The sequence below is a fragment of the Nocardioides sp. Root240 genome (assembly GCF_001428825.1).
Lineage (GTDB): Bacteria > Actinomycetota > Actinomycetes > Propionibacteriales > Nocardioidaceae > Nocardioides.
In genome coordinates, this window is record NZ_LMIT01000011.1 from 449485 (window position 1) to 491076 (window position 41592).

A 41592-nucleotide genomic window follows, 5' to 3' on the forward strand; every position below is an offset into this window, starting at 1 on the left:
CCGCCAAGATCCCGGACAAGTGCGAGACGATGACCCCGTGACCATCTACGTCGACGACATGCAGCTCGCGGCCCGGGTCGGACCGGTCGAGGGTGTCTGGTCGCACCTGCTGTCCGACCTGCCCGGCGAGGAGGGGCAGCGGGAGCTGATCGCGTTCGCGGAGCGGCTCGGCATCGACCCCCGGTGGATCCAGAACGAGGGGACGACGACGGAGCACTTCGACGTGCGGGAGCCGATGCGGCAGCGGGCGCTGGCGCTGGGCGCCGTACCGATCAGCTACGGGCGCGAGGTCGCGCGGATCACCCTGGCCAAGCGAGGCCGCGACGCCTGAGGGACGAAGGCGGCGAACGAGGCCGAAGGTCGAGGAGCGCCGGCGAGCTCGCGCAGCGAAGCAAGCGAGGTCGTGGCGCGTCACGAGACCAGGGTTCAGCGGCCGGTGAACTCCGGCGGGCGGCGCTCGACGAAGGACGTGATCGCCTCGTCGAGGTCGTTGCTCAGCAGGAAGGCGGCGTTCCACACGGCGGTGTAGCGCAGTCCGGCCTCGACCCGCGGGCCGCGCTCGGCGTCGAGGACGTCCTTCACGCCGCGCAGGACGAGCGGCGAGTTCGCGGCCATCCGGGCAGCCAGGTCCTGGGCGGCGGCCAGCGCGGCGGGCGCGTCGGCGTGGACGTGGTTGACCAGGCCGACGGCGGCGGCGCGGTCGGCGGCGATGTCGTCGCCGGTCAGGGCCAGCTCGCGGAGGTGGCCGTCGCCGATCACGCCGACGAGGCGTTGGAGGCTGCCGAGGTCGGCGACGATGCCGACCTTGGCCTCGCGGACGCTGAACTGCGCGTCCGCGGAGGCGATCCGGACGTCGCAGGCGACGGCGAGGTCGACGCCGCCACCGATGCACCAGCCGGTGACGGCGGCGACGGTGGGCTTGCGGACGCCGGCGACCACGTCGAGGGCGGCCTGCCAGCGGCGGATGAGGGCGAGCAGCTCCTGGCGGGCGCCGGCGTGGGTCGCGGTCCGCATCGGGACGAAGGTGGCGGCCGCGCCGGCGAGGTCGAGGCCGAAGGAGAAGTGCGGGCCAGCGCCCGTCACGACGATGGCGCGGACGTCGGCGTCGGCGTCCAGCGCGGTGAAGGTCTCGGCGAGCTCGGCGAAGAAGCGCTCGTCCATGACTGCCTTGCCGCCCGGCCCGGCCAGCTCCACGGTGGCGACGTGGCCGTCGCGGGTGAGGGTGAACCGCTTCTCATCGCTCATGCTGCTGAGCCTATCGACGTGGCGACCCGATAGATTTCGGTCCGTGCCCGGCATCGTTCCCGAGATCCGGCGGCACGGAGCAACCGACGTCAGCGACGACGCGGCCGTCCTCGCCGCGTACTCCTCCGACGCATCGCTCTACCGCGTGCCGCCCGCCGCGGTGGTGTTCCCGCACGCGGCCGACGAGGTCCGTGCGACGCTGGCCGCCGCCCGGGAGCTGGGGCTGTCCGTCACCGCCCGGGGAGCCGGTACGTCGGTCGCGGGCAACGCGATCGGCCCGGGCATCGTGCTCGACTTCAGCCGGCACATGAACCAGGTGCTCTCGGTGGACGCCGACGCGGCGACCGCCGTGGTGCAGCCGGGCGTGGTGCAGGCGCAGCTGCAGAAGGCGGTGGCGTCGTACGGGCTGAAGTTCGGGCCCGACCCGTCGACCAGCACCCGCTGCACGATCGGCGGGATGATCGGCAACGACGCGTGCGGCGCGCGCTCGCTCGCGTTCGGCCGGACCTCGCACAACACCCTGGGGCTGCGCGGGTTCCTCGCCGACGGCACCGCGCTGGTCACGGGTCCGGACGGATGGTCCGCCGACGGCGACGTCCTGTCCCGGGTCGAGCAGGTCATCGCGAAGGACCTCGCGACGGCGCGGACCGAGTTCGGCACCTTCGGGCGCCACGTGTCCGGCCTCGCGGTCGAGCACCTGCTGCCCGAGCGGTTCAACCCGACCCGTGCGCTGGTCGGCTCCGAGGGCACGCTCGCCGTGCTGACCGAGGCGACGGTGCGGCTGGTGCGCAACCCGAAGCACTCGCTGATGATCGTCCTCGGCTTCCCCGACTTCCCGACCGCGGGCCACGCGACGCCGCGGGTGCTGGAGTTCGCGCCCTCGGCCTGCGAGGGCATCGACCGGCGCATCGTCGACGTCATCCTCGAGCGACGCGGCCCGGGCGCGGTGCCGCCGCTGCCGGCCGGTGACGCCTGGATGTTCGTCGAGCTGTCGGCCGACGACCCCGACGAGGTACGACGCCAGGCCGACCTGCTGGCCGGTGCGGGCCTCGGCGTCTCGGCCCTCGTCGTCGACGACCCGCGCACGGCCGACCGGCTCTGGAAGATCCGCGCCGACGGTGCCGGCCTCGCCGGTCGCGCCCCCTCCGGCCGTCCCGCGTGGGCGGGCTGGGAGGACGCCGCCGTACCGCCGGACCGGCTGGGGACCTACCTCACCAGCTTCGACGCCCTGCTCGACGAGCACGGCCTGACCGCGATGCCCTTCGGGCACTTCGGCGAGGGCTGCGTGCACGTGCGGATGGACTTCGCGTTCGACTCCCCCGACGGCCCGGACCGCTACCGCGCGTTCGTCGAGGACGCCGCCGACCTGGTGTCCTCGCTCGGCGGCTCGCTGTCGGGCGAGCACGGTGACGGCCGGGCGCGCAGTGAGCTGCTGCCGCGGATGTACTCCCCCGCCGCGCTCGCGCTGATGTCCGGCGTCAAGAAGGCCTTCGACCCCGACGACCTGCTCAACCCGGGCATCATCGTCGACGCCGCGCCGCTGACCGCCGACCTGCGCTACACCTCCACCGCGAAGCTGACCAAGAGCCTCGCGATGGCCTACGCCAGCGACGGCGGCGACTTCGGCCAGGCGGTCCACCGCTGCACCGGCGTCGGCAAGTGCCGGGCCGACAACTCGGGTTCGGGCGGCGTGATGTGCCCGTCCTTCCAGGCCACCCGCGAGGAGATCCACTCGACCCGCGGCCGGGCGCGGCTGCTGCAGGAGATCGTCAACGGCGACAGCGACATCTCGTGGGGATCGCCGGCCGTGCACGAGGCACTCGACCTCTGCCTGTCGTGCAAGGGCTGCGCGTCCGACTGCCCCACCGGCACCGACATGGCCAGCTACAAGGCCGAGGTCCTGCACCAGACCTACAAGCGGCGGATCCGGCCGCGCAGCCACTACGTCGTCGGCTGGCTCCCCCGGTGGGCGAAGGTCGGGTCACTGACCCCGCGCCTGGCCAACAAGTCGATGGACATCGACTGGGTGCGCACGCTCGCGCTGAAGGCCTCGGGCGTCGACACGCGACGGCGGATGCCGTCGTTCGCGCGGCGCACCTTCCGCCGTACCTTCTCCGCGCCGGCCGGCCAGACCGGGACGCCGGTCGTGCTCTTCGTCGACTCCTTCACCAACCACTTCGCACCGCACGTCGCGGACGCGGCGGCAGCGGTGCTGCGCGAGGCCGGGTACGCACCGAGGATCACCCGCCACCAGGAGTGCTGCGGCCTGCCGTGGATCAGCACCGGCCAGCTCGACGGCGCGGCCCGGCGGCTGCGCTCGATGGTCGACGCACTGGCGGCCGACGCGAAGGCCGGGCTGCCGGTGGTCGGCATCGAGCCGTCGTGCACCGCCGTGCTCCGCCACGAGCTGACCGAGCTGGTCCCGGGCGAGGACGCGGCCGCGGTCGCCGGCGCCACGGTCACCCTGGCCGAGCTGCTCGCGCGCACCGACGGCTGGACGCCGCCCGACCTGTCCGGCGTGACCGTCGTCGCGCAGCCGCACTGCCACCACCACGCGGTCATGGGTTGGGAGACCGACAAGGCGCTGCTGGAGCGGGCCGGCGCATCGGTGCAGGCCGTCGCCGGCTGCTGCGGCATGGCCGGCAACTTCGGTGTCGAGCAGGGCCACTACGAGGTCTCGCTCGCGGTCGCCGAGGCCAACCTGCTGCCCGCCGTCCGGCAGGCGCCGGAGGGCGCGGTCGTGCTGGCCGACGGCTTCTCGTGCCGCACCCAGCTCGACGAGCTGGCCCCCACCGCGCAGCCGCTGCACCTCGCGGAACTGCTGGCCTCCCGCTCCTAGCCCCCACGAACCGTGGGTCATGGCACCACGAACCGTGGGTCATGGCACCACGAACCGTGGGTCATGGCACCACCAACCGTGGGTCCTGGCACCACGAACCGTGGGTCATGGCACCACCAACCGTGGGTCCTGGCACCACCAACCGTGGGTCCTGGCACCACCAACCGTGGGTCCTGGCACCACGAACCGTGGGTCATGGCACCACCAACCGTGGGGCTTGGCGCCAGTCTCCACGGTTCGCAGTGCCACTAGCCACGGTTCGTGGTGCCACTAGCCACGGTTCGTGGTGCCACTAGCCACGGTTCGTGGTGCCACCAGCCACGGTTCGTGGGTCAGCGGGCCAGCCAGTCCCGGGTCCGGTCGGCCAGCTCGCGGCGGGCCGCCAGGTCGCGCGCGGCGGCGGAGGGGTCGGTGACGTGCCCCTTGTGGTGGTACGACGACGGGGTCGCCTCCTCGGTGGCGAGGCGCACGAGCAGTGCCGCTGACGCCTCCGGAGACATCAGCACACGGCGCTCGAGCGGCCGGGCCAGGTTGCGCAGCCGGCGCAGCACCGGCCGGGTCTCGAGGCCACGGTTCGCGATATTGGTCGACACCGCCCCCGGGTGCACCGGGATGACCCGCAGCCCGCGGTCGCCGTGCTCGGCGACGAGCGAGGCGGCGTGGTGGACCAGGCCGAGCTTGGAGGTGCCGTACGCCGCCCACGAGTCGTAGTCGACCGGCCGGCCGAGCAACCCGTCGACCGTGCCGCGGTCGTGCAGCTGGGAGACGAGGTGCAGGACGCGGGCGTCACCGGTCGCGCCCGCGGCGGTGAGCAGGGCCGGGAGGAGGGCGGTCGTGAGGTCGACGGTGCCCAGGTAGTTGGTGCGCCAGTGGATCTCGTGGCCGTCGAGCAGCTGCGGCTCCTGCCACCGCGAGCCCAGGTCGAGGTGGATGCCCGCGCTGTTGACCAGCAGGTCGAGACGGTCGGACCGGTCGGCGTACCAGTGGGCGAAGCGGGCGACCGACCCACGGTCGGCCAGGTCGAGCGGCTGCCAGCTCAGGTCCTCGACCGGCTTCGAGCGGGTCGTCACGACGACGTCCCAGCCCTCGGCGTCGAGGGCGCGCGCGACGGCCTCCCCGATCGAGCCGGGGCCGGCGCCGGTGACGACGGCGCGGCGGGAGGGAGCACTCATGCACCCCAGAGTAGAACGAGTTCCACCCCGGGGTGCAGGAGTCGTCAGACGTCGGTGATGCGGACGCCGGCGTGTGCCTTGTAGCGCTTGTTGATCGCGATCAGGTTGGCGGTCATCGCCTCGACCTGGTGGGCGTTGCGGATCCGCCCGCCGAAGACGCCACGCACGCCGGGCAGCACCGCGGCGAGACCGATGACGGCATCCACGGCCTCGCGGTCGTCACCGAGCACGAGGACGTCGGTCGCGAGGTCGGTGACCTCGGGGTCCTCGAGCAGCACCGCGCTGAGGTGGTGGAAGGCCGCGACCACCGTGCTGTCGGGCAGCAGCTGCTGGGCCTGCTCGGCTGCCGATCCCTCCAGCACCGGCAGCGCGTAGGGCCCCAGCTTGTCGAAGCCCAGCGGGTTCACGCAGTCGACGACGACCTTGCCGCGCAGCGGCTCGCGCAGCTCGGTGAGGAGCTGGGCGTGGCCGTCCCACGGCACCACGACGAGCACGATGTCGCCGGTCGCCGCGGCGCCGCGGTTGTCGGCGCCGGTCACGTCGCCGCCGGTCTCCGCGGCCAGCTCGGCCGCGATCTCGTCGGCCCGCTCGGCGGTCCGGCTGCCGAGCACGACCTTCAGGCCGCCGTCGGCGAACCGGCGGGCGAGGCCACGGCCCTGCGGGCCGGTGCCGCCGAGGATGCTGATCGTCGTCATGCCGGCACCCCCTGGCCCGCGACGATGCCGGCGAGGGTGCGCACGTGCGCCACCCGGTCGGCCGGGTCGACGGCCATCGGGTTGAGCAGGAAGGTGCGCACCCCGGCGGCGTGGAACTCCTCGACCTGACGCGCGATCGACGCCTCGTCACCCATCAGGGTGACCGCCTCCACCAGGTCCTGCGGTACGACGGCGGCGGCCTCTCCCTTCCGGCCGGCGAGGTAGAGGTCCTGGATCTCCTTGGCCTCGTCCTCGTAGCCGTAGCGGCAGGCGAGCTGGTTGTAGAAGTTCTTGTCGCGCGCACCCATGCCGCCGATGTAGAGCGCCAGCTGGTCGCGGACCTTCTGCACCACCTCGGCCGGCGGCTCCCCCACGTGGAAGTTCACCTGCAGCTGGATGTCGAGCTCGCCGAGGGCCGGGTCGCGCTTCTCGAAGCCGGCGGCCAGCGCGTCGCCCCAGGCCTGCTGGGCCTTGAGCGGGTGGAAGAACAGCGGCTGCCAACCCTGCGAGATCTCCGCGACCAGCGTCACGTTCTTCTCCCCCAGCGCGGCGATCGAGACCGGGATCTCGCTGCGGACCGGGTGGTTGATGATCTTCAGCGGCTTGCCGAGGCCCGAGCCACCGTCCTCCTTGGTGAGCGGCACGGTGTAGTTCCTGCCGCGGTGGACGACGGGCTCGCGCCGCCAGACCTGGCGGCAGATGTCGACGACCTCACGCGTGCGGCCCAGCTGGGCGTCGTACTTGAGACCGTGGAATCCCTCGACGACCTGGGGGCCGGAGGCCCCGAGGCCGAGGATGAAGCGACCGCCCGAGACGTAGTCCAGGCCGGCCGCGGTCATCGCGATCAGCGACGGGGTGCGGGAGTAGATCTGGAAGATCGCCGACATGAGCTGGAGCTTCTCGGTCTTCGCCGCCAGGTAGCCGAGCTGGCTCGCGGCGTCGAAGGAGTAGGCCTCCGGGACGGCGGCGAGCTCGAGGCCGACCTGCTCGTAGGCCTGCATCAGCTCGACGGTCTCGCCGAACCCGCCGGCGTAGTCGACGATCATGCCCAGCTTGATGGTGCTGTTGGTCTCCGTGCTCATCGGGTGGCGTCCTTCGCGTAGCGGCCGGCGATGTCGCGGCCGATGATCTCCTTCATGATCTGGCTGGTCCCGCCGTAGATCGTCTGCACCCGGCTGTCGCGGAAGGCCCGGCCGATCGGGTACTCGTTCATGAACCCGTAGCCGCCGAACAGCTGCAGGCAGCGGCTCGTGACCCGCACCTGCATCTCGGTCGCCCAGAGCTTCGCCTTCGAGGCCTCGGCCGTCGTCAGCGTGTGCTCGTTGAGCGCCAGTGCGGCGTTCTGGACGTACGCGCGGGTGATCTCGACCTCCGTCTCGAGCTCGGCGAGCTCGAAGCGGGTGGCCTGCAGGTCACCGACGCGCTGCCCGAAGGCGGTGCGGTCGAAGACGTAGTCCTGGGTCCACCGCACCGCGGCCTCGGCGGACGCGAGCGCCTGCATGGCCAGCGAGAGCCTCTCCTTCGGGAGCCGTTGCATCAGGTAGATCAGGCCCTGCCCGACCTCGCCCAGCACGTTCTCGGCACCCACGCGGACGTCCTCGAAGACCAGCTCCGCGGTGTCCTGGCCGGCGAGGCCGACCTTGTCGAGCTTGCGGCCGCGGGAGAAGCCCGGGTCGTCGCGCTCGACCACGAACAGGCTGAAGCCGCGCGAGCCGGCGTCCGGGTCGGTCTTCGCGAAGACGACCACCAGGTCGGCGTTGATGCCGTTGGTGATGAACGTCTTCTGCCCGTTGAGCACCCAGCCGTCCCCGTCGCGGACCGCGGTCGTGCGGATGCCCTGCAGGTCGCTGCCGGCACCCGGCTCGGTCATCGCGATCGCGAGCACCAGCTCGCCCGACGCGGCGCCGGGCAGCCAGCGCTGCTTCTGCTCGTCGGTGCACAGCTCGAGGAGGTACGGCAGCACGATGTCGTCCTGCAGGCGCAGGCCCAGGCAGTACGAGGTCGCGCCGATCGCCGCGAGCTCCTCGGCCACGACCATCGGGTAGCGGAAGTCGGGCTCGCCGCCACCGCCGTACTGCTCCGGGACGGCGAGACCGAGGATGCCGTTCTTGCCCGCGGCCTGCCACGCGCTGCGCGGGACCAGTCGCTCGTCCTCCCACTCGAGGTGGTGCGGCTCGACCTCGCGGCGCACGAACTCCCGGACCGACGCGCGGTAGGCCTCGTGGTCCTCGGTGTAGAAGCCGCCGCGCAGGTTGAGGCTGGTCGTCCCAGCGGTCATCGCGGCGCCATCCGGATCGCGCCGTCGAGGCGGATGGTCTCTCCGTTGAGCATCGGGTTCTCGACCACGTGGGCGGCGAGGGCGCCGTACTCCTTCGGGTCGCCGAGGCGCGAGGGGTGCGGCACCTGCTGGCCCAGGCTCTTGCGGGCCTCCTCGGGCAGCGAGGCGAGCAGCGGGGTGTCGAACAGGCCCGGCGCGATGGTGACCACGCGGATGCCGATGGTCGACAGGTCGCGCGCGATGGGCAGGGTCATGCCGACCACGCCGCCCTTGGAGGCGGAGTACGCCGCCTGGCCGATCTGGCCGTCGAAGGCCGCCACCGACGCGGTGTTGATGATGACGCCGCGCTCCTCGCCGAGCAGGTCGAGCCCCGCCATGTGAGCGGCCGTCAGGCGGATGACGTTGAAGGTGCCCAGCAGGTTGATCTCGATGATCCGCTGGAACTTGTCGTACGGGTACGGCGTGTTGTCGCGCCCGACGGTCTTGATCGCGTCGCCGGTGCCGGCACAGTTGACCACCACCCGCAGGGTGCCGAGCTCCGATGCGGCGGCGATGGCAGCGTTCACATCGTCCTCGCTCCGGACGTCGCCGGGCACGAACCGGACGGCGTCGCCCAGCTCCTTCGCGGCGACCTCGCCCGGGCCGCCCGGGAGGTCGAGGATGACGGCCCGGCCGCCCTTGGCGAGGAGGGCCTCGACGGTCGCGCGGCCGAGGCCGGAGGCGCCGCCGGTGACGAGGGCGACGGTGTCGTTGATCTGCATGGGTGTTCCTTCTCAGAGCTTCTCGATGATGGTGGCGTTGGCCATGCCCTGCGCCTCGCACATGGTCTGGATTCCGTAGCGGCCGCCGGTGGCCTCGAGGTGGTTGACCAGGGTGGTGAGCAGCCGCGTGCCCGACGAGCCGAGGGCGTGGCCCAGCGCGATCGCGCCGCCGAGCGGGTTGAGCTTCGCCGGGTCGGCCGCCAGGTCGTGGGCCCAGGCGAGCGGGACGGGCGCGAACGCCTCGTTGACCTCGTAGGCGTCGATGTCGTCGATACCCAGGCCCGCCCTGGCCAGCGCCTTCTGGGTCGCGGGGATCGGGCCGGTCAGCATCATCAGCGGGTCGGAGCCGGTGACGGCGTACGACACGAAGCGGGCGCGCGGGGTCAGGCCGAGCCTGCTCGCCATCTCCTCGCTCATGATGAGCGCGGCCGACGCGCCGTCGGTGAACGGCGAGGAGTTGCCGGGGTGGATGGCCCACTCGACGTCGGGGAACCGGGCAGCGAACTCGTCGGTGCGGAAGGCCGGCCTGAGGCCGCCCAGGCCCTCGGCGGTGGTGCTCGCGCGGACGGTCTCGTCGACCTTGTGCTCGACGGCGTTGCCCTCGGCGTCGGTGACCGTGATCGGGACGATCTCGTTGTCGAAGGCGCCGTTGGCGATCGCTGCGGCAGCGCGGCGGTGGGACTCGGCGGAGTACTCGTCGAGGGTGGCCCGGTCGAGCTTCCAGTCGCGGGCGACGAGCTCGGCCGACACGCCCTGGTTGACCAGGCCCTCGGGGTAGCGGGCGTGCACCTCGGGGCCGGAGCTGTCCTGGCCCATCGTGGTGCTGCCCATGGGGACCCGGCTCATCGACTCGACGCCGGCGGCGATCACGACGTCGTACGCGCCGGCGGCGACGCCCTGCGCGGCGAAGTGGACGGCCTGCTGGCTCGAGCCGCAGGCGCGGTCGATCGTCGTGGCGGGGACCGACTCGGGGAACCCCGCGCCGAGGACGGCGGCCCGGCCGATGTTGAGCGCCTGCTCGCCGCCCTGCATGACGCAGCCGGTGATGACGTCGTCGACGAGCGCCGGGTCGAGGTCGTTGCGCTCGACGATCGCCTTCAGGACGTGGACGAGCATCGACGTCGGATGGGTGCCGGACAGCGCGCCGCCCGGCTTGCCCTTGCCGGACGCGAGACGGGCGACGTCGACGATGACGGGAGTGGGCACGAGGACCTCCGCAAGTTCGGGATAAACCAGTCAGTGCTGACTGGTTCGTGCGAGGGTAGCCTTCGACTCCGCCGTTTGTCACCTGCCTGCCCGGATTCGAGAGGAGCGCCACATGGCCCGCGCCGTGCAGACCCGCACGATCGACGTCCAGCGCCGGATCCTCGACGCGGCCGTCGAGGTGATGCTCGAGCACGGCTACAGCGGCGCGTCCACCGTGCGGATCCAGGAGCGCGCCGGTGTCTCCCGCGGACGCCTCCTGCACCACTTCCCGTCGCGCGACGCGCTGCTGATCGCGGCCTCCCAGCACCTCGCGCGGGCCCGGGTCGGCGAGCTGCCCAGCGACCACTCGTGGCCCGGCGACCTCGGCGAGCGGATCGACGCCGTCGTCGACACGATGGCCGCGACCTTCACGCAGGGCTACTTCTGGGCCGCCACCGAGCTGTGGATCGCCGCCCGCACCCACGAGGAGATCCGCGAGGCGCTGCTCCCCGGCGAGCGCGAGATCGCGCGCGCCGTACGCGTGGCCATGGACGGGTTCTTCGGGCCCGAGCTCGCGTCCCGTCCGGGCTACGAAGGACTGCGCGAGGTGCTCTTCACCAGCCTTCGCGGCATGGCGCTGACCACCTCGTTCGACCCGCGGGAGGAGCCGACACGACGGCACATGGAGCGGCTGAAGCAGCTGGCGCGGACCGTCCTGCTCTGAGTCCGCCCGGACGGTCGAGAATGACGTCCATGACGGTCGAACCCCCGGTCCTGCTGCGCCGCGACGGCCACGCGGCGCACATCGTCCTCAACCGCCCCCGCGCGATCAACGCGCTCACCCACGAGATGGTCGGCATCATCAGCGCCGCCCTCGAGGAGTGGCGGTACGACGACTCGGTGCGGACGGTCGTCCTGACGGGGGCCGGCGAGCGGGGCCTGTGCGCGGGCGGCGACATCGTGGCGATGTGGCGCGACGCGAAGGCCGGAGGCACCGAGAGTGCGGGCTTCTGGGCTGACGAGTACCGGTTGAACGCCACCATCGCGGCGTACCCGAAGGCCTATGTCGCGATCATGGACGGCATCGTCCTGGGCGGCGGGATCGGCCTGTCGGCGCATGCCCCGCAGCGTGTCGTGACCGAGCGCTCGTCGATCGGGATGCCGGAGACGGGGATCGGGTTCCTGCCCGACGTGGGCGGCACCTGGCTGCTGTCGCACGCGCCGGGCGAGACGGGGACCCACCTCGGCCTCACGGCGGGCTCGATCGGAGCCGGGGACGCGATCGCGACGGGCTTCGCCGACCACTACGTGCCGACCGACCGGATCCCCGGACTGCTGGCCGACCTCGCGCACCGCGACGCCGACGAGGCACTCGCCGACGCCGAGCTGCCCCCGCCCCCGTCGCCACTGACGGAGGCGCGCAGCTGGCTCGACGAGGCGTACGCCGGCGACGACGTCCTCACGATCCTGGACCGCCTGCGGGCGCTCGGCACCGAGGAGGCCACCCGGGCGGCGGCGACCATCGAGGCGAAGTCGCCGACGTCCGTACGGGTGACCCTGCGCGCCCTGCGCGAGGCAGCCGGAATGGCAGCGCTCACCGAGGCGCTCGACCTGGAGTACCGGCTGGCACTGCGGTTCCACGCCTCGCACGACTTCGTCGAGGGCGTGCGCGCGCAGGTGGTCGACAAGGACCGCAACCCGCAGTGGCGCCCGCCGCACGTGCGCGAGGTCGACGACGCGACAGTGGCCGCCTACTTCGCGCCGTTGGGTGAACCGGAGCTCGGCCTGGCCTGACGCGGCCCCGGGCGCTCAGCCACCGACGAACAGGTCGGTCTCGGGCCCGTCGCCGCCGTACCGGCCCAGGTCGGCGATCCCGACGCTGCGCAGCACGTCGACGTCGAGCAGGCACTGGCCGGTCACGAGCGCCGCCGGCGTGGCGAGGACGGCAACGGCCGCGTCCGCCATCACCGCGGGGCTGCGTGCGAAGCGGGCCGCGTCGTCGCCCAGCAGGTGCACGACGTTGCCGGTGCTGATCGTGCGCTCCGGCCACAGGCAGTTCGACGCGATGCCCGCGCCCGCGAACTCGGCCGCCCAGCCGAGCGCGAGGATGGTCATGCCGTACTTGCTCAACGTGTACGGCGGGTGCGCACCCAGCCACCGTGGCGCGAGGTTCAGCGGTGGCGAGACCGTCAGCACGTGCGGGTTGGCGGAGCGGCGCAGCGCGGGCAGGCACGCGCGCGTGAGCACGAAGGCCCCGCGGATGTTGACCTGCAGCATCAGGTCGAAGGCCTCGACGGAGATCGCCTCGGTGCCGGCGAACGTGAGAGCGCTCGCATTGTTGAGGCAGGCGTCGATGCCGCCGAAGTGCCCGACCGCCTGCGTGACGGCCCGCACGACGGCGTCCTCGTCCCTGAGGTCCGCGGCGAGCACCAGGCACTCGCCACCACCCTCCTGCACGGCATCGACGGCTCGCACCAGCTCGGACGTGACCGCGCTGCGGACCGGCTTGGTCAGCAGCACCACGTTCGCCCCGGCCGCCCCCAGGCCTGCGGCGAGTGCGCCGCCGATGCCGTGCACCCCACCGGACAGCACCACGGTGCGTCCGGCGAGAGCGTGCCGCGGCTCCCACGCGGCACGCCCCGTCATCGGGGGTTCATCTCGTCCGCTGCGGCGCGCGCACCGCCGGCAGCCCCTCGGCGAACTCCCGGGCCTCCGTCCACGAGGCCCGTTGGCTGACCAGCTTGCGCAGCTTCATGATCTGCGTCGGCCGGTCGACGGTGAGCGCTCCCACCACCCGCTCACCCCTCCGGTACAGCGCGAGGTACGGCTCCTCGGCCAGGACCACGACCTCGTCGGCCTGCGGCACCCCGACGAACTGGATCCGGTGGCCGTACCAGTCGGACCAGAAGTACGGCACCGACGCAACCGGTACGGCGGCCGCCGGGTCGAGTGCGTGGGCGGCGGCCGCCGCACCGTGCTCAGCGGCGTTGGTCCAGTGCTCGAGCCGCATCAGCTGGTCGTCGAACAGCGGGTTCGGCCAGTACGCGACGTCGCCGGCGCCGTAGACACCCGGCAGCGAGGTGGCCAGCGTCGCGTCGCACAGCAGCGCGCCGTCCCGCTCGTGCAGCGCGATCCCCGAGTCGCGCAGCCAGCCGGTCGACGGCACCACTCCGATGCCGGCGACGACCAGGTCGGCGTCGACCCGCGTGCCGTCGTCGAGCAGCACACCGACGGCGCGACCATCGGCGACGAGCAGCTCACGGACCCCCCTCCCCAGGCGGAGATCGGCGCCGTTGGCGCGGTGGAGTTCGGCGCAGACGCGTCCTGCGTCCGGGCCCACTGATCGGGTGAGCGGGACGTCGAGGCTCTCCACGATCGTGACGGGGAGCCCGCGCTTGCGCGCCCCGGAAGCGACCTCCGAGCCGATGAAGCCGGCCCCGACCACCACCGTCCGCGCGCCCGCATCGAGGGCGGTCCGGATCGCGACGGCGTCGTCGAGCGTGCGCAGCGCGTGCACCCCGGCCACACCCTCCGTCCCCGGAAGGGTCCGGGCGGCGGCGCCGGTGGCGACGATCAGTCGGTCGTAGCGGACCTCCCGGTCACCGGCCTCGAGCACGCGGTCAGACGCGTCGAGGCCGGTGGCCGGGGTGCCGAGGAGCAGGTCGACCCCGAGCTCCTCGCGCAGGTGCTCCTCGCTGCGAAAGGGCGGCGCCTCCGGCGTCGTCCCCTCGTCGAGGAAGGCCTTCGACAGCGGCGGCCGGTCGTAGGGCAGGTGCGGCTCGGCCCCCACGAGGGTGATCCGCCCGTCGTACCCCTTGCGGCGCGCGGCCTCGACGGCCCGCAGGCCGGCGAGGGACGCACCGACGACGACGAGGTCGCGCACCGGGTCCATGACGGCCCTCAGCCCTCGATGATGCGCAGTGCCTCGGTGGGGCACGACGCGCACGCCGCCTCCACCTCGGCGCGCAACGTCTCGGCCGGGTTCTCGTCCAGGCAGAGCAGCGTGCCGTCCGCCTGGACCTCGAACACGTCGGGGGCCTCGGCCTCGCACAGGCCCAGGCCGGTGCACTTGTCGTAGTCGATCGCGAGTCGCATGTCAGGCCTCCTTGACCATCGCCGGGACGAAGCGGAAGGGCATCCGCTTGACGCCACGCATGAAGTTGGTGCCGAGCAGCTCCGGCTCGCCGGTCTCCCAGGACTCGAGGCGGAAGACGAGCTCCTCGAAGATCGCGCGCAGCATCTGCTTGGCGAGCTGGTTGCCGAGGCAGAAGTGGACACCGCCGCCGCCGAAGCCCAGGTGCGGGTTGGGGTCGCGCGCCAGGTCGAACCTCCACGGGTCCTCGAACACGTCCTCGTCGAAGGATCCGGACGGGTAGAAGAAGACCACCTTGTCGCCGGGGATGATCTTCTTCCCGCCGAGCTCGGTCTCCTTGACGCAGGTACGGCGGAAGGTCATGACGGGCGACGCGTAGCGGATGAACTCCTCGATCGCCACACCGATCCGGCCGTCGAAGTCCTCCCGCAGCCAGGCGAGCTGGTCGGGGTTCTCGGCCAGCGCCTTGAGGGCGAACGAGGTCGTGTGCTTGGTGGTGTCGGTACCGGCGACCGCCATCAGCACGAAGAACGCGCCGATCTCGAACTCGTTGAGGTGCTCGCCCTCGACCTCCGCGTTCATCAGGTTGGTGAACAGGTCCTCCGCGGGGGTCTCCGCCTGCTTGCGGATGTCGATCAGCTGCTCGGCGATGTCGTGCAGGATCGCCGCCGCCTCGACCTGGACCTCGTCGGGCATCCGGTCGCCGAGTCGCTCGAGGTCGGCCCACGCGATGATGTCGCCCGCCGCGATCGCGGTCAGCTCGCGCAGCTCCTCCGGGACGCCGAAGAGGTCGCAGAACATGCGGTTCGGCAGCTTCTCCGCGACCTTGGACACGACCTCGACCTCACCCGCACCGTCCGCGACGAGGTCGTCGACGATCTCCTTGGCCGCTCGCTTGATGTCGTCGCTGATCTTCTTGACCTGCTTGGGCGTGAAGGCGGCGCTCACGAGCATCCGCAGCTTCTGGTGCCGCGGGTCGTCCATCGCGAGGAAGCTCTGCGTCATCTGCAGGAACAACCGCGGCAGCATGTCGAACAGCACGCCCTGGCCGGAGATGAAGGTCTCGTTGTCCTTGGAGGCCTGCGTGATGTGCTCGTGCTTCACCAACGCCCAGTAGCCCGGGTCGTCGGGGTCGGGCGTGACGGCGTCCTCGACGGGGCGCTGCCACGAGACGGGATCGGTACGACGCAGCTCGGCGAACGCCTCGTCGCGCACCTCGGAGGTCTGGGCCCAGAAGGCCTTGGTCGAGATGTCGACCTCGGCGTACGCGGGCTTGTCGACACCCGTGGCAGGGAGGAAGTCCTCTTCCTCCTCCTCGGCGAACAGCTCGTCGAAGTCGACGCCGAACTCGTTGTCGGTGGCAGTCATGATCGGTCCTTCTTCCGGGTTCCCGGCTCAGTCGTCGGCGTGGCTCAGCAGCACGTCCCAGGGACGGGCGGCCTTGTCGTTGGAGAGGTCGAGGTAGACGTCCTTGACCTCCGTGTAGTGGTCGAGCGCGTGCGGGCCGAGCTCACGGCCGACACCGCTCTGCTTGTAGCCGCCGAAGGGCACCTCGACGTTGATCTTGTGGGCGTCGTTGATCCAGACCGTCCCGGCCTGCACCTGGCCGGCCATCTGCAGCGCACGGCTGTTGTCGGCGGTCCAGATCGACGACGCCAGTCCGTACTCGCTGTCGTTGGCGATCTCGACGGCCTCGGCCTCGGTGCGGTAGGTCAGCACCGAGAGGACCGGCCCGAAGATCTCCTCACGGGCGATCGTCATGTCCGGCGTGACGTCGGAGAAGATCGTCGGCTCCACGTAGTAGCCGCCCTCGAAGCCCTCCACCTCGGGAACGCCGCCGCCCAGGGCCAGCGTCGCGCCCTCGGCCTTGCCGGACTCGATGTAGCCGAGCACCCGCTGGTGCTGGCGAGCGGAGACGATCGGGCCCATGTCGGTCTCCCAGTCGCGGGTTCCCCCGAGCTGGATGGTGGACGCCCGCTCCACGAGCCGGTCGACGAACTCGTCCTTGCGGTGCTCGGGCACGAGCGCCCGGGTCATCGACATGCAGATCTGGCCGGAGTAGAGCATGCAGCCCCACAGCAGTCCGTCGACGGTCGTGTCGAGGTCGGCGTCGTCGAGGACGATGGCCGGCGACTTCCCGCCGAGCTCGAGGGTGACGCCCTTGAGGGTGTCCGCGGACGTCCGCATGATCTCGCGGCCGACCTGGGTCGAGCCGGTGAAGCCGATCTTGCCGACACCGGGGTGGGCCGCGAGCCGCGCCCCGGCGACGTGGCCGATGCCGGGGACGACGTTGAGCACGCCCGCCGGGACGCCCGCCTCGAGGGCGAGACGCGCGAACAGCAGCGTCGAGAGCGGCGTCCGCTCATCGGGCTTGATCACCACGCTGTTGCCCGCGGCCAGCGCCGGCGCCATCTTCCACAACCCCAGCAGGAGCGGGAAGTTCCAGGGCGCGACGGCACCCACGACACCGATCGGCTCGCGTCGTACCGTCGACTGGCCGATGGTCGGGAAGGCCGCGATCCTCGTCGGCGTCTCCCACTCGTAGGAGTCCGCGAGCTGGGCGAAGTACTCCAGGTGCGGGGCCGCCAGGCCGACGTGGAAGCCGGTCGCCTGGCGCACGGTGGCGCCGTTGGCCTGGATCTCGGCCTCGACCATCTCCTCGATGTTGTCGCCCAGCAGGTTCGCCAGGTTGCGGAGCACCGCGGCCCGCTCGGCCGGGGCGGCGCGCGACCAGTCGCCGGCGTCGAAGGCCTTGCGGCCGGACTCGACCGCGAGGTCGATGTGCGACTCGTCGCCGCGAGCGACCGTCGCGACGACCTCGCCGGTCGACGGGTCGACGATCTCGAGCTGCTCGGAGGTGTCGACCTCCTCGCCGCCGATGATCATGGAGTGGTGGGTGACCGTCATCGTCCTGACCTCACTTCGACGGGTCGAGGACGATCTTCGTCGCCTCGCGCTCGTGGAACATCCGGTAGGCCTCGGAGACCTCCGAAAGCCCCATCCGGTGGGAGATCAGGCTCGACGGGCGCAGCTTGCCGGCCATGATCAGCGTGGTGACCTCGTCCATGTAGTTGACGATGTTGGCGACGCCTCCCTCGATGGTGACGCCCTTGATCCACAGCTCGCCGAAGGGCAGCGGGATCGATTCCTCGACGTACGCCCCGGGGATGGAGATCGTGCCGCCCCCGGCGACGAGCCGGGTCGCCGACTGCAGGGCGGTCTCGTGGCCGACGGCGTCGATCACCAGGTCGGCGCCGCGCCAGTCGGTGAGGTCGTACACGGCGTCCTGCGGGTCGACCTCGTCGAAGTTGACCGGGATCGCGCCGTACTGCTCGGCCTCCTTGAGTCGGGCGGGCACGCGGTCGACGACGAACACCTGCGAGGCGCCGAGCACCTCGGCGGACATCGCGGCGCACAGGCCGACCGGGCCGGCGCCGACGATGGCCACGGTGTCGCCGGGCCGGATGCTGCGTCGTACCGCTTCGTAGCCGGTGGTGATGATGTCGCCGACGAAGAGCATGTCGTCGTCGTCCGCGCCCTCGGGGATCGCCTTGAGGGTCAGGTCGGCGTTCGGGACGAGGACGTACTCCGCCTGCCCGCCGACGAGGTCGCCGAAGGTGATCCCCATGCCGAAGATGCGGACGCCGGCGCAACGGCCCGGGTTGCCGCGACGGCACCAGTAGCAGGCACCGCAGCTGACGACGCAGGAGGCGACGACGCGGTCGCCCTCACTGAAGTTCGCCACGCCCGGACCGGCCGCGACGATCGTGCCGAGGAACTCGTGGCCGAGGACGACGTCGTCCTCCAGCTCCAGGCGGCTCTCGTAGGGGTGGAGGTCCGTGCCGCAGATCGCGGTGCGCTCGACCTTGAGGATGACGTCGGTCGGCTCGGTGATCGTCGGCCGGGCGATGTCCTCGAGGACGACGGTGTGCGGGCCCTTGAGGACCGCTGCCTTCATGGTGCTCATGCGTTCGCCGCGTCCTTCTCGGCCACGAGCTCGCGGTACATCGGGAACAGCGGCTTGGTCAGCGGGACCAGCTTGAGGATCTTGTTGACCGGGCCCTTGGCCTTGACCTCGCCCTTGGCCAGGCCGACCGCGAGGTTGTAGTCGCCGCGCCAGAACTTGTCGCCGGTGTCGGACTTCATCATCATCACGACATCGGCCTTCTCGTCGATCGGGCCGAGCGAGGTGGACATGCCGTCGGGCCGCATGAGGACGTTCATCTCGCAGGCCGGGTCGGTGTAGTACACCTTCAGCACGATGTTGGCGGCGCGCATCTTGGGGCCGGACTCGGGGTGGTCGGCGGCGGCGCGGAAGACGCCTCCGATGTACTTGTCGACCTCGGCGGTGTCGGTGAAGTAGGCCATGGCGGTGCTCCTCTGTGTCCTGGGTTTCGGGGTGGTGGCAGTGGCGTGGGTCAGGAGGCCGGGACGGCGGCGTACGCCGCGGTGAGCTGCTTCTTCAGCAGCTTCCCGGTGTCGGTGCGCGGCAGCGCGTCGACGAAGTCGACGGAGCGCGGCGTCTTGTAGTGGGCGATCCGGTCGCGGACGAAGGCGATGATCTCGGCCGCCAGCTCGTCGCTCGGGGCGATGCCCGGCGGCAGCTCGACGACGGCCTTGACCGACTCGCCCATCTCGTCGTCCGGCACGCCGATCACGGCGACGTCCTGGACCTTCGGGTGCAGGGCGAGGGCGTTCTCGACCTCCTGCGGGTAGATGTTCACCCCGCCGCTGATGATCATGAACGCCTTGCGGTCGGTGAGGAACAGGTAGCCGTCCTCGTCGACGTGCCCGACATCGCCGGTCGTCGTCCAGCCGTCGTGCCGGGGGTGACGTGCCTCGCGGCTCTTCTCGGGGTCGTTGTGGTACTCGAAGGGCGCGGTGTCGCGCTCGAAGTAGACGGTCCCGTCCTCGCCCGTGGGCAGCTCCGTGCCGTCCTCGTCGCAGATGTGGATGATCCCCAGTCCGGCCCTGCCGACCGAGCCGGGCTTCTCCAACCACTCCTCCGGGCGGATCAGGGTGATGCCGTTGGCCTCGGTCGACGCGTAGTACTCGTGGAGCACCGGTCCCCACCACGCGATCATCGCCCGCTTCACCTCGACCGGGCAGGGCGCCGCGGCGTGGATGATCGCCCGCAGCGTCTCGTGCCCGTAGGCCAACCGGGTGCGCTCCGGCAGCTTCAGCATCCGCACGAACATCGTCGGCACGAACTGCGCGTGCGTGACCCGGTGCTCCTCGATGATCCGCAGGGTCGTCTCGGCGTCGAACTTCTTCGTCATGACGACCGTGCCGCCCGTGGCGTGCACGATGCCACCGAAGCGCAGCGGCGCTGCGTGATAGGTCGGCGCCGGCGAGTAGTAGGTCGTCTGGGTGTCGAAGCCGTACATCGGGGCGAAGACGGCGGTGAACATGTCGCCGGGCTCGCCGACCTGCCGCGGGGGCAGCGGCGGCTTGATGCCCTTGGGACGGCCGGTGGTGCCCGAGGAGTAGAGCATGTCCGCGCCGCGGGGCTGGTCGGCCATCGGCGTCGGGTCGGACGCGGCGAGCGCGTCGTCGTACGAGCCGAAGCCGGGAACCTCTCCTCCGAACGCGAGCCGGAGGGTGACGCCGGGCGTGTGCTCGCCCAGAGCCACGGCGGTGTCGGCGACGTCCGCGCTGACGACGAGCACCCGGGCGCCGCAGTCGTCGACGACGTACCCAGCCTCGTCGGCGGACAGGCGGTTGTTGACGCCGGTGACGTAGAGGCCCGAGCGCAGCGCGGCCCAGTAGACCTCGAAGACCTGCGGGGCGTTGGTGCTCAGGAACGCGACGTGGTCGCCCGGACGCAGGCCGTGGTCGTGCAGCGCCCGCGCCAGGCGGATCGAGTTCTCCTCGAGCTGCGCGTACGTGCGCACCTCGCCCGTGTCGGCCATGAGGATCGCCGGCTTGTCGGGCGTGGTCTGCGCGAAGGCTCCGGGGTACATCAGGTCTCCTAGCTCGCCGGGTGACCGGCATCTGTGAACACCTGAACTGTGGCCGTCGTCACTACCCCCGGACATCTCCCTGCGGGGGTGATGTCCTGCCCCTTCCGGGCTTGCGGAGGCAGTCAGGCCCGCAGGCGCGCCGCCACGCGGTCAGCCGCCAGCTCCCCGCTGCGAATCGCGCCGTCGACCCAGGGCGCGGCCATGTGGTCGCCGGCGAGGTCGATCGCCCCGCCGCCGAGCTGGGCGCGCGCGGCGGCCAGGGTGCGCACCATCCCCGCCCGGAACGTCGGGGTGTAGTGCTCGTGACGCACCAGCACCCGCTCGACCACCTGGCCGCGCAGCTCCGGGTGCAGCTCCTCCGCGTCGGCCTCCAGCTGGTCGACCAGGTCGGCGTCCGGGATCCTCCCGGCGGCGGCGTTGGCGGCCGTGACCAGCAGCAGTCCGCCTTCCCCGACCCACCCGTTGGACTGGTAGATGCCACCCATCGTCCGACCGCCCCGGGTCGCGGTCGGGATCACCTCCATCGACAGAGCACGCCTGCCCAGGCGCAGCTCGACCGGTTCGCGGGTCCGGAGGTACACGTAGTCGATGCGCGTGTAGTCGACGCCCGCGAGGTGGCTCGCCACGTCGGCGGGTGCGGTCGGCCAGATCTTGTTCGCCACGTCGGCGGTCGTCGCCACGACGACCGCCCGGGCAGCGATCGTGGAGCCGTCGGCGAGGCTCACCCGGGCGCCCTCGCCCTCCTCCTCGACCAGGGCGACCTCGGCGCCGTGGCGGACGTCCAGACCGGCGGCGAGGCTGTCGACGACCTGTCCGACACCACCGTCGATCTCACGGAGCTCACCGGCGAAGACGTGCAGCTGGAGGGCGAGCATCGCGTAGGAGATCGACGAGCTGCCGGTGCCCCAGAGGAACTCGTGCGGGCCTGCCGTGAAGTAGTCCGCCGCGTCCACGGGCACGGCGTCGGCAGAGCTCCGGTCGTCGAGCTCGAGCATCGTGACGAGGTCACCGAAGTCCTCCGGCCGCCGGGGCCGGCGTCGCAGCGCGGGCAGGGCTGCCACCGCCACGCGGATCCGGTCGGGGATCGAGAGCCCGCCGAAGGTCGCGGGACCGAGCAGGCTGCCGTAGTCGACGTGCTTCCACCCGCGAGGCGTCAGCACCCGGGAGTGGAAGCCGGTCGGGACCGTGCTGACCCGGTCGGCCAGTCCGAGCTCGGCGACCAGGCGCCGGAAGGCGTGGTACTGCTGGGTGTGGAAGATGCCGCCGTGCTCCAGGTACCCGTCCGCGATCGGCTCGGTCCGGATCCGGCCGCCCGAACGGGCGCCGGCCTCGAGGACCCGGACGGCGAGCCCGGTCCCGGCGATCCGGTGAGCTGCGGTCAGGCCGGCGATCCCGGCTCCGATGACCACCACGTCCGCGTCGAAGGAGGGGGTGTCGCTGTTCATGGTGTCTCTCCGTCAGTCGAGTGCTGTGATCGAGGTGTAGAGGGCGAAGAGCATCAGCAGCAGGCCGATGCCCTGGCAGAACAGCCCGCTGCGGGCGAGGGCGTCCGCGCGGCGCCGCTGATCAGCAGCGTCGCTGCGCCGTGGGACGAGCCGGTCGGCACCCAGCCGACCCCAGCGCCCGAGCCAGAAGAGGCCGACGCCCAGCGCCAGCTGGACCACCGCGGCAAGAGCGAGCTCCACCGGGTGCTCAGCAGCCGGCAGCCGGGGCGGACCCGCCCGAGGAGGTGCCGCCGGGTGGAGTCGCGCCGGGGCCGTCGCTGGGCAGGGCCAGCGGGTCCTTCGGCGTGTAGTCGGCGGCGTACCGGACGTCGGCGTCCTTCAGCTCCTTGCCCAGCCAGCGGCGCCACACCGTGCTCTGGCCCTCGGAGAAGAGCTTCTGGCGCAGGCCGTCCCGCGCCTCCTCGAGGGTCGGCACGCGGCCCGCCCGGACGGCCTCGACGCGTCCGACGTTCCAGCCGAACTCGCCCCGCACGGGGCCGTAGAGCTGGGCCGTTGCGGCACCGAAGGCGGCCTTCGCGTAGCCGGCTTCGAGGTCGCTCCTGGCGACCAGGCCGAGGTCGCCGGCCGTGTCGCGGGTGCTGGCGTCGATACTGAGGGCCGCGACGACGGATGCGAAGGACTCACCCCTGCGCAACCGGCGCAGCGCGTCCCGGGCATCGTCCTCGGACGCGACCACGATGTTGCGCAGGCGGCGCTTCTCGGGCAGGCGCAGGGTGCAGCGGCGCTCGTCGTACGCCGAGGCGACGTCAGCAGCGGACGGCGAGGCGACGTCGCTGGTCACCGAGGCGAAGAGGGCGTTGACCTCCAGCTGGCGGCGCAACTCGTCGCGGACCGCCTTCTCGGAGGTGCCGGCGGTGCCCAGGGCCTGGGTGAAGGCAGCCTCGCCAGCGGTCCCCGTGCCGAAGAACGACGAGATCACCTGCTGCAGCGAGGCATCGACCTCTTGGCCGGAGATGGAGACGTCTGCCTCGTCGGCGGCGCGGTCGAGGACCAGGCCGACGGCGACGGAGTGGGCGGCGTCGCGCCAGAAGGCGTCCGCATCGGAGTCGTCGTCGGGTACGGCGACGCCGTACAGCGCCTCGACGGTGGCCATCCGGTCCCTCAGCTCACCGACGGTCACGTCGGTCGAGCCGACGCGCACGGCGACGTCGTCGGGCAGGCCGCGGCGCATCCACCAGGCGCCACCACCGATCACGGTCAGCAGCACCACCGCGACGCCGGCGAGGGCGAGTCGCGGGCTGGGTCGTGAGAACAGTTCAGGCATCGACGAGCTCCTTCTCCGGCACGGGTACGACGACAGCGGCGTCCGGCGGCGCGGCGACGTGGGTGCTCGCGGCCACCACCAGCCGAGCCGCGGCGTAGGCGAGCCCGACACCGAGGGCCAGCTCGGCACCGAAGGTGCGGACGGCGGCCAGGCCGGACGCGAGCAGGACGAGGTAGCCGATGGCCGAGGCCGCGGCCATCAGCCCGACCGTCCGCGCCAGCACGGAGGATCCCTGCCGGGAGGCCTCGGCGAGGACCACGGTGAACTCCGCACCGACGGCGACGGTGAGCGTGCCGAGAGCGATGGTGACCGGGTCGAGACCGCGCCCGCTGAGGTCGAGCAGCAGGAAGCCCCAGCCGGTGGCGACGAGCGCGGCGACGACGGCGCGGACTGCGTCCGCGCGCCGGCGCAGCCCGAGCAGCAGGACTGCGGCGGCGACGGCGATGCCGAGCAGGCTGGCGGTGTACCGGTCCTCGTCGAGGAGGTCCTGGCCCTGGGCCAGCACCAGCGGCAGGCCGACGAGCTGCACCTCGGCGCCGTCGGGCGGGGCCGGCAGCGACCGGACCAGCTCGGTCCGCAGGGCCTGGAGTCCGCTGACGTCGTCGAGCCGGACGCCGTAGGTCATGAGGGCGACCGAGCGATCGGGGGCGAGCACCGCCCCGGACAGGTACGACGGCAGCAGCCGCACCGCCGCGTCGACCTGCTCCTGCGTCGGCTCGTCTCCGAGGAAGTCGAGGAAGGTCGTCGGGGCGATCACCGCGCGCATCACGTCGCCGTGCTGCCGAGCGATCACCCCCTCGACGTCGCGCATCCACGCGAGCGTTGCCGGGGTCAGGGTGTCGGCACCGCGCAGCACCACGTCGATCTCGCCGGAGCTGCCGAGGACGTCCTCCGCGTGACGTGCGTCGTCGAGGGCGGCCAGGCCGCCGGCGAAGTGGTCGACGTCGGTGACGACGGGGATGTCGGGCAGGACCCGCCAGCCCCAGGCGGCGAGGACGATGCTCAGCAGGGCGAGGGCGCGGACGAGCCCCGGTGCACCGCGGCGGGCGGTCTCGAGGCTCTGCGCTGGAGCTCGTCGCACCTCAACCATCGGGGAGACGGCCAGGGTGAGCAGGAGGCACACCACGACGCCCACGCCCAGCAGCAGCCCGATGTCGTGCACGAGCGGCATCGGCGAGAGCGCCAGCGTGCCGAGGCTCCCGGCCGAGGCACCGGCGACCACCACGACGGTGCGCCGCGATGCCCCCGTCAGCGCGTACGTCGGGTAGTACGAGCCGACACCGAGCAGCACCGACGCGAACGCGATCATCCCGAGCGTGACCGGCCGGCCTGCCCAGCCGAACACGGACAGCGACACCGCGAGGCCGGCGAGCGTCACGGCCAGCGGCAGCAGGCGGTGCCAGCGCCGGATCCACACCGCGGCCGCGAAGCAGAGCGCCAGGCCCGCGACGGCGAGGACCGCGAGGAGGGGCGCGTCCGCCAGGGCGCGGTCCGACAGCGCGGCCACGATCACCGCGGTGCCGGTGACGGTCGTGGTGGTCCCGTCCGGTGTCCGCCCTCCGACGACACCGTCGACACGGTCGACCAGGCGCGCCAGTCCGGCGGCGTCGAGGCCGGCCGACGGGCGGACGAGGATCGCCACCGTCTGGGGCCGTGGGACGACGAATTGCCAGCGTCCACGCGGGTTGCCGTCGTCGCCGTAGACGACGCCGTCGATGAAGCGCTGGTTGCCGAGCGTCGGCAGTCCCCCGCCCATGCCGGACACGAGCAGCGGTCCGTAGCGCGCGTCGAAGCGGGTCCGCGCGAGCTCACCGGCCGTCCGCACGCCCGCAGACGAAAGTCCGCGAGCATGGGCCTTCGCCCGTGCCAGTGCGATCTCCGCGTCCCGTCGCCCGACCAGCTCGGACAGCAGGTCCTTGGCCCGGCCGGCGACCTGGTTGAGCGTCGTACCGGGTCCGTAGACGCTGGCGACACCGGGCAACCCGGCGAGCTCGCCCTCCAGCCGCACCAGTCCGGGCATCCGGTCGGTGGTCAGCACGGGGTCGGCACGCTCGCCGGTCTCGACGAGGACGACGACCGGTTCGGCGCCGAACTCCTCCCCCACCGCCTGGTACGACGCCAGCTGCTCGTCGTGCGCCGGGAGGAAGGAGGTCAGGCTGGTCCGCACGTCCAGCCGGGCAAGGCCCAGCACCGCCGCGGCGGCGACCAGCACCGCCCCGACCACGCCGAGCCCGACCCGCATCCGCATGGCTACTCCCGCCCGATCCGCGGGTACTTCGCCGATCCGTAGGGGCCGGGACTGTCGAGCGACCCCGGCGCCGGCATCGGGTTGTAGCGATCGAGCGGACCGATGTTGGTCGAGAACGGCCAGCCGGTGAACGACTGCTCGTTGAGCACCGGCATCACCCGGAATGCCTTGCCGTTGACGTCGCCGAGGCCGATGGTCTGGGCGAAGTTGGTGAACCACGCGGCGAGGTCGCGGTCGTAGGGCGCGAGGTAGCCCAGCATCGGGTTGAGGTCGGCGAGCACGTCCTCGGCCGGCCGGATCAGGCCGTCGACGTCGTCCGCGAGCCCGGGCACCCGGTCCAGCGTCGCCGGCGCACGGTCGAGGACGTGCGAGAGCGCGGGAAGCGTGGCGCGCAGGTCCCGGCTGGTCGCAGGAAGCTGCCGCAGCGCCCGGGTCAGGTCCGGTGCAGCCGCCGTCAGGTTGCGCGCGACCGGCGCCAGCGCGGTGCTCAACCGGGTCAGGTCGTCGCTGCTGTCCCGCGCCGTCGTCATCAGTGGCGGCAGTGCCCGCATCACCTCGCGAACGTCGTCGGCCTGGCCGGCGGTGGCGGCGACGACGGTGCTCGCGTCATCGACCAGCGCCGAGAGCTGGGTCCGGCGCTCCGACAGCGCCGCCAGCACGCGGGCCGCGTTGCGGGTCAGCCCCTTGATGTCCTGTCCCTGCGCGGCGAGGGCGTCGAGCACGGTCGTCCCGTTGCGGCCGAGGTCGCCGAGACCACGGATCGCGTCGGCGACCGCCTTCTCGTTGCCGTCCCCGACGGAACCGAGCGAGCGGAGCACCGCCCGTACCGACTTCCGGGTCGGCGCATCGAGGGTCTTGAGCACGTCGTCGAGCTGGACCGGCCCCTTGCCGGCGCCGGCGGCCAGCACCGCGCCGGACTCCAGCTCGGCACCGGTGCCGTCGGTGACCTCGACGAAGGACTCCTCGACGAGCGACTTCGCGCCGACCTGCACGGTGGCGCCCTCGTGGAGCGGGACGACGGCGTCGTCGAGCTCGAGGACGACGCGGGCGTGGTCACCCTGCTCGCTCACCTCGGCGACCTTGCCGACCTTGACGCCGGCGACCATCACGTCGGAGAAGTAGACGAGGTTGCCGACCCGCGGGACGTCGACCTGCACGGTGTAGCCGGTCGACGCGACGACCGGCAGCTTGCCCCCGGAGTGGGTCCACAGGAAGCCGAAGATCAGGCCGCAGAACGCCGCGAAGGCCACGACGATCAGCATCCGGCTGCGCGGCTCGAGGCCGATCTGGTCGGTGTCGCTCATGTGCTTGTCCCTCTAGTTCTTCGCGAGTCCGACGAGGACGTCGGACGGCACGGTCGTGCTGTTGACCATCAGCAGGCCGCGGAGGATGCCACCGTTGGCGTCGCGCATGCTGGTCAGCGAGTGGGTGTTGACGAAGAAGGCCGCCAGGTCCGGCAGGTACTTCACGAGGATCGCCGTCGCCGGGTCGAGCCGGGCCGTCGAGCGGGCCGCGACCGGCATCGCGCTGCGAAGGTCGGCGACGGCGGGCCGCAGGTCGGCGACCAGTGGGCGGGCGTCGGCGATCGTGGGCCGGGCGACCTTCACCGTCGTACGGAGCCGGCGGACGGTGCTGTCGACGCGGTCGAGCGCCTTCGGCAGGGTGGACGTGGCCGCGTGGACGTCGCGCAGGGTGGGGTCGAGCTGCTCGGTGAGCCGGCTGACCGCCCGGGTCGAGGACTGCAGCCGACCGGCCAGGGCGGGCAGCTGGGCGAGCGCGGCGTCAAGGTCGCCTGACTGGCCGGCGACGGTCCCGAGCGTGCTGCTCAGGCCGTCGGCGAGCGAGGTGAGGCGGTGGTCGTCGGTGGCGACCGCGTCGGAGATGTCGCTGAGCGCTGTCACCAGGGTGGCGAGCCGGCCACGTCTCTTCTCGAGCTCGGTGAGCACCGGCCGGAGGTCGCCGAGGACGTCGCCGGTCTCGTCGAGGCCGGCGGGCAGCGTCCGGTCGGCCGAGGCCAGCGCGACGTCGGCCTCGGAGAGCAGCGAGGTGAGCGCAGCGCGGGCCTTGTCGTCGAGGTGGCCGAGCACCTCGTCGACCTGGACCGGCCGCTCGGTGTTGGTGACCGGCAGCGTCTCGCCGGACCGCACCTCGGCGGCCGGCGGGGCGCCGGGGTCGATCTCGACGTACATCTCGTTCAGGGGGCTCTTCGGTCGCAGCACCAGCCGGGCGTTCTCGTAGACCGGGTGGCCGGGGTCGAGCGACATGACCAGCTCGGCGCGACCCGCGTCGTTGACGCGAGCGTCAGTGATCTGGCCGACGATCACGCCGTGCATGCGGACCTCCTGGCCGTTGCCGGGTGCGACGCCGGGCACCGCCTCGAACTCGGCGGCCAGTTCGAACCGGTCGGCCCACGGGGCCGTGAAGCGCTGGTTGCCCAGCACCCACGAGCCGGCGGCCGTCGCGAGGACGAGCAGCAGCGCCATCACGATGACGTTCTTCTTCAGGCCGGGCTCCGTGCGGACCCGCTCCCAGTTCTTCCTCAGGCGCCGACGCACGTCCATCAGCGACCACCCCCGAGCAGTCCGGACAGCAGGTTGCCGGCCGGAGGCACCGTGTCCACGGGGTTCTTCAGGTAGAAGGACTCGGTCAGCACCTTGAACATCTGCTCGACGGAGATCGGGATCCCGCCGACCGATCCGCTGCCGATGCCGGGCTGGAAGGCGACCGCGTGGCCGTTCTTGTCGACCATGCCGGAGGCGCGGTCCAGGGTGGCGAACATGTAGGCCAGCTCCTCGTAGGTGGGCTTGTCGCTCGACGTGTGGGAGTACGGACCCTTGCCGGTGTACTTCGCGTGCAGCCACGGCATGACCTTGCGGTCGACCCGGTCCAGCACGTCGCCCCGCAGGTCGGTGAGCACGCTGTCAGCGCCCTTCGCGGTCGGCACCAGTCCGTCGAGCATCGGTCGCGCGTCCCGCACCAGGCCACGGAGGTCGGCGACCAGCGGTCGCGCGTCCCGGAGCACCGGCTGGGCGACGCCGAGCGTCTCGTCGAGCTGGCGCGCGAGCGGACGGGTGTCGGCCGCGACCTCGCGCAGGGTCTCGAGGCTGCCGTCGAGGTCGGCCAGGCCGGTCCGGGTGGACTGCAGCGCGGCCGGGAGGGTACGCACGGCGGCGGCGACCTCGGGCGAACGACGATCCAGGGTCCGGCTGGTCGTCGCCAGGTCAACGAGGATGCCGTCGAGCTGGCCGTCCTCCTTGCTGAGCACGCGGCCGAGGTTCTCCATGCCCGACGTCAGAGCGGCGAGGTCCTCGTTCGGGTGCAGGCCCTGGGCCGCGTCGAAGACCTCCGCGGCGGGGTCCAGGGCACCGGGGGCGGTGGCGACCAGGTCGCGCAGCGCACGCTCGCCGTCCTCGTCCAGGGCGGCGTCGAGGCGTCGTACCGTGCCCCGGACGCCCTGGCGGGCCTCCGGCTGCACCGCGCGAGCGACCTTGTCCAGCTCGACGGGGACCGTCGTGCGCTCGACCGGGATCGACGCCGCGGTGAACGCACCCGGGTCGCCCCCCGGCTGCAGGTCGACGAAGTACGACCCGCCCAGCAGCGTGGTCGGCCGGATCGTCGCGGTCGGCTCGGAACCGAGCCTGTCGAGCACGTCGCCGTCGACCTTGAGCCGGACCACTGCGTCGTCGCCGTCGGGCTCGACACCGGTCACCTTGCCGACCACCACGAAGGCGACCTTCACCTCACTGACGTTGGCGCGCAGCTTGTACGCGCGGTCGAAGTGGACCTCGATCGTGTCCCCGCCCATCAGCAACGAGCTGATCTTGTCCTTGCTGAACAGCCCGAACGAGACGAGCAGGGTCACCACGAGGATCACCACGCCGATCCGGGCGGAGGAGTGGAGCGACTTCATGGCAGGACCCTCACGTCGTTCGTCAGGTGGGCCGGGGCCTCACCGGGCGCCGGGTACGGCTGGCGTCGGAGCAGCGGGTTGCGGATCGGCACGTTGCCGATGACGTTCTCGGCGTTGACCACCGGGTAGAAGCGCAGCCAGCCGCCGTTCCGGTCCCGCTGGCCCAGTGCGCTCGCGGCGTTCTGGAAGAACAGGATCACCTCGTTCGAGTACGGCGAGAGGGTGTTCAGCGGCTGCTCTGCGCGCAGGAACAGCGTCCCGAGGTCGCGGACGAGCGGCTGCGCGTGCGCCATGACCGGGGTCAGGTCGCGGATGGCCGGGGTGGCGTCGTCCGCGACGCCGGGGACCTTGCGCAACGGAGCGACCGCATCGCGCAGCAGGGCACGGGTGTCGGGCAGGGCCGCGCCGAGCGCCTCCACGCCGGGCCGGAGCGCGACGACCGCGGTCCGGGTGTCGGCGAGCGGCCCGTCGAGCGACTTCAGCGCCCCGCGCACGTCGCGCAGCGTGTCCGGCGCCTGCTGGAGGGCCTCGTCGATGCGCGCACCCTTGTCGACCGCCAGCGTGTCGAGCGTGGCGCCGGTGTCGCGGACCAGGCTGGACAGGTCCTCCTGCTGGCCGTCGAGTGCCGAGGCCAGCGTCGCGGTCGTGCGCAGCAGCGCCGTGAGGTCGGCCCCCTCGCCGGAGTCCAGCGCCTCGGCGATCGTGCCGACGCCCCGCAGGTCCTTCTCGAGGTGGCCCAGGCCATCGTTGAGGTCGGCCCCCCGGCCCGCCAAGCCGCCGCCGAGGTTGCGCAGCGCGGTGCCGGTCGCCTGGCGGGTCCTCGCGTCGAGGGTGTCGAGGACGGCGTCCAGCTCGACGGTTCCGCTGGCGCGCTGGGACGGGATCGGACCGGCGAGGACACCGGCGTCCGGGGTCCCGGGGTCGAGCTCGACGTACTTCTGGCCGAGCGCGGAGCGCGCTCCGATGGTCACGGACGCGTCGTCGTAGACCTTGCGGCCGTCGTCGAGTTCCAGGGTGACGACGGGCGCACCGTCGACGAGCTCGATCGAGTCGACGAAACCCGCGCGCACGTTGGCGATCCGGACGTCGTCGCCGGCGCGCAGCGCACCGACGTCCTCGAACTGCACCTCGACCGACGTCCGGGAGACACCGGGCACGTAGTCGGGCATGCCGTTCTGGGCCGTCAGCGCGAAGGCGGTGACCGCGGCCGCACCAGCGAGCGTGAGCGCGCCGACACGCACCGAGCGGGACCGGCTGCGCTCCTTGCGGGCGATGGCGGACATGTCAGGAACCTCCGAGGAGCAGGTCGAGCGCGCGGCTCTCCTGGCGGGGGGTGAGGCCGGTGACACCACCGGTCCGGTCGGTACGCGGGGACAACAGCCCGTCGAGCAGGTTGCCGACACCGCCGAGCAGGCCCGGGACGAGACCGCCGCCCGGCTTCGGCGACGCTGCGCCGGACGAGCGCGGCTGCTTGTCGTCCGAGCCTGCCGCCGGCGATCCGGCCGTCGGCAGCCTCCCTCCGGGGAGGAGGCCGGTCACGGAGTACTCCGTGAGCACCAGGCCCGCGCGGAAGTAGTGGGTCAGCCCGTCCCGGCCGTTGGTCGCGAGAGCCCAGCCCCGGACGAACTCCATCACCGCGCTGAAGTCACCGACGAGGTCGCGGGTCAGCGGGTCGAGGGAACGGACGTCGCTCAGGATCGCCGGCGACTGCTGGCGCAGCAGGCGGGCAACCGGCAGGGCGTTGCGCACGAGGGCGTCGGCCTTCTCGAGCACCGGGTTGGCCGCGGCCAGGGCCGGGTCGGCGGCGTCGGCGAAACCGAGCAGCTCCTTGCTGATGTCCTTCAGGTCGCTGGTGGTCGGTCGCAGCGCGCGCAACGTGGGGGCCGCCGCGTCCGCGGTTCCCTCGAGCTGGCGCAGCGTGCTCGTGGCGGTGCGCATCGTCGAGGGCAGCTGCTGGAGCAGCGAGCGGAAGGCTGCCTCGTTCGCCCGGGTCCGGCCGAGGATCGTCGCCGACGCCTGGACGAGACGGTCGAGGCTCTTGCCGTTGTCGTCGGCGACACCGGCCGCGACCTTCGACAGCGAGTCGACCAGCGCGGACAGCGTGGCGTTCTGCTGCTTCAGCGTCTGCGCCATGCCGCGGGTGTCGCGCATCGCCGGCGCCAGGGCGGCCAACGCGCGCTGCACCTCGGGGCCGTTGCCGTCGAGACCCTCGCCCAGGGTGCCGACGAGGGCGGCGAGGCCCTCAGCGGTCGGGTCGTCCAGCGTGTTCAGCACCTGGTCGAGGTCGACGCTGGAACCGGTCTGCGCCAGCCCGAGCCGGGCTCCGTCGGTCAGCACCGGTGCATCCGCGCTGCCGCGGTCGAGCTCGACGTACCGCTCCCCGAGGAGGGAGACCGGACGGATGGTCAGCCGCGCGTCGCGGTGTACCGGGAGCGCTGCCCTGTCCAGCTCGACGGTGACCTCGGCGCCACCCTCGACGATGCGCATCGAGGCGATGGTGCCGACCTTGACGCCGCCGAGGCGGACGTCGTTGCCCTCCAGCAGCGGGCTGGCATCGGCGAAGGTCGCCCGCAGCATGAGCCGGTTGTCACCGTCCCCGTTGACGAGGCTGACCGCGACCAGGCCGCTCAGGACCAGCAGCACCGAGACGACGACCGCCACCCGCGCGCGGCTCGCGACCGTGCGCAGCGCGTGGCTCGTGGGTTGGGTGGCGCTCATTCCAGCTCACTCCCGTTGGCGTCCGTCCAGCCCTGCCCGACGATCTCGCCGGGGGACGGGTAGGGGTCGAAGGTGACGCCCGGCGGTACGACGCCGGGGTTCTCGTTGAGCGACGTGAGCCCGGCCTGACCGTGGATCCGCGCGAAGTTGCTGTTGGAGTCGTAGTTGGAGAACGCCGACGCCCAGGTGCTGAAGAAGCCCGCCACCTCCGGGGTGTAGGGCCGCAGGAAGGCAATCGGCTCGCGGACGTCGCCGAGGACCGACCGCGTCTGCGGGGTCACGGCGCCGACGGTGTCGAACAGGCCGGGGGCCACCTGGAGCAGCGAGTCGAGGCTGCCGAGCGCGGGGCGCAGGTCCGCCGACAGCGGACGGAGGTCCTGCAGCAGTGGCGCGAGGTCCTTCGCCACCGGACCGAGCTTGGCGGTCGCGGGCTCGAGGTCCTGCAGCAGCGGGACGACGTCGTCCACCGCCCCCGGTACGTCGGACAGGGTGCGGTCCGCCTGGCGCAGCGTCCCCGGCAGCGCCTTCAACGTGGCCCGCAGCTGGGTGCGCTGGCCTGCGACGCGGTCGGTCAGCCCGCTCAACGAGGAGACCACCGACTGCACCTCGGAGTCGCGCTCGGCGACGATCCCGAGCAGGTCGTCGAGCCGCTGCGCGAGGTGCTTGATCGCCGGCCCGTCGGTGCCGAGCGCCTTGAGGAGCTGCCCGAGCTCGCGCAGTGCCGGACCGCCGGTGCGGATCGTGGCGGCGTAGTCACCCTCCTTGCCAGCGAGCACCTCGCCGAGGTTCCCGAAGAGGGACTGCAGGTGGGCGCGGGTCTTCGCGTCCAGGCTGTTGAGCACGTCGTCGATCTCGGTGGGCGCGGGCATCGTGCCCGGCAGCAGGCCGCCGTCGGGGATCTCGGCGTTCTTGCCCGACCCGTCGGTGACCTCGACGAGGCGCTCGCTCAGCGTCGCCTTCCAGCCGACGAGCACCACCGCTCCGGAGTGCAGCGGGGCGATGTCGTCGTCGAGCGAGAGCGTGAGGCGCGCGGCTCCGTCGACGACCTCGATCTTCTCGACGCGGCCGGCGTCGAAGCCGTTGACCTGCACGGGAGATCCCTCCACCACGTTGGTCGCGGACTCGAGGGTGACCTGCACCTGGTAGCCGTCGCGGCCGATCGCGGCCAGGCTCGCGGCGGCGACCACGGCCAGCGGCAGCGCGGTCCGCAACAGGAGGGAGGAACGGGAGAGCGGCACGTGTCAGTCCATCCCGAGGGGGCCGGCGGAGTCACCGCTGAGGAACTGGCGCACGAATGGGTCGTCGTGCTCGAAGGCCTCGGCGGCCGGGCCGTAGTGGACCGTCTGACCCTTCCAGATCAGGCCGACGTAGTCGGAGACCTTGCGCGCCGTACGGATGTCGTGGGTGACGAGCAGGTAGGTGCCGCCGTGCTGGGCGTGCATGTCGAGGATGACGTCGTTGAGCAGGCTGGTGCGGACGGGGTCCAGGCCGGAGTCGGGCTCGTCGAAGAAGACGATCTTCGGCTCCATCACCATCGCGCGGGCGAAGCCCGCGCGCTTGCGCATGCCACCCGAGACCTCGTTCGGGTACTTGTGCAACGACCGGTCGAGGCCGACCTCGGTCAGCCGGGCGAGGACGATCTCGCGGATCTCGTCCTCGCTCTTGTCGGTGTGCTTGCGCAGCGGGAAGGCGGTGTTGTCGAAGATGTTCATCGACCCGAACAGCGCGCCGTCCTGGAACAGCACGCCCATCGACTTCCGGATCTCGTAGCGCTCGTGCTCGGTCATGCTCCACAGGTTGTTGCCGAAGATCACGACATCTCCCTCGTCGGGCTCGAGCAGCCCCACCAGGTGCTTGATCAGCACCGACTTGCCCGTGCCCGAGGGGCCGAGCACGGTGGTGATCGCGTTGTCCTGGAAGTTGAGGTCCAGGCCCTGCAGCACCTTGAACGAGCCGAACGTCTTGTGGACGCCCCGGACCTCCATGGTGTGCGGCGTGCCGTCGGCGGCGACGGTGCCGTCAGCGCCCAGGGCGCGGGTGGGCTCGGCGAGACTGGTCATGACGCACTCCTCGTGCTGGCTGGGTGCCTGGTTAGTTGGCGATGGGGGCATTGGGACTGAGACCCCAGAAGAGCTGCGTCGTGAGGACCCCCAGCACGTGGATGAGGACCATGTTGATCATCATCGACTTGGCGGTCGCGCGGCCGACGCCGACCGACCCGCCGCTCGCGTTGAAGCCGTAGTAGCAGCCGACGAACACGATCGCGGTGCCGTAGCTGAGCACCTTGATCTGCGAGTACAGGAAGTCCAGCGGGTTCTGGTAGAGCCAGAAGATGTAGAGGTACCCGCCGGGCGAGACGCCGCCGAGCTGGACGACCGTGACGAGGTACATCGTCACGTACATGACGGCCAGGCCGACGGTGTAGAGGAACGGGATCGCGATCCAGGCGGCGAGGATGCGGGTGCCGACGAGGTAGGCCTTCGACTTCACGCCCATCACCTCGAGGGCGTCGATCTCGTCGGAGATCCGCATCGAGCCGAGCTCGGCGACGAGCCCGCAGCCGACCTTGGCGGCGAAGATGTAGCCCCACATGTACGGCGACATCTCGCGCAGGGAGCAGAAGGCGTTGAAGATGCCGGAGTAGAGCGGTGCACCGATCTGCTTGAGCGTGTAGCTCGCCTCGAGGCCGCAGACCGTGCCCATCACGCCCTGCATCGCCCAGATGATCAGGCCGCTGGTGAGGATCAGCACGCCGGCCTGGTGCAGCACCTCGGTGCTGTAGAGGCGTACGTCGCGGAAGCTGCGGACCACGCTGCCGGAGAACCGGACGATGTCGCCCGCAGTGGCGAACCCCGACTTCAACGAGTCGACGGCCGAGGTCTTCGGTCGCATGCCGCCCTGGGCCCGGCGCAGGGAGTCGGCGACCTCGGCGGAGCGGTCGGCCGGTCCGCCGGTGGGGTCGGGTCGTTCGGGAGCAAGAGTCATCGCACAGCCTCAGCGGTAGACCTGGATCTCGGGCGCCAGCCCGAGCAGGATCGTCGTGAACACGAAGTTGAAGGACCAGATGGCCGCGAAGGCGATGACCACGGCCTGGTTGACCGCGCGGCCGACGCCGGCCGGTCCACCGCTCGCGGTGAAGCCCTTGTAGCAGCAGACGACCGAGATGATCAGGCCGAACAGGGTCGTCTTCACGACACTGGCCCAGACGTCGGTGGTGGTGGCGTTGGCGAAGAAGTTCGCATTGAACGCCGAGCTCGACGCGCCGAGCTGCAGCGCGGCGACGTACCCACCGAGGACGCCGAACACCAGGGCGATCAGGTCCATCAGGCCGGTCATGATCGTGACCGCGATGACCCGCGGCAGGATCAGCACCCGCACCGGGTCGAGGCCGAGCACCTCCATCGCGTCGATCTCCTCGCGGATCCGGCGCGCGCCGAGGTCCGCCGTGATCGCCGTCCCCATGACGCCGGCGACGACCATCGCGTTGATCCACGGCGCGAACTCACGCACGCTCGCCATCACGAAGAAGGAGCCGAGCCGCTCGGGGATGCCGAAGAGGATGTAGAGGTTGCCCGCCTGCAGGCCCGGGGCACCGAACCCGAAGCAGAAGCAGGAGAACATCATCGGCACCCAGCACAGGCGCAAGGTGTCGTACATCTGGTCCCGGACGTCGCCCCAGTAGCCGCGCGGCTCCCGCACCGCGGAGCGGAGCACCCGGCCGAGCAGCTGGATCATCTCGCCGACCTGCTGCAGCGGGGCCTGGGCCGAGCGCAGGGTCTGGCCGACCGTCCGTGACGGCGACTCCGGCGTGCTGGTCGTCATGTGTCGATCGTCACGTCCGCGGGTGGGGCCCGACATCCACAGTGGGGGGTGGATTCATCCCCCCATCGGGCACGGCCCGGACCCAGGTGCTCAGGCCGTGCGGGGCGCCGGGGCCAGGCCGCCGACAAGGGCACCGACCGTGAGCGCGGTGAGGCTGGTGAGCAGCAGCTGGGTCCACGGCACGGCATCCGCGACGGAGAGCACGAGCGGGAGGACGAGCGCGTACGAGCCGAGCGCGGCCGCCGTACCGACGACGGCGCGGTCCAGGCGCAGCGCCGGCGGCTGCGCGCCGGAGACCGCGCGTGGCCGCGCGGCCCATGCGAAGGCGGCGAGCGCCACGAGGAGCAGCCAGACGTAGCCCAGCGCGGGCAGGAGCTGGCCCACCCACGGCTGCACGACGCCGCCGATGAGGAGGACCGAGAAGCCGCGCGAGGCGCCGCCGACGACGAGCGGGGCCATCAGGCCACGCCCTCGGAGGAACGGAAGTGGTCGAGCGCCGGGGTCACGAGGAGGAGCAGCAGTCCCACCGCGATCGCGACCGGTACGACGAGCGCGACCCACGAGCCCACCAGCGCGAGCACCACCGTGCCCGCCGTACCGGCGACGACGAGCGAGAGCGGCCCGTAGGACTGGCCGAGCCACACGAACCAGCAGCCGAGGAAGGAGACCAGGCCGAGGGCGACCAGCGCGATCCCCCAGGGCCGGAAGCTGTCGGAGGCCACCAGGTCGACCCCGACCGCGCCCCGCGCGCCGGGCAGCACGTCGGCTGCCAGGCCGACGAGCAGCAGGCCCGACGCCTGCACGTAGCCGGCTCCGACCACCGTCCAGACCCACCCGCCGGTGTCCACCTTCGTCATGTCCCGACGGTAGGTGCGGGGCTCGGCCGGGCGCGTGCCCCCTGGGGGGTGGGCAGCTCTCACCTTGGGGGGATTTGGCCCCCCGCTGGGGGTGCGAGACGTTCCCAACGCCCGTGACCTCGCCTATCTTGAGGCTGTTGTCTCTATGACGCGAGTCACACGCCAGGCAGGGCGTACCGCGGCGCGAGAAGGGGTGGACGACATGGGGAACGCATCGCACGCCGAACGGGGTGGACGCCGGCCGAGCATCTTCGCCGAGCACCTCGGGGACGGTGCCCTCGACGAGTTCGAGGCCGTGCTGAACGAGGCCGAGCAGCTGCTCGGACCCGACTCGATCCCGCCGATCGACGAGATCACCGACTTCAACGCAGCCACCGCGGCCCTCGAGAGCGGCTGGCAGAGCATCCGTACCGCGTTCTCCGACGGCCAGGCCCTGGCCGAGCGGATCGACTGCGCGAACATCGACGACCTGATGCACCGGATGATCCGCAACGAGCGCATCGTGCGCACCGCGCAGGTCCGGCACCGCGACGCCGTCGTACGGCTGGTCCGGGAGACCCTCGCCGACCTGCGTGACGTCGAGACGGTCGACGGCCTGATCTCCGCCGGCGCAGAGGCGGTCTGCCGCCTCGGCTTCGACCGCTCCATCGTGTCGCGCGTCGAGAACAACACGTGGATGACCGAGTTCGTCCACCTCGAGGGCGACTCCGAGTGGGGCGCCGAGATCCTCGCCGCAGGCCGCGCGCACCCGGTGCCGCTCGTCCACGGCCTTCCCGAGGACGAGGCCCGGCGCCGCTGCAAGCCGATCCTCGTCACCCGGGTGCAGGAGCGCGAGGCGGTCCACCAGGCCGTGGCCGACGCGTCCGCCTCCCGGTCCTACGTCGCCGCGCCGATCATGCCCGGCAAGCGCCTGCTCGGCTTCGTGCACGGCGACCGCTTCTTCCACCGTGGCGAGGTCACCGACTTCGACGCCGAGCTGATCGGTGTCTTCTCCCAGGGCTTCAGCTTCGCGCTCGAGCGGGCGCTGCTCGCCGAGGAGCTCGAGCAGATGCGGGCCACGGTGCGCCAGATCGGCCTCGGCCTGCAGGGGTACGCCGAGCACGGCGCCTCCCCCAGCCCGACGCCCGGCTTCATCCCGCCCCACGCCTGGCAGGGCGGCTCACCGGTGCGCGGGCCCGAGCCGCACGTCGGCGACGTCGAGCTGACCCGGCGCGAGTACGACGTCTTCCAGCTGATGGCGCAGGGCGACACCAACCACCGGATCGCCCGCCGGCTCTCGATCTCCGAGGGCACCGTGAAGTCGCACGTGAAGCACATCCTGCGCAAGCTTGGCGCCGCCAACCGGGCCGAAGCCGTGGCGCGCTGGCACTCCGCGCAGTCCCAGCACATCGGCTCCTAGGCGGGAGCCACCAACCGCACGACGGTCGCCTCGACCGCCCGCAGGTCGGGGTGCGCCTTCGGGCTCGCGGTCGAGGTGCTGTTGAGCGCACCCACCACCAGGTCACGCAGCACCCGCAGGTCGACGTCGTCGCGCACCACGCCCTCCTTGCGGCCGCGGCTGAGCACGTCGAGCCAGACGCGAGCGAAGCGCCGCTCGTGGTCGGCGTGCGCGGCCCGCAGCTCCGCCGGGAGGGTCTCGACCATCCGTACCACGGCAGCCGCGCGGTCGTCGCTGGCGTGCAGCGCGGCGAGGTGGCCGTGGACGGCTGCCCGGAGGCGTTCGACCGGCTCCGCGTCGTCCGGTACGGCGGCGATCGCCTCCTTCAGCGCGGCCCGGGCCGACTCCACGCCGTCCGCCAGGGTGGCGGCGACGAGGTCGTCCTTGGTCGGGAAGTGGAAGGCGAGGCTGCCGACCTTGAGGCCCGCGGCGTCGGCGATGCGGCGCAGGCTCGCGCCGCCGTACCCGTGGACGGCGAACTCGTGCGCCGACGCGGCGAGGATCCGCCGGCGGGTGCGCGCGGCCTTGGTCTCCGGAGCTTCCACGGGCCCACCCTAGCGAATCTGATGATCGTCCGATTATGCTCGGAATCGTACGACCGTCCGATTTCAAGGAGAAGCCCGATGACCGTCGCCCGCACCCAGGACCGGATGTCGCACGACGTCTTCCTCCCCGCCGAGATCGTCGAGCTGCGCGCGCGGGCCCGAGCCTCCGTCGCGAAGCACGTCGCGCCGGTCGCCCGCGAGATCGGCAGCCGCGAGGAGTCGGTGGACAGCTTCCCGTGGGACGCCTTCCGCGGCTTGGCCTCCGACGGCCTGTTCGGGATCCCGTTCGGCGAGCCCTACAGCACCATCGAGCACCCGATGCTCGGCGTCTGCACCGTCGCCGAGGAGATCGCCTACGAGTCGTCCTCCCTCGCCGGCGTGTACGACGGCCAGTGCATCCTCGTGCCCGCCACGCTCGCCCACGCGACCCCCGCGATGCGCGAGCGGCTCGTGCCCGACCTCGTCTCGGGCCAGCAGGCCTTCGCGTTCGCGACGACCGAGCCGGAGACCAGCTCCGACCTGACCGCCACCCGGCTCGGCACCTGGGCGGAGGAGACGGTCGACGGCTGGGTCGTGAACGGCCGCAAGCGGTGGATCACCAACAGCGTGGTCGCCGGCTGGGTCTCGATGCTCGTCCGGGCCGGCCGGGACGGCGAGCGTGCGCACATGCTGCTGATCGACCTCTCCAGCCCGGGCGTCCGGATCGGCACCCCGGACCTGAAGATGGGCCACCGCGGCCAGATCACCGCCGACATCGTGCTCGAGGACGTCCACGTCCCGCGCGAGTGCCTGCTCGGCGAGCCGGGCGGTGGCATGGCGGTGGCGCTGGGCGCCCTCGTCCGGGGGCGGATCGGCATCGGTGCCGCTGGCGTCGGCGTCGCCCAGGCCGCGCTCGACCTCGCCGTCCACCGCCTCCAGACGCGCGAGGTCTTCGGCCGCCCGCTCGGCGCGATGCAGCACTGGCAGTTCCAGATGGCGCAGCGTGCGACCGAGCTCGAGTGCGCCCGCAGCCTCTACCAGAAGGCGGCGATCCTGCTGGACCGCGGCGACCGCACCGCCGAGCCCGAGGCCGCGATGGCCAAGGCCTACGGCACCCGCCTCGCCAACGACCTGGTCCGCGAGGCGATCCAGGTCCACGGCGCGGTCGGCTTCGCCCGCCAGGTCGGGGAGACCGGGGAGTCCGTGCGGCTCGAGGAGATGTACCGCGACGCGAAGATCCTGGAGATCTTCGAGGGCGCCAACGAGCTCCAGCAGTGGATCGTCGCGCGGCGGCTGATCGGACGCGACATCACCGGCTGACGTCGTACCGCCACCGGTCGGACGGGCCCCAGGTCCCCCGAAAGGACTATCCCGTTCACCGGTATGGGGGGCGCGCACAGGGGTGGGCGAGGCGCACCATCGAAGAGTGCTCGACGGTGAGCACAGGGACCGGAAGGAGGGGTGGGCGATGACCTGGCACACCTCGACGACGACCCGGGACCAGCTCCAGCTGCTGATCACCCACATCCGCCACTGCGGTGGGACCGTGGCCAGCTGCCAGCGCTGCTCCGAGGGCCTGCTCGTCACCTGGTTCACGCTGTGACGGCGTCCGCCTAGCCTGTACGGCGTGACCGACGCCGAGCAGCAGTTCGCCGACTACCTGTCCCGCCAGCCCGGCCATGCGTTCGGCGACGTGCTCAGTGCCTCCGGCAAGTCCATGCAGCCGATCAGCAGGGCTGCCCACGAGGCGGCCGCCAACCTCCTGGACAAGGCGGCACGAGCACTCGACGCCGGCGAGTCCGAGCGGGCCGACCACTTCATCGCTCGCGCGTGTCGTATCGCGTTCGACCGGCACGAGGGGACTCACCCGGCGGCGTGGGTCGCGGCCACATGGACCTCTTCACCCTGGTGACCGACGCGCTGGAGGAGAGCGAGCCCGACGACCGCATCTGGCTCGACGCCGCCATCGCCGCGACTGCCGGCGCCGACGAGCGCGGCCGGTCGGAGATGCGCGACGTACTGACGACCGTCGCCGCGGAATACCGACTCCACCGCCGAGAAACCTCGGCGATCCGGGCCCTGGCCAAGGATCTTCCTGAGCTCACCTCAGCGGGCGACCTCCGCTTCGGTCCCGACGAGCTCGATCAGCTCGCCGACGTCGTTCGTTCACTCCTCTGCCTGCAACGGGCGTACGTCGATGCGGTCGAGGCCCTCCTCGGAACCGCCAGCTGACCTTGCCACTAGCCTCGTCGCGTGTTTGCGTACGAGTTCGAGGGCAAGTCCCCGCAGGTCCACCCCGAGGCGTTCGTCGCTCCGACGGCGACGCTGATCGGCGACGTACGGATCGAGAAGGGTGCGAGCGTCTGGTACGGCGCCGTGCTGCGGGCCGACATCTGCACGATCATCGTGCGGGAGGGCGCGAACATCCAGGACAACTCGGTCGTGCACGGCGGACCTGACGTGGTCGTCGAGATCGGCAGGAACTCGACCGTCGCGCACGCCTGCGTCTTCCACGGCGACTCGCTCGGCGAGAAGGGCCTGATCGGCAACGACACGACGGTCCTCGACGGCGCCACCATCGGCGCGGGCTCCCTCGTCGCGGCCGGCTCGCTCGTGGCCCCCGGCACCCACATCCCCGACGGCGTTCTCGCCGCCGGCAGCCCGGCGCAGGTCAAGAAGCCGATCGAGGGCACCGGCGCGGCGTTCTGGGTCGAGACGAACGCGCCCTACTACGCCGAGCTGGCGCGCCGGCACCGCGAGGGCGTCAAGCCGGTCGACTGACGGCCCGCAGGAACAAGACTGCTCCTGCGACGCATCGATGGGTCGCCCTCCGGGATCGTCGGCGGACTGTTGCGTCGGTCGATGATGGGGTTCGCAAGCGGCAGCGACGGGGCGAGCCGGGTGGTGGGTCAGGTCCGGCGGCCGGGTTGCGGGCGGTGGGGGGACAGCGGCGCGTGGCGACCCACGGAAGCGTCAGGAGAGCCGACAAAACTCACGCTTGGACGATGAAACTTCGGCTCTTCTGCTGCATGTGTGGGTGGGATGAGCGGGTCCTGACGAGCACACGCCGCTCCC

The 41592-nt window shown here is 71.9% G+C and carries 41 protein-coding genes; 10 read left to right on the forward strand and 31 right to left on the reverse strand.

The genetic code is table 11. From position 1 onward, the window contains the following. Positions 1 to 37 precede the first annotated feature (37 nt). The gene (locus ASE20_RS16195) at positions 38 to 331 is read left to right on the forward strand and encodes a DUF4031 domain-containing protein (protein ID WP_056895578.1); all 294 of its coding nucleotides are present in this window, start codon (positions 38 to 40) and stop codon (positions 329 to 331) included. A 95-nt stretch (positions 332 to 426) separates the two neighbouring features. Here ASE20_RS16195 and ASE20_RS16200 read toward each other — a convergent pair whose 3' ends face one another. Continuing rightward, positions 427 to 1245, reverse strand: a complete 819-nt coding sequence (locus ASE20_RS16200; RefSeq protein WP_056895579.1) for a crotonase/enoyl-CoA hydratase family protein — start codon at positions 1243 to 1245, stop codon at positions 427 to 429. Positions 1246 to 1288: 43 nt separating this feature from the next. On the opposite strand from ASE20_RS16200, the gene ASE20_RS16205 reads away from it, so the two are divergent. Beyond that, on the forward strand, positions 1289 to 4084 hold the full coding sequence (locus tag ASE20_RS16205; protein ID WP_056895580.1) for an FAD-binding and (Fe-S)-binding domain-containing protein: 2796 nt from the start codon (positions 1289 to 1291) through the stop codon (positions 4082 to 4084). A gap of 332 nt (positions 4085 to 4416) precedes the next feature. Here the strand turns inward: ASE20_RS16205 and ASE20_RS16210 are convergent, their stop codons facing one another. From ASE20_RS16210 to ASE20_RS16235, 6 genes are read right to left on the reverse strand one after another with little or no spacing between them, the layout of a single operon-like run. Further along, the gene (locus ASE20_RS16210; protein ID WP_056895581.1) at positions 4417 to 5256 is read right to left on the reverse strand and encodes an SDR family NAD(P)-dependent oxidoreductase; all 840 of its coding nucleotides are present in this window, start codon (positions 5254 to 5256) and stop codon (positions 4417 to 4419) included. A 44-nt stretch (positions 5257 to 5300) separates the two neighbouring features. Beyond that, positions 5301 to 5951, reverse strand: a complete 651-nt coding sequence (gene npdG, locus ASE20_RS16215) for an NADPH-dependent F420 reductase (RefSeq protein WP_056895582.1) — start codon at positions 5949 to 5951, stop codon at positions 5301 to 5303. Then, positions 5948 to 7033 carry an LLM class F420-dependent oxidoreductase gene (locus ASE20_RS16220; protein WP_225869068.1) on the reverse strand — a complete coding sequence of 362 codons (1086 nt, stop codon included), beginning with the start codon at positions 7031 to 7033 and terminating at the stop codon, positions 5948 to 5950. Before ASE20_RS16220 ends, npdG begins: the two co-directional genes overlap by 4 nt. Continuing rightward, the gene (locus ASE20_RS16225; RefSeq protein ID WP_164483677.1) at positions 7030 to 8229 is read right to left on the reverse strand and encodes an acyl-CoA dehydrogenase family protein; all 1200 of its coding nucleotides are present in this window, start codon (positions 8227 to 8229) and stop codon (positions 7030 to 7032) included. Before ASE20_RS16225 ends, ASE20_RS16220 begins: the two co-directional genes overlap by 4 nt. Beyond that, positions 8226 to 8990 carry a 3-hydroxyacyl-CoA dehydrogenase gene (locus tag ASE20_RS16230; RefSeq protein ID WP_056895583.1) on the reverse strand — a complete coding sequence of 255 codons (765 nt, stop codon included), beginning with the start codon at positions 8988 to 8990 and terminating at the stop codon, positions 8226 to 8228. Before ASE20_RS16230 ends, ASE20_RS16225 begins: the two co-directional genes overlap by 4 nt. A 12-nt stretch (positions 8991 to 9002) precedes the next feature. Beyond that, entirely contained in the window at positions 9003 to 10196 is a 1194-nt protein-coding gene (locus ASE20_RS16235; protein ID WP_056895584.1) for a thiolase family protein, read from the reverse strand. A 112-nt stretch (positions 10197 to 10308) separates the two neighbouring features. Here ASE20_RS16235 and ASE20_RS16240 point away from each other — a divergent pair, with 112 nt between their 5' ends. Together ASE20_RS16240 and ASE20_RS16245 are read left to right on the forward strand one after the other, a co-directional pair. Beyond that, a complete protein-coding gene (locus ASE20_RS16240; protein ID WP_056895585.1) occupies positions 10309 to 10899 on the forward strand; it encodes a TetR/AcrR family transcriptional regulator in 591 nt (196 codons plus the stop codon). A 29-nt stretch (positions 10900 to 10928) separates the two neighbouring features. Beyond that, the gene (locus ASE20_RS16245) at positions 10929 to 11969 is read left to right on the forward strand and encodes an enoyl-CoA hydratase/isomerase family protein (protein WP_056895586.1); all 1041 of its coding nucleotides are present in this window, start codon (positions 10929 to 10931) and stop codon (positions 11967 to 11969) included. A 15-nt stretch (positions 11970 to 11984) separates the two neighbouring features. Here ASE20_RS16245 and ASE20_RS16250 read toward each other — a convergent pair whose 3' ends face one another. From ASE20_RS16250 to ASE20_RS16360, 23 genes are all read right to left on the reverse strand, one after another. Beyond that, complete coding sequence (locus ASE20_RS16250; RefSeq protein WP_056895587.1) at positions 11985 to 12821, reverse strand: SDR family oxidoreductase; 837 nt, start codon at positions 12819 to 12821, stop codon at positions 11985 to 11987. Between the two features lie 7 nt (positions 12822 to 12828). Continuing rightward, complete coding sequence (locus ASE20_RS16255) at positions 12829 to 14067, reverse strand: NAD(P)/FAD-dependent oxidoreductase (RefSeq protein ID WP_056895588.1); 1239 nt, start codon at positions 14065 to 14067, stop codon at positions 12829 to 12831. An 8-nt stretch (positions 14068 to 14075) separates the two neighbouring features. Then, complete coding sequence (locus ASE20_RS16260) at positions 14076 to 14270, reverse strand: ferredoxin (RefSeq protein ID WP_056895589.1); 195 nt, start codon at positions 14268 to 14270, stop codon at positions 14076 to 14078. Position 14271: 1 nt separating this feature from the next. After that, positions 14272 to 15636 carry a cytochrome P450 gene (locus tag ASE20_RS16265; protein WP_056895590.1) on the reverse strand — a complete coding sequence of 455 codons (1365 nt, stop codon included), beginning with the start codon at positions 15634 to 15636 and terminating at the stop codon, positions 14272 to 14274. A 27-nt stretch (positions 15637 to 15663) separates the two neighbouring features. Beyond that, positions 15664 to 17175: an aldehyde dehydrogenase family protein gene (locus ASE20_RS16270; protein WP_056895591.1), complete on the reverse strand. Its 1512-nt coding sequence runs from the start codon at positions 17173 to 17175 to the stop codon at positions 15664 to 15666. A 10-nt stretch (positions 17176 to 17185) separates the two neighbouring features. Continuing rightward, complete coding sequence (locus tag ASE20_RS16275; RefSeq protein WP_056895592.1) at positions 17186 to 18235, reverse strand: alcohol dehydrogenase catalytic domain-containing protein; 1050 nt, start codon at positions 18233 to 18235, stop codon at positions 17186 to 17188. Further along, the gene (locus ASE20_RS16280) at positions 18232 to 18636 is read right to left on the reverse strand and encodes a hypothetical protein (protein WP_056895593.1); all 405 of its coding nucleotides are present in this window, start codon (positions 18634 to 18636) and stop codon (positions 18232 to 18234) included. Before ASE20_RS16280 ends, ASE20_RS16275 begins: the two co-directional genes overlap by 4 nt. Before the next feature lie 50 nt (positions 18637 to 18686). After that, positions 18687 to 20231, reverse strand: coding sequence for an acyl-CoA synthetase (locus tag ASE20_RS16285; protein WP_056895594.1), 1545 nt, complete (start codon positions 20229 to 20231; stop codon positions 18687 to 18689). Positions 20232 to 20353: 122 nt separating this feature from the next. Then, on the reverse strand, positions 20354 to 21676 hold the full coding sequence (locus ASE20_RS16290; protein WP_056895595.1) for an NAD(P)/FAD-dependent oxidoreductase: 1323 nt from the start codon (positions 21674 to 21676) through the stop codon (positions 20354 to 20356). 12 nt (positions 21677 to 21688) lie between these two features. Next, the gene (locus ASE20_RS16295) at positions 21689 to 21916 is read right to left on the reverse strand and encodes a hypothetical protein (protein ID WP_056895596.1); all 228 of its coding nucleotides are present in this window, start codon (positions 21914 to 21916) and stop codon (positions 21689 to 21691) included. A gap of 7 nt (positions 21917 to 21923) precedes the next feature. Then, complete coding sequence (locus ASE20_RS16300) at positions 21924 to 23000, reverse strand: peptidyl-prolyl cis-trans isomerase (protein ID WP_056895597.1); 1077 nt, start codon at positions 22998 to 23000, stop codon at positions 21924 to 21926. Beyond that, positions 22993 to 25248 carry a hypothetical protein gene (locus tag ASE20_RS16305; RefSeq protein ID WP_056895598.1) on the reverse strand — a complete coding sequence of 752 codons (2256 nt, stop codon included), beginning with the start codon at positions 25246 to 25248 and terminating at the stop codon, positions 22993 to 22995. Before ASE20_RS16305 ends, ASE20_RS16300 begins: the two co-directional genes overlap by 8 nt. A 2-nt stretch (positions 25249 to 25250) precedes the next feature. Continuing rightward, on the reverse strand, positions 25251 to 26552 hold the full coding sequence (locus ASE20_RS16310) for an MlaD family protein (RefSeq protein WP_056895599.1): 1302 nt from the start codon (positions 26550 to 26552) through the stop codon (positions 25251 to 25253). A 12-nt stretch (positions 26553 to 26564) separates the two neighbouring features. Continuing rightward, a complete protein-coding gene (locus tag ASE20_RS16315; protein ID WP_056895600.1) occupies positions 26565 to 27809 on the reverse strand; it encodes an MlaD family protein in 1245 nt (414 codons plus the stop codon). Beyond that, a complete protein-coding gene (locus ASE20_RS16320; protein WP_056895601.1) occupies positions 27809 to 29158 on the reverse strand; it encodes an MlaD family protein in 1350 nt (449 codons plus the stop codon). The genes ASE20_RS16315 and ASE20_RS16320 overlap by 1 nt, the downstream gene beginning before the upstream one ends. Then, positions 29155 to 30441, reverse strand: coding sequence for an MlaD family protein (locus ASE20_RS16325; protein WP_056895602.1), 1287 nt, complete (start codon positions 30439 to 30441; stop codon positions 29155 to 29157). Before ASE20_RS16325 ends, ASE20_RS16320 begins: the two co-directional genes overlap by 4 nt. Before the next feature lies 1 nt (position 30442). Next, on the reverse strand, positions 30443 to 31876 hold the full coding sequence (locus ASE20_RS16330) for an MlaD family protein (RefSeq protein ID WP_056895603.1): 1434 nt from the start codon (positions 31874 to 31876) through the stop codon (positions 30443 to 30445). Beyond that, positions 31873 to 33114, reverse strand: a complete 1242-nt coding sequence (locus ASE20_RS16335; RefSeq protein ID WP_200952833.1) for an MlaD family protein — start codon at positions 33112 to 33114, stop codon at positions 31873 to 31875. The genes ASE20_RS16330 and ASE20_RS16335 overlap by 4 nt, the downstream gene beginning before the upstream one ends. 3 nt (positions 33115 to 33117) lie before the next feature. After that, a complete protein-coding gene (locus ASE20_RS16340) occupies positions 33118 to 33936 on the reverse strand; it encodes an ABC transporter ATP-binding protein (protein ID WP_056895604.1) in 819 nt (272 codons plus the stop codon). 31 nt (positions 33937 to 33967) lie between these two features. Next, on the reverse strand, positions 33968 to 34861 hold the full coding sequence (locus tag ASE20_RS16345) for an ABC transporter permease (protein ID WP_200952834.1): 894 nt from the start codon (positions 34859 to 34861) through the stop codon (positions 33968 to 33970). A gap of 9 nt (positions 34862 to 34870) precedes the next feature. Beyond that, complete coding sequence (locus ASE20_RS16350; protein WP_200952835.1) at positions 34871 to 35698, reverse strand: MlaE family ABC transporter permease; 828 nt, start codon at positions 35696 to 35698, stop codon at positions 34871 to 34873. A 90-nt stretch (positions 35699 to 35788) separates the two neighbouring features. Continuing rightward, positions 35789 to 36157 (reverse strand): hypothetical protein, encoded by a 369-nt coding sequence (locus tag ASE20_RS24795; protein ID WP_056895605.1) that lies wholly within the window; start codon positions 36155 to 36157, stop codon positions 35789 to 35791. Further along, entirely contained in the window at positions 36157 to 36555 is a 399-nt protein-coding gene (locus tag ASE20_RS16360; RefSeq protein ID WP_056895606.1) for a hypothetical protein, read from the reverse strand. Before ASE20_RS16360 ends, ASE20_RS24795 begins: the two co-directional genes overlap by 1 nt. Positions 36556 to 36757: 202 nt before the next feature. On the opposite strand from ASE20_RS16360, the gene ASE20_RS16365 reads away from it, so the two are divergent. Beyond that, positions 36758 to 37954, forward strand: a complete 1197-nt coding sequence (locus ASE20_RS16365) for a LuxR C-terminal-related transcriptional regulator (protein ID WP_162261007.1) — start codon at positions 36758 to 36760, stop codon at positions 37952 to 37954. Here ASE20_RS16365 and ASE20_RS16370 read toward each other — a convergent pair. Further along, positions 37951 to 38538 (reverse strand): TetR/AcrR family transcriptional regulator, encoded by a 588-nt coding sequence (locus tag ASE20_RS16370; protein ID WP_056895608.1) that lies wholly within the window; start codon positions 38536 to 38538, stop codon positions 37951 to 37953. The two genes, ASE20_RS16365 and ASE20_RS16370, sit on opposite strands and share 4 nt — an antisense overlap. A 78-nt stretch (positions 38539 to 38616) precedes the next feature. On the opposite strand from ASE20_RS16370, the gene ASE20_RS16375 reads away from it, so the two are divergent. The 5 genes from ASE20_RS16375 to ASE20_RS16390 all read left to right on the forward strand — a co-directional run bounded on the left by ASE20_RS16375 (position 38617) and on the right by ASE20_RS16390 (position 41298). Then, the gene (locus tag ASE20_RS16375; RefSeq protein WP_056895609.1) at positions 38617 to 39837 is read left to right on the forward strand and encodes an acyl-CoA dehydrogenase family protein; all 1221 of its coding nucleotides are present in this window, start codon (positions 38617 to 38619) and stop codon (positions 39835 to 39837) included. Positions 39838 to 39985: 148 nt separating this feature from the next. Further along, positions 39986 to 40120 (forward strand): hypothetical protein, encoded by a 135-nt coding sequence (locus ASE20_RS25870; RefSeq protein WP_257026870.1) that lies wholly within the window; start codon positions 39986 to 39988, stop codon positions 40118 to 40120. A gap of 24 nt (positions 40121 to 40144) precedes the next feature. Further along, complete coding sequence (locus ASE20_RS16380) at positions 40145 to 40429, forward strand: hypothetical protein (protein WP_056895610.1); 285 nt, start codon at positions 40145 to 40147, stop codon at positions 40427 to 40429. Continuing rightward, positions 40408 to 40749 (forward strand): hypothetical protein, encoded by a 342-nt coding sequence (locus tag ASE20_RS16385; protein ID WP_056895611.1) that lies wholly within the window; start codon positions 40408 to 40410, stop codon positions 40747 to 40749. The genes ASE20_RS16380 and ASE20_RS16385 overlap by 22 nt, the downstream gene beginning before the upstream one ends. Before the next feature lie 21 nt (positions 40750 to 40770). Beyond that, positions 40771 to 41298 (forward strand): gamma carbonic anhydrase family protein, encoded by a 528-nt coding sequence (locus ASE20_RS16390; protein WP_056895612.1) that lies wholly within the window; start codon positions 40771 to 40773, stop codon positions 41296 to 41298. The last annotated feature ends 294 nt before the right edge of the window (positions 41299 to 41592 follow it).

Bases quoted from the DNA above. Each gene is read 5' to 3' on its own strand.
- ASE20_RS16200 (WP_056895579.1), bottom strand. From the start codon at position 1,245: ATGAGCGATGAGAAGCGGTTCACCCTCACCCGCGACGGCCACGTCGCC.
- ASE20_RS16210 (WP_056895581.1), bottom strand. From the start codon at position 5,256: ATGAGTGCTCCCTCCCGCCGCGCCGTCGTCACCGGCGCCGGCCCCGGC.
- npdG (WP_056895582.1), bottom strand. From the start codon at position 5,951: ATGACGACGATCAGCATCCTCGGCGGCACCGGCCCGCAGGGCCGTGGC.
- ASE20_RS16220 (WP_225869068.1), bottom strand. From the start codon at position 7,033: ATGAGCACGGAGACCAACAGCACCATCAAGCTGGGCATGATCGTCGAC.
- ASE20_RS16225 (WP_164483677.1), bottom strand. From the start codon at position 8,229: ATGACCGCTGGGACGACCAGCCTCAACCTGCGCGGCGGCTTCTACACC.
- ASE20_RS16230 (WP_056895583.1), bottom strand. From the start codon at position 8,990: ATGCAGATCAACGACACCGTCGCCCTCGTCACCGGCGGCGCCTCCGGC.
- ASE20_RS16240 (WP_056895585.1), top strand. From the start codon at position 10,309: ATGGCCCGCGCCGTGCAGACCCGCACGATCGACGTCCAGCGCCGGATC.
- ASE20_RS16245 (WP_056895586.1), top strand. From the start codon at position 10,929: ATGACGGTCGAACCCCCGGTCCTGCTGCGCCGCGACGGCCACGCGGCG.
- ASE20_RS16250 (WP_056895587.1), bottom strand. From the start codon at position 12,821: ATGACGGGGCGTGCCGCGTGGGAGCCGCGGCACGCTCTCGCCGGACGC.
- ASE20_RS16255 (WP_056895588.1), bottom strand. From the start codon at position 14,067: ATGGACCCGGTGCGCGACCTCGTCGTCGTCGGTGCGTCCCTCGCCGGC.
- ASE20_RS16260 (WP_056895589.1), bottom strand. From the start codon at position 14,270: ATGCGACTCGCGATCGACTACGACAAGTGCACCGGCCTGGGCCTGTGC.
- ASE20_RS16265 (WP_056895590.1), bottom strand. From the start codon at position 15,636: ATGACTGCCACCGACAACGAGTTCGGCGTCGACTTCGACGAGCTGTTC.
- ASE20_RS16270 (WP_056895591.1), bottom strand. From the start codon at position 17,175: ATGACGGTCACCCACCACTCCATGATCATCGGCGGCGAGGAGGTCGAC.
- ASE20_RS16275 (WP_056895592.1), bottom strand. From the start codon at position 18,235: ATGAGCACCATGAAGGCAGCGGTCCTCAAGGGCCCGCACACCGTCGTC.
- ASE20_RS16280 (WP_056895593.1), bottom strand. From the start codon at position 18,636: ATGGCCTACTTCACCGACACCGCCGAGGTCGACAAGTACATCGGAGGC.
- ASE20_RS16285 (WP_056895594.1), bottom strand. From the start codon at position 20,231: ATGTACCCCGGAGCCTTCGCGCAGACCACGCCCGACAAGCCGGCGATC.
- ASE20_RS16290 (WP_056895595.1), bottom strand. From the start codon at position 21,676: ATGAACAGCGACACCCCCTCCTTCGACGCGGACGTGGTGGTCATCGGA.
- ASE20_RS16300 (WP_056895597.1), bottom strand. From the start codon at position 23,000: ATGCCTGAACTGTTCTCACGACCCAGCCCGCGACTCGCCCTCGCCGGC.
- ASE20_RS16305 (WP_056895598.1), bottom strand. From the start codon at position 25,248: ATGCGGATGCGGGTCGGGCTCGGCGTGGTCGGGGCGGTGCTGGTCGCC.
- ASE20_RS16310 (WP_056895599.1), bottom strand. From the start codon at position 26,552: ATGAGCGACACCGACCAGATCGGCCTCGAGCCGCGCAGCCGGATGCTG.
- ASE20_RS16315 (WP_056895600.1), bottom strand. From the start codon at position 27,809: ATGGACGTGCGTCGGCGCCTGAGGAAGAACTGGGAGCGGGTCCGCACG.
- ASE20_RS16320 (WP_056895601.1), bottom strand. From the start codon at position 29,158: ATGAAGTCGCTCCACTCCTCCGCCCGGATCGGCGTGGTGATCCTCGTG.
- ASE20_RS16325 (WP_056895602.1), bottom strand. From the start codon at position 30,441: ATGTCCGCCATCGCCCGCAAGGAGCGCAGCCGGTCCCGCTCGGTGCGT.
- ASE20_RS16330 (WP_056895603.1), bottom strand. From the start codon at position 31,876: ATGAGCGCCACCCAACCCACGAGCCACGCGCTGCGCACGGTCGCGAGC.
- ASE20_RS16340 (WP_056895604.1), bottom strand. From the start codon at position 33,936: ATGACCAGTCTCGCCGAGCCCACCCGCGCCCTGGGCGCTGACGGCACC.
- ASE20_RS16345 (WP_200952834.1), bottom strand. From the start codon at position 34,861: ATGACTCTTGCTCCCGAACGACCCGACCCCACCGGCGGACCGGCCGAC.
- ASE20_RS16350 (WP_200952835.1), bottom strand. From the start codon at position 35,698: ATGACGACCAGCACGCCGGAGTCGCCGTCACGGACGGTCGGCCAGACC.
- ASE20_RS24795 (WP_056895605.1), bottom strand. From the start codon at position 36,157: ATGGCCCCGCTCGTCGTCGGCGGCGCCTCGCGCGGCTTCTCGGTCCTC.
- ASE20_RS16360 (WP_056895606.1), bottom strand. From the start codon at position 36,555: ATGACGAAGGTGGACACCGGCGGGTGGGTCTGGACGGTGGTCGGAGCC.
- ASE20_RS16365 (WP_162261007.1), top strand. From the start codon at position 36,758: ATGGGGAACGCATCGCACGCCGAACGGGGTGGACGCCGGCCGAGCATC.
- ASE20_RS16375 (WP_056895609.1), top strand. From the start codon at position 38,617: ATGACCGTCGCCCGCACCCAGGACCGGATGTCGCACGACGTCTTCCTC.
- ASE20_RS25870 (WP_257026870.1), top strand. From the start codon at position 39,986: ATGACCTGGCACACCTCGACGACGACCCGGGACCAGCTCCAGCTGCTG.
- ASE20_RS16385 (WP_056895611.1), top strand. From the start codon at position 40,408: ATGGACCTCTTCACCCTGGTGACCGACGCGCTGGAGGAGAGCGAGCCC.